48 protein-coding genes (2 of these 48 running past the window's edge) are annotated in these 57671 nt (G+C 65.5%); 17 read left to right on the forward strand and 31 right to left on the reverse strand.

Features of this window, described 5'->3' with window-relative positions; genetic code table 11:
- The 8 genes from JQ635_RS13825 to JQ635_RS13860 all read right to left on the reverse strand — a co-directional run.
- Window positions 1-2679: the 5' portion of a beta strand repeat-containing protein gene (locus JQ635_RS13825; RefSeq protein ID WP_211410415.1), read on the reverse strand. The gene continues 75 nt to the left of window position 1, outside the view; the window shows 2679 of its 2754 coding nt (coding positions 1-2679); it begins with the start codon at window positions 2677-2679; its stop codon lies beyond the left edge, outside the window.
- A gap of 293 nt (window positions 2680-2972) precedes the next feature.
- A complete protein-coding gene (locus JQ635_RS13830) occupies window positions 2973-4568 on the reverse strand; it encodes an MBL fold metallo-hydrolase (protein ID WP_211410416.1) in 1596 nt (531 codons plus the stop codon).
- Entirely contained in the window at window positions 4565-5485 is a 921-nt protein-coding gene (locus JQ635_RS13835) for a ribose-phosphate pyrophosphokinase (RefSeq protein WP_211410417.1), read from the reverse strand. Before JQ635_RS13835 ends, JQ635_RS13830 begins: the two co-directional genes overlap by 4 nt.
- Entirely contained in the window at window positions 5482-7023 is a 1542-nt protein-coding gene (locus tag JQ635_RS13840; protein WP_211410498.1) for a thymidine phosphorylase family protein, read from the reverse strand. The genes JQ635_RS13835 and JQ635_RS13840 overlap by 4 nt, the downstream gene beginning before the upstream one ends.
- A 148-nt stretch (window positions 7024-7171) precedes the next feature.
- Entirely contained in the window at window positions 7172-7336 is a 165-nt protein-coding gene (locus JQ635_RS13845) for a Flp family type IVb pilin (RefSeq protein ID WP_018647793.1), read from the reverse strand.
- 196 nt (window positions 7337-7532) lie between these two features.
- Entirely contained in the window at window positions 7533-7715 is a 183-nt protein-coding gene (locus JQ635_RS13850; RefSeq protein WP_211410418.1) for a hypothetical protein, read from the reverse strand.
- Between the two features lie 133 nt (window positions 7716-7848).
- Window positions 7849-8085, reverse strand: coding sequence for a hypothetical protein (locus JQ635_RS13855; RefSeq protein WP_211410419.1), 237 nt, complete (start codon window positions 8083-8085; stop codon window positions 7849-7851).
- 59 nt (window positions 8086-8144) lie between these two features.
- Window positions 8145-9140 carry a Ku protein gene (locus tag JQ635_RS13860; protein WP_211410420.1) on the reverse strand — a complete coding sequence of 332 codons (996 nt, stop codon included), beginning with the start codon at window positions 9138-9140 and terminating at the stop codon, window positions 8145-8147.
- Between the two features lie 240 nt (window positions 9141-9380).
- Between JQ635_RS13860 and JQ635_RS13865 the strand changes: the two genes are divergently transcribed.
- From JQ635_RS13865 to JQ635_RS13930, 14 genes are all read left to right on the forward strand, one after another.
- The gene (locus JQ635_RS13865) at window positions 9381-9536 is read left to right on the forward strand and encodes a hypothetical protein (RefSeq protein ID WP_164936196.1); all 156 of its coding nucleotides are present in this window, start codon (window positions 9381-9383) and stop codon (window positions 9534-9536) included.
- Window positions 9537-9764: 228 nt separating this feature from the next.
- Window positions 9765-10439, forward strand: coding sequence for a response regulator transcription factor (locus tag JQ635_RS13870; protein WP_211410421.1), 675 nt, complete (start codon window positions 9765-9767; stop codon window positions 10437-10439).
- Between the two features lie 108 nt (window positions 10440-10547).
- Window positions 10548-11924 carry a sensor histidine kinase gene (locus tag JQ635_RS13875; RefSeq protein WP_211410422.1) on the forward strand — a complete coding sequence of 459 codons (1377 nt, stop codon included), beginning with the start codon at window positions 10548-10550 and terminating at the stop codon, window positions 11922-11924.
- 161 nt (window positions 11925-12085) lie between these two features.
- Entirely contained in the window at window positions 12086-13486 is a 1401-nt protein-coding gene (locus tag JQ635_RS13880) for a hypothetical protein (RefSeq protein ID WP_211410423.1), read from the forward strand.
- A 100-nt stretch (window positions 13487-13586) separates the two neighbouring features.
- The gene (locus tag JQ635_RS13885; protein ID WP_211410424.1) at window positions 13587-13856 is read left to right on the forward strand and encodes a hypothetical protein; all 270 of its coding nucleotides are present in this window, start codon (window positions 13587-13589) and stop codon (window positions 13854-13856) included.
- Window positions 13857-13988: 132 nt separating this feature from the next.
- The gene (gene ccmI / locus JQ635_RS13890; protein ID WP_211410425.1) at window positions 13989-15110 is read left to right on the forward strand and encodes a c-type cytochrome biogenesis protein CcmI; all 1122 of its coding nucleotides are present in this window, start codon (window positions 13989-13991) and stop codon (window positions 15108-15110) included.
- 37 nt (window positions 15111-15147) lie between these two features.
- Window positions 15148-15639 (forward strand): cytochrome c maturation protein CcmE, encoded by a 492-nt coding sequence (gene ccmE, locus JQ635_RS13895; protein ID WP_211410426.1) that lies wholly within the window; start codon window positions 15148-15150, stop codon window positions 15637-15639.
- Window positions 15636-17618, forward strand: a complete 1983-nt coding sequence (locus JQ635_RS13900) for a heme lyase CcmF/NrfE family subunit (protein WP_211410427.1) — start codon at window positions 15636-15638, stop codon at window positions 17616-17618. Before ccmE ends, JQ635_RS13900 begins: the two co-directional genes overlap by 4 nt.
- A gap of 4 nt (window positions 17619-17622) precedes the next feature.
- Window positions 17623-18105 (forward strand): cytochrome c-type biogenesis protein, encoded by a 483-nt coding sequence (locus JQ635_RS13905; RefSeq protein WP_211410428.1) that lies wholly within the window; start codon window positions 17623-17625, stop codon window positions 18103-18105.
- A gap of 128 nt (window positions 18106-18233) precedes the next feature.
- Complete coding sequence (locus tag JQ635_RS13910) at window positions 18234-19577, forward strand: methyl-accepting chemotaxis protein (protein ID WP_211410429.1); 1344 nt, start codon at window positions 18234-18236, stop codon at window positions 19575-19577.
- Between the two features lie 222 nt (window positions 19578-19799).
- Window positions 19800-21380 carry a Do family serine endopeptidase gene (locus JQ635_RS13915; protein WP_211410430.1) on the forward strand — a complete coding sequence of 527 codons (1581 nt, stop codon included), beginning with the start codon at window positions 19800-19802 and terminating at the stop codon, window positions 21378-21380.
- Between the two features lie 281 nt (window positions 21381-21661).
- Window positions 21662-22342, forward strand: coding sequence for a response regulator transcription factor (locus JQ635_RS13920; RefSeq protein WP_130367940.1), 681 nt, complete (start codon window positions 21662-21664; stop codon window positions 22340-22342).
- Complete coding sequence (locus JQ635_RS13925) at window positions 22326-23786, forward strand: sensor histidine kinase (protein ID WP_211410431.1); 1461 nt, start codon at window positions 22326-22328, stop codon at window positions 23784-23786. Before JQ635_RS13920 ends, JQ635_RS13925 begins: the two co-directional genes overlap by 17 nt.
- Window positions 23783-26770 (forward strand): bifunctional [glutamine synthetase] adenylyltransferase/[glutamine synthetase]-adenylyl-L-tyrosine phosphorylase, encoded by a 2988-nt coding sequence (locus tag JQ635_RS13930; RefSeq protein WP_211410432.1) that lies wholly within the window; start codon window positions 23783-23785, stop codon window positions 26768-26770. The genes JQ635_RS13925 and JQ635_RS13930 overlap by 4 nt, the downstream gene beginning before the upstream one ends.
- On the opposite strand, the gene JQ635_RS13935 is transcribed toward JQ635_RS13930, so the two are convergent.
- From JQ635_RS13935 to JQ635_RS13955, 5 genes are read right to left on the reverse strand one after another with little or no spacing between them, the layout of a single operon-like run.
- On the reverse strand, window positions 26727-26960 hold the full coding sequence (locus JQ635_RS13935) for a formate dehydrogenase subunit delta (RefSeq protein WP_211410433.1): 234 nt from the start codon (window positions 26958-26960) through the stop codon (window positions 26727-26729). The two genes, JQ635_RS13930 and JQ635_RS13935, sit on opposite strands and share 44 nt — an antisense overlap.
- A complete protein-coding gene (gene fdhD, locus JQ635_RS13940) occupies window positions 26950-27777 on the reverse strand; it encodes a formate dehydrogenase accessory sulfurtransferase FdhD (protein WP_211410434.1) in 828 nt (275 codons plus the stop codon). Before fdhD ends, JQ635_RS13935 begins: the two co-directional genes overlap by 11 nt.
- A 4-nt stretch (window positions 27778-27781) precedes the next feature.
- The gene (gene fdhF / locus JQ635_RS13945; protein ID WP_211410435.1) at window positions 27782-30655 is read right to left on the reverse strand and encodes a formate dehydrogenase subunit alpha; all 2874 of its coding nucleotides are present in this window, start codon (window positions 30653-30655) and stop codon (window positions 27782-27784) included.
- Window positions 30656-30665: 10 nt separating this feature from the next.
- Window positions 30666-32222 (reverse strand): formate dehydrogenase beta subunit, encoded by a 1557-nt coding sequence (locus tag JQ635_RS13950; protein ID WP_211410436.1) that lies wholly within the window; start codon window positions 32220-32222, stop codon window positions 30666-30668.
- Window positions 32219-32707, reverse strand: coding sequence for a formate dehydrogenase subunit gamma (locus JQ635_RS13955; RefSeq protein WP_211410437.1), 489 nt, complete (start codon window positions 32705-32707; stop codon window positions 32219-32221). The genes JQ635_RS13950 and JQ635_RS13955 overlap by 4 nt, the downstream gene beginning before the upstream one ends.
- A 224-nt stretch (window positions 32708-32931) precedes the next feature.
- On the opposite strand from JQ635_RS13955, the gene JQ635_RS13960 reads away from it, so the two are divergent.
- On the forward strand, window positions 32932-33825 hold the full coding sequence (locus JQ635_RS13960; protein WP_211410438.1) for a LysR family transcriptional regulator: 894 nt from the start codon (window positions 32932-32934) through the stop codon (window positions 33823-33825).
- A 104-nt stretch (window positions 33826-33929) separates the two neighbouring features.
- Here the strand turns inward: JQ635_RS13960 and JQ635_RS13965 are convergent, their stop codons facing one another.
- The 16 genes from JQ635_RS13965 to JQ635_RS14040 all read right to left on the reverse strand — a co-directional run bounded on the left by JQ635_RS13965 (window position 33930) and on the right by JQ635_RS14040 (window position 52770).
- Window positions 33930-36257, reverse strand: coding sequence for a PAS domain-containing sensor histidine kinase (locus tag JQ635_RS13965; RefSeq protein WP_211410439.1), 2328 nt, complete (start codon window positions 36255-36257; stop codon window positions 33930-33932).
- A 226-nt stretch (window positions 36258-36483) separates the two neighbouring features.
- Window positions 36484-37857, reverse strand: coding sequence for a cation-efflux pump (locus tag JQ635_RS13970; protein ID WP_211410440.1), 1374 nt, complete (start codon window positions 37855-37857; stop codon window positions 36484-36486).
- A gap of 250 nt (window positions 37858-38107) precedes the next feature.
- Complete coding sequence (locus JQ635_RS13975) at window positions 38108-39076, reverse strand: zinc-binding dehydrogenase (protein WP_211410441.1); 969 nt, start codon at window positions 39074-39076, stop codon at window positions 38108-38110.
- Window positions 39077-39101: 25 nt separating this feature from the next.
- Window positions 39102-40097 (reverse strand): NAD(P)H-dependent flavin oxidoreductase, encoded by a 996-nt coding sequence (locus tag JQ635_RS13980; protein WP_211410442.1) that lies wholly within the window; start codon window positions 40095-40097, stop codon window positions 39102-39104.
- 179 nt (window positions 40098-40276) lie between these two features.
- Window positions 40277-40927: a hypothetical protein gene (locus tag JQ635_RS13985; RefSeq protein ID WP_211410443.1), complete on the reverse strand. Its 651-nt coding sequence runs from the start codon at window positions 40925-40927 to the stop codon at window positions 40277-40279.
- Between the two features lie 43 nt (window positions 40928-40970).
- Entirely contained in the window at window positions 40971-41174 is a 204-nt protein-coding gene (locus tag JQ635_RS13990) for a hypothetical protein (RefSeq protein WP_018647766.1), read from the reverse strand.
- 263 nt (window positions 41175-41437) lie between these two features.
- Complete coding sequence (locus JQ635_RS13995; protein WP_211410444.1) at window positions 41438-42844, reverse strand: hypothetical protein; 1407 nt, start codon at window positions 42842-42844, stop codon at window positions 41438-41440.
- 281 nt (window positions 42845-43125) lie between these two features.
- Window positions 43126-43911 (reverse strand): fumarylacetoacetate hydrolase family protein, encoded by a 786-nt coding sequence (locus JQ635_RS14000; RefSeq protein WP_211410445.1) that lies wholly within the window; start codon window positions 43909-43911, stop codon window positions 43126-43128.
- Window positions 43911-44930 (reverse strand): 2-dehydropantoate 2-reductase, encoded by a 1020-nt coding sequence (locus JQ635_RS14005; RefSeq protein WP_211410446.1) that lies wholly within the window; start codon window positions 44928-44930, stop codon window positions 43911-43913. The genes JQ635_RS14000 and JQ635_RS14005 overlap by 1 nt, the downstream gene beginning before the upstream one ends.
- Window positions 44931-45131: 201 nt before the next feature.
- Window positions 45132-45560: a CBS domain-containing protein gene (locus JQ635_RS14010; RefSeq protein ID WP_211410447.1), complete on the reverse strand. Its 429-nt coding sequence runs from the start codon at window positions 45558-45560 to the stop codon at window positions 45132-45134.
- Between the two features lie 176 nt (window positions 45561-45736).
- Window positions 45737-47059, reverse strand: a complete 1323-nt coding sequence (gene oxlT, locus JQ635_RS14015; RefSeq protein ID WP_211410448.1) for an oxalate/formate MFS antiporter — start codon at window positions 47057-47059, stop codon at window positions 45737-45739.
- A 260-nt stretch (window positions 47060-47319) separates the two neighbouring features.
- Window positions 47320-48609, reverse strand: a complete 1290-nt coding sequence (gene oxlT, locus JQ635_RS14020) for an oxalate/formate MFS antiporter (RefSeq protein WP_211410449.1) — start codon at window positions 48607-48609, stop codon at window positions 47320-47322.
- Window positions 48610-49033: 424 nt separating this feature from the next.
- Window positions 49034-50533 carry a tripartite tricarboxylate transporter permease gene (locus JQ635_RS14025; RefSeq protein WP_211410450.1) on the reverse strand — a complete coding sequence of 500 codons (1500 nt, stop codon included), beginning with the start codon at window positions 50531-50533 and terminating at the stop codon, window positions 49034-49036.
- A gap of 42 nt (window positions 50534-50575) precedes the next feature.
- Entirely contained in the window at window positions 50576-51073 is a 498-nt protein-coding gene (locus JQ635_RS14030) for a tripartite tricarboxylate transporter TctB family protein (protein ID WP_211410451.1), read from the reverse strand.
- A gap of 87 nt (window positions 51074-51160) precedes the next feature.
- Complete coding sequence (locus JQ635_RS14035; RefSeq protein WP_211410452.1) at window positions 51161-52168, reverse strand: Bug family tripartite tricarboxylate transporter substrate binding protein; 1008 nt, start codon at window positions 52166-52168, stop codon at window positions 51161-51163.
- A 464-nt stretch (window positions 52169-52632) separates the two neighbouring features.
- The gene (locus JQ635_RS14040; RefSeq protein ID WP_211410453.1) at window positions 52633-52770 is read right to left on the reverse strand and encodes a hypothetical protein; all 138 of its coding nucleotides are present in this window, start codon (window positions 52768-52770) and stop codon (window positions 52633-52635) included.
- A 356-nt stretch (window positions 52771-53126) separates the two neighbouring features.
- Between JQ635_RS14040 and JQ635_RS14045 the strand changes: the two genes are divergently transcribed.
- Window positions 53127-54458: an Hsp70 family protein gene (locus JQ635_RS14045; RefSeq protein WP_211410454.1), complete on the forward strand. Its 1332-nt coding sequence runs from the start codon at window positions 53127-53129 to the stop codon at window positions 54456-54458.
- Window positions 54459-54487: 29 nt separating this feature from the next.
- Here the strand turns inward: JQ635_RS14045 and JQ635_RS14050 are convergent, their stop codons facing one another.
- On the reverse strand, window positions 54488-54931 hold the full coding sequence (locus tag JQ635_RS14050; RefSeq protein ID WP_211410455.1) for an SRPBCC family protein: 444 nt from the start codon (window positions 54929-54931) through the stop codon (window positions 54488-54490).
- Window positions 54932-55114: 183 nt separating this feature from the next.
- The gene (locus JQ635_RS14055; protein WP_246583522.1) at window positions 55115-56170 is read right to left on the reverse strand and encodes a transporter; all 1056 of its coding nucleotides are present in this window, start codon (window positions 56168-56170) and stop codon (window positions 55115-55117) included.
- A 318-nt stretch (window positions 56171-56488) separates the two neighbouring features.
- Here JQ635_RS14055 and JQ635_RS14060 point away from each other — a divergent pair, with 318 nt between their 5' ends.
- A protein-coding gene (locus JQ635_RS14060) for an arylsulfatase (protein WP_211410456.1) crosses the window boundary here: on the forward strand, window positions 56489-57671 show its 5' end (the start). Its footprint extends 1502 nt past the window's final position; the window shows 1183 of its 2685 coding nt (coding positions 1-1183); its start codon is at window positions 56489-56491; its stop codon lies beyond the right edge, outside the window.

Here is a 57671-nt window from a genome sequence, read left to right on the forward strand (position 1 = left end):
GTCCAGCACGTCGGTGCCGTCGCCGCCGATCAGCACATCGTCGCCGAGCCCGCCGAGTAGCGTGTCGTTGCCGGCACTGCCGATGAGCAAGTCGTCGCCGACGCCGCCGTCGAAAACGAGGTGCGGCCCGCCGAGGCCGACGCCTGACGCCTCGATCACGTCGTCGCCGCCGAGGCCGTTGATGGTGATGGTGTCGTTGAAGTCGAAGTTCTCGATCACGACCTGGCTTGCCAGACCGTCGATCACCAGCGCACCGTTGCTGTTGAGCGACAGCGTGATGACGTCGTCGCCGCCGGTGCCGTTGATCACGATGTTGTCGGCCGCGCCGTCGCCGCCGGGGGTGCCGGGAACACCGCCGAGGTCGATCTTGACCTCCGTCACGTCGGTCCCGCTCATGTCGCCGACATTGATGGTATCGGCGCCACCACGGGCATTGAACGCGATCGTCTCGACGCCGTGCGTATCCATCGTGATCGACGCGACGTCCCGCGTGAGCTCGGCACGATCGCCGTTCGCGAAGATGTTGATGGTCTCGGCGATGTTGGCGCCGTTGAACAGGAGCGTGTCGTTACCGCCCTGGCCCTCGACCGTGTCGTTGTCGTCGCCGGGATTCCAGACGAACGTGTCGTTGCCCGCGCCCATCAGCGCGACGTCGTTGCCGTCGCCGCCGTTGATCACGTCATCGCCCTGGCTGCCGCGGATGGTGTCGTTGCCAAGGCCGCCGTTGATCGTCAGTTGCAGCACGCCGGCAGCGAGCCCGCTGGCGTCGATCGCGTCGTCGCCGCCGAGGCCGTTGAGCGTCAGCTGGTCGGTTGCGTCCATGGAGACCAGGTTGGTGGCCGTGTGCAGGCCGAACACGGTCACGCCGCCGGCATTGCCGCTGACGCCGAACGAGTCGGCGCCCTGGGTTGCATCGACCGTGACGGTATCGACGGCGCCATCGGGCGTTCCCGCCGAACCGCCGAGGTCGATGTTCACCTGCGTCAAATCGGTCCCGGTCAGATCACCCACCGCAATGTGGTCAGTACCGCCCAGCGCGTGGAGATCGATATGCTCGACGCCGTGCAGATCCATCGTGATGTTTGCGACGTCCCGCGCGAGCCGGGCGTGATCGCCGTTCGCCGCAATGGTGATATTCTCGGCAATGTTGGCACCGAAGAACCGCAGCGCGTCGACGCCGGCGCCGCCCTCGATGGTGTCGCTGCCGTCGCCTGGATTCCACTGGAAGACGTCACCGCCGTTGCCGAGTTGCACGAGGTCGTCGCCGCGGCCGCCCGTTACGAAATCGTTGCCGTCGCCGCCGATCAGCGTGTCGTTGCCGGCGCTGCCGACGATCGTATCGTTGCCGGCGCCGCCGTCGATCGTCAGATGCACGACCCCCGCGGCCAGCATGGCCGCCGAGATCGCGTCGTTGCCGCCGAGGCCCTCGATGACGAGCGCATCGTTGGCGCCTTCAGCGTTGGTGATGGAGAGGGCGGCGGGCAATCCCGTGACCGATGCCGACGTGCCCGAGCCGGACAGCTGGATCGCATCGGCGCTGCCCGTACCCTCGAGCGTCACCGTATCGGCCGCGCCGTCGCCGGTCCCGGCCGAGCCGAGGTCGACATTGACCTGCTTCACGTCGGTTCCAGCGAGGTTGTTGACGACGATATTGTCGCTGCCGCCGCGTGCGCCGATCGTGACGGTCTCGATGCCGTCGAGGTCCATCGTGATGCTGCCGACATCGCGGGTCAGCAGCACGCGTCCGCCACTGGCGGCGGAGAGGGCGATGTTCTCGCCGATGTTCGAGCCGTTGAACAGCAGGGTGTCGGTCCCGGCCTGACCGTCCACCTTGTCGCTGCCGTCGCCCGGATCCCACTGGAAGAGATCGTTGCCGTCGCCCAGCAAGGCGGTGTCGTTGCCCTGGTTGCCGTCGATGAAATCGTTGCCGTCGCCGCCCAGCAGGAGGTCCGCGCCATTGCCGCCGAGGATCGTGTCATTGCCGGCCCCGCCGTCGAGCGTCAGCGTGATGAGCGCCGCGAGATTGCCGGTGGCGGTGATGAGGTCATCGCCGCCATTGGCATGGACCACGAGATTTTCGGTGGTGCCGATGTCCAGCGAGAACGGCGCCGGTTCGAGGCGGTCGAAGCGGACGCGCGTGCCGTTGGCCGTGATGGTGAAGGTCTCGCTGCCGTTGCCGCCGTTCACCTCCGCGGTGTCGATGCCTTCGCCGCCTTCCATCAGGTCGCTGTCGTCGCCGGGGTTCCAGACCATGCGGTCGTTGCCGGCTTCACCGAACATCTGGTCGTTGCCGTCGCCGCCGACCAGCACGTCATTGCCGGAGCCGCCGAACAATAGGTCGTTGCCGCCCTTGCCGAACAGCGTGTCGTTGCCGGACTGGCCGAACAGCATGTCGCCGCCGGACCCGCCTGTGAGCGTATCGTTGCCGGCGCCGCCGAACAGGTTCGCCGCGGGCATCGCGCCGTTGCTCTCGTCGATGGTGATGATGTCGTTGCCGTCCTGGCCGAAGGCCTGGATCAACTTGGTGTTGGCGACCGTCGCGGGCCCACCCTTGATCGCGACTGCGCCGCCGTTGACGATGATCGTTCCGGCCGCATTGCGGCCCAACGCGATCGTATTGCTCAGGCTATTGCCAAAGATGGAGAGAATTCCGGCGGAAAAATTTGCTGTGACAGCCATGTGTGCTTCTCGCTTGCGTGATCGCCGAAACGAACCGCGGCGGTATCGCGACGCATTTTCGCGATGCCCGGGGGTGAACGGCAAATGACCTCGTCTGTAGGCCGAGATGGCAGTTCCGGCTTGGCGGAAGTCTTCGGGATGGCTCCTGTTTTTCTTGAGGGCAGCTTGATTTTCGAGAGGGCGGCCGCATCGCCTGCGAAACGGGACCGCGAGCTGCCGAGCCGAGGCCCATGCAGCAGCGCTTCAATGACGAGTTTGTGAAGGCGCCGTGATGCCGAACGCTATTCCGACGTCTACGCGTTCTCCTTCAACGCCCGCCGCAGCCTGCGGATGATGACGCCGCGGGCGCGGTCGTCGGCGGCGGCTGCGACCTTGTCGCTGATGTCGAGCATCAGCTCCGACATCTCGTTGTGCCAGTCGAGATGCGTGACGGCCTCGGGCGCGAGTCGACGGCGATGGTCGACGTCGAGCACGCGCGGCTCGGCCGCTGCGAGCTCGTAGATGTCATCCAGCACCGGCTGATAGATTTTTGCGGTCGGAAGAATGCGTTCGCCCAGCCGTTCGGCAAGCCCGGCGATCGCATCCTGCTCGCCATGGGTGAGGAACAGGCCGCGCGCGATCGGGCGGCGCGCCGCGATCCAGCCGGCGATCCCCGCGGCATCGGCATGACCGGAATATTCGTCGATCATCCGGATGCGCGCGGCGACCCGGATCTCCTCGCCCTGGATCCGCACCGCCTTGGCGCCGTCCTGGAGGAAGCGGCCGAGCGTGCCGCGCGCCTGGAAGCCGGAGAGCAGCACGGTTGCGCGCTCGTTCCACAGCCAGCGCTTGAGGTGATGGCGAATGCGGCCAGCGTCGCACATGCCGCTGGCGGCGATGATGATGTGGAAGCCGGTCAGGCGCATGATCGCCTTGCTCTCGGCAACCGTCTCAGTGAATTTGAGATGCGGCGAGTTGAGCAGGCGGTCGACGTCGACGTCGGGATCGAGGCTCGCGGCGTGCTGGCGGAAGACTTCGGTCGCATGGATCGCGAGCGGGGAATCCAGGAAGATCGGCGCCGCCGGAACGTCGCCGCGCTCCATCAGGTGGACGATGTCGACGATCAGCTCCTGGGTCCGTTCGACCGCGAAGGCCGGGATCAGCAGGGCGCCCCTGGCGGCCGCGGCATCGCGGATCTCGCCGGCGAGGTGTTGCCGCCGTTGCTCGGGTGTAGTGACGGCGCGCACGCGATCGCCATAGGTGGATTCGCAGACGACGTAGTCGAGGTCCACTGGTGCCTCCGGATCTGGCTGCAGCAGCTTGGCTTCCGGCCCGACGTCGCCGGAAAGCAGCACGCGCAACGGCCGCTCACGGCCGGCCTGGTCGAACTCCAGCTCGATCGAGGCAGAGCCGAGCAAATGGCCGGCGTTCCAGTAGCGCGCGCGAACGCCGGGGATCACGTCGGTCCAGCGCTCATAGTCGACCGCGCGGAACGACTGCAGCGACGCGGTGGCGTCGGCCTGCGTGTAGATTGGTGCGACCTCCTTCCATCGGCGCGCTGCGTTGCGCCGGTTGAGCTGCGCGACCTCGGACTCCTGGATGCTGCCGGCGTCCGGCAGCATCCAGGAGCAGAGGTCGATCGTGCCGCGCGTCGCCAGGATCGGGCCGTCGAAGCCCTCGCGCACGAGCTTCGGCAGCAATCCGCTGTGATCGATATGGGCGTGCGTGAGCAGCACCGCCTTGATGTCGGCAGGGCGGAAGGGAAAGGCACCGTAGTTGAGTGCCTTCAGCGTCTTCTGTCCCTGGAACAGGCCGCAGTCGACGAGGAAGCGACCGCCGGCGGTCTGGAACAGATAGCTCGAGCCGGTCACGGTGCGGGCGGCCCCGCAAAATCGAACGGTTACGCTCATGTCGTGGTCTCCGGCGGATATGTTGGGTTGAGCTCGCGCGCGAGGGACGCGGCCAGGATGTCGTCGAGCGCGATCGCGTTGGTCGGATGCGGCACGCTGTCGCTGGAGCGAATGGATCGGATGCCCGCGTCGTTGAACGCGGCGATCATCACGGGCGGAAACAGCGCGTGCGTCACCACCGAATCGACGGCGGTCGCGCCGATCGTTTTCAACGTCTTCGCCGCGACCATCAGCGTCGTCCCGGAGGAGACGATGTCATCGACCATCAGCGCCGGCCGTCCCGCGAACAGGGCGGCATTGTCGAACATGATCTCCACGGAGCGGTCGCCGCGCCGAATCTTCCGCGCCACCGTATGCTGCAAGCCCAGCCGCCCCGCGAGGTCTCTCACCCAGGGCTCGGATTCGGCATCGGGGCCGATCACGACGGTCGCGGGATCGATGCCGGTCTTTGCCAGGGTGTTCGCGATCGCCGGCATCGCGGACAGGTTCTCGGCCTCGATGCCGGGAAAGACGTCGCCGATGTCGGCGGTGCGATGCAGGTGCGCGTCCACGGTGACGATGCGATCCACGATCCTCGCAAGCAGTGTGCCCATGGCGCGCTGGCTGATGGCCTCACCCGCATGAAAGGCAATGTCCTGCCGCATGTAGCAGAGATAGGGCGCGACCAGCACCAGCCGCTTGGCGCCGCCGCGTCGCAGCGCCTCGGCGGCGAACAGCAGGGCGATCAGCCTGTCGTTGGGCTGGTCGAGCGTGGCATAGAGGATGGTGGTGTCCGCCGCGGGCGCGACCGTGACGCGCAGCTCGCCGTCCGGGAAGCGGTGCAGGGCGATCTCGTCGCAGGCAAGCCCGAGCCGCGCCGCGAGGCGCTTAGCCGCCTCGGCCCCGAAGGGCAGGGTCTGGAACGCGATCGTGCTCACGAGGTGGTCTTGCCTTGAGGAGCGTCGTGGCCGTTGACGGCGTAGCCATTGTCCGCAGCGGCGGCGGAGGCGGCCAGATCGTGCTCGGGCCGGTCGAAGGCGTAGACGCGATAGAGCGGCTCGCCCTGCTCGACGCGGTCGCCGATCTTCTTGAACAGGCGGATGCCCGCGCCCTTGTCGAGCGGCGCACCCGCGGTGCGGGCGAGGCGATTGAGGCGCAGGCAGTCGATCGCGGACACCACGCCGTCACGTGCCGCCTTGACGTCGAAGCTGAGCGATCCCAGCTCGGTGCTGCATGTCGAGGGCCCCTGGGCGTCGATGATCTTCTGCATCTGCTTCAGCGCCGCGCCGCTGTCGAGCAGCTCGCGCGCCCGCGCATAGCCGGCACCGCCGCGCAGCTTCGGATCGTATTCCAGGAGATGGGCGGCGAGCCGCAGCGACTTCTCGCGCAGATCGCGCGGCGCATCCTTCTCGTTACCGAGCACCGCCATGACGTCATTGGCCTCGAGCACCGGCCCGATGCCATTGCCGATCGGCTGGCTTCCATCGGTCGTGATCACTTCGACCGTGCGCCCGAAGCGGTCGCCGACGAATTCGAACAGCTTTCGCAGCCGCATTGCCTCGACCGCACTCGTGACCTTCGCGGTCGGCCCGACCGGAATGTCGATCAACAGATGCGTCGAGCCTGCGGCGATCTTCTTGGACATGATGGAGGCGACCATCTGCTCGCGGGTATCGAGGCTCAGCGGGCGCTCGACCGAGATCAGCACGTCGTCGGCCGGCGAGAGGTTCACGTGTCCGCCCCAGATCAGGCAGCCGTTGCAGGCCGAGACGATCGCCTTCATCTCCTCGACGCCGACATTCACCTGCGCCAGCACCTCCATCGTGTCCGCGGTGCCGGCGGGCGAGGTGATGGCGCGCGAGGAGGTCTTGGGGATCGGCAGGCCGTGCGCGGCGACGATCGGCACCACCACCATCGAGGTGCGGTTGCCGGGAATGCCGCCGATGCAGTGCTTGTCGACGACGACAGGGTCCGGCCAGACCAGCTGCGTGCCGGCCTGCGCCATCGCCCCTGTCAGGGCCAGAAGCTCATCGCTGGTGATGAAGCTCGCCGAGCCGATCAGGAAGGCCGCGATCTCCATGTCGGAGTAGCGATAATGCGCGAGGTCGTTGATGATCGCGCCGATCTCGGCCTGGCTCAACGTTCGTCCGTGGATCTTCGCGCGCACCGCTTCCAGGCTCTCGGGAGGCGAGGCCGGCGTCACCGTGACCGGCGTGCCGACCGGTTCGGCGAAACGGCGGAAGGCGGGCTCGGAGAGGCCGATCTCGTCCTGCGCCGCCAGCGTGTCGTCGTCCGTGATCAGCAGCGTCGCCAGCAGCACCTTGCCGTCCCGGCGGAGCTCGACGCGGCTGAAGCCGCGAAAGATCTCCGCACGCAGCGCCTTCGATCGCCTGGAGATGACGACGACGTTTTCGCGGCCGGTGTCAAGGCGGACGCGGCGGATCTTCAGTTGGGAACGCGGGAAGTCTGGATGCATGGACGTGCCGGCAGCAGGAAGCTCGGCTTCCATGCTTAGCCGTCGTCGCCCCTGTGCTGTTGACGCAGATCATGGTCTGCGTCGCCGGCAAGGCCGCACGCCGCGACGCTATCGCTGATCTCGGGAGGCCGCACCGGGCCGGATAGGCTTACTTCGTGGCTGCGTCGATCGAGTTGAACTTGTTGTTCAGCAGCGCGCTGCCCGTGTTGTTCACGACAGCGACGATCGCGAGCGCGATGCCGGCGGCGATCAGGCAGTACTCGATAGCGGTGGCTGCACTTTCATCGGCAAGAAAGGACCTGAGCAAAGCCATCGTCAACTCCTGTTCATCCGTCTAATTTAGGCCGGTGCCGTTTTCGCAATGGTAAATTGATTCACTAAGTTTTTCGCGGCGCGCGCACGTCAAAGGGCAAGGTCGGATGGTCCCGACCTCGGGCCTTATATACTGCCTTCCTTGATTTAAGGTTTCGTCACCCGATGCAGGCGCATTCGACCGTGTCGCCGCTGTCTCAGGATTTGATCGCGCATCCGGATGCGGCCTTGCCGGGGCGTCTCAGCGCGGCTGCGAGGCGCCCGGCCAGATAGCCCATGACGCGCGGCTGCGACCGCGCCGCGCTGTCGGCAAGGCGCTTGTCCTCGGTCGTGTCGTTCACGAGGCCGATATAGTTCTTGCTGGCGTCCGGCTGCTGCACCGCGCGCAAACCTTGGCTTCAATCGACGGCGCGACGATGTCCTACGCAAAGGGAATCGACGGTTAATTTTGTATTCCGTAGGACTACGTGGCGCCTCGCGGGTGTTAAGATGCGGCTTAACGGATTGTTGAGGCTATTTGCGGCGTGTGTCCGCGTTCAGCGCCCGCAGCATCGCGATCCGGGCGAACATCATCCAGCCGCCGCCCGTCTCGGCCGCATGGATCAGGGTCTCGATCGCGGTCTGCCAGTGGCTGGCGTGCTGCGCGTCCTCGGGCAGCTGCATGATGTGATCGGCGGCTTCCTGCAGCGTCCGCAGCCTGCGACCGTTGGAGAGCGGGATCGGATCGTCGAACGCCGTCGACCAGGGCATGTCAGGTCGGCCGACCGGAGGGGAGGGACATCACGGCGCGATCGATAGGTCTGGTGCTGCTAGCCGGCCTTCTTCGCCCGCGCCGGCGCGCGCACCGGCTTGTCAGCCTTCTTTGGGGCGTCCTTGGTCGCTTCCTTGGGAGCCGCCTTGGCCGCGGCGTCCTTGCCGCCCTTGCCTGATATCGGCAGCAGCATCTCGCGCTGGCCCTCGATGCGCTTCTTCGGCTTCTTGCCCTTGACGGCCTCCTTGGCGACTTTCGCCGCAGGCGCCGCGTCCTTCTCGCCCGCGAGGCTCTTCTTCAGCGCGTCCATCAGGTTGATGACATTGCCGCCCGTCTTCGGCGCGGCCTTCGCGGTGATGGGCATGCCGCTGCGCTTCTTGTTGATGAGATCGATCAGCGCGGTCTCGTAGTGATCCTCGAACAGCTCGGGCTCGAACGCGCCGGACTTCTTCTCCACGATGTGCTTGGCGAGGTCGAGCATGTCCTTGGTCAGCTTCACGTCCTGGATGTCGTCGAAGTATTCCTGCTCGCTGCGCACCTCGTAGGGGTAACGCAGCAGCGTGCCCATGAGGCCGCTCTCGAGCGGCTCCAGCGCGATGATGTGCTCGCGGTTGGTCAGCACCACGCGACCGATCGCGACCTTGTCCATGCTGCGGATGGTCTCGCGGATCACCGCAAAGGCGTCGTGGCCGACCTTGCCGTCCGGCACGAGGTAGTAGGGGCGGATCAGATAGCGGCTGTCGATGTCGGTCCTCGGCACGAACTCGTCGATCTCGATCGTGTGCGTCGAGTCGAGCGCGATGTCGTCGAGCTCGTCCTTGGTGACCTCGATATAGGTGTCGGTGTCGACCTTGTAGCCCTTGACGATGTCCTCGGAGGTGACCTCGTCACCGGTCTCGGCGTCGACCTTGAGGTACTTGATCCGGTGACCGGTCTTGCGGTTGATCTGGTTGAAGGAGACCTTCTCGGTATCCGAAGTGGCCGGATAGAGCGCGACCGGACAGGTCACGAGCGACAAACGCAGAAAACCCTTCCAATTGGCGCGGGGGGCCATGGGCTACTCCAAACGCAACAGGGGACAGACCTATAAGAATACCATCGGGGAACACCGAATCATACACGGCTCGGCACGGAATCTTGCAACGGCGTTAACCGACGGCCGGGGCCTGCGCGGCGCGCGGAGCCGCCGCGGCCCGGCGCCCGGAACATCGCGGATGATCACGCGTTGCCCCGGACCTACCTGGCCGCGAGGAGCTCGCGGCAATCGGAGGCGACAGCCGGAGATTGAGGCACCATGGCAACCACGCGAGAGCAGCATCAGATCGTCGAAACTCCGACCGAAGCGCGCCAGGGCGAACCTGGACCGTCGGTGGCGGCGCTGCTCGCCATCTCGACCGGGCTGGCGATCCTGATCCTCGCCGTCATCTGGTTCGTGTTCTTCCGGACCTGACGGCCCGATCGGAACGCTCCGGGCCTTCCTAATCGCCGCGTAACGCGGCACATTGCGCCCGCCATGCCGCCGGTTCGCCCGGCTGCCTGGCGGGCGCAGTCGCGTTGGCGAACGATAGGTCGTATATGACCAAAAAGTAACGTCGGCGGTTCCCCGCGTTCATATTCAGTTCACGCCGGAATTGCTCATCTCGGGGCGTGTTGATGCTGCCTAAGTCTGGAGAGAAGCGTGCGCCTGCTCGTTGTTGAGGACGACCCCGATCTCAATCGCCAGCTCACCAAAGCGCTGACGGACGCCGGCTATGTCGTCGACCGCGCCTTCGACGGGGAGGAGGGGCACTATCTCGGCGACAACGAGCCGTACGATGCCGTGGTGCTCGACATCGGCCTGCCGAAGAAGGACGGCATCTCGGTGCTGGAAGCCTGGCGCCGCAACGGCCGCACCATGCCGGTCCTGATCCTGACCGCACGCGACCGCTGGAGCGACAAGGTGCAAGGCTTCGACGCCGGCGCCGACGACTATGTCGCAAAGCCGTTCCATCTGGAGGAGGTGCTGGCCCGCATCCGCGCACTGCTGCGCCGCTCCACAGGCCATGCCCAGAGCGAGCTCTCTTGCGGCCCGGTCACGCTCGACACCAGGACCGGCCGGGTCAGCGTGTCAGGCAACCCCGTCAAGATGACCTCGCACGAATATCGGCTTCTTGCCTACCTGATGCACCATTCCGGGCGCGTCGTCTCCCGCACCGAGCTGGTCGAGCATCTCTACGACCAGGATTTTGACCGCGACTCCAATACCATCGAGGTGTTCGTCGGCCGCATCCGCAAGAAGCTCGACGTCGACATCATCCAGACCGTCCGCGGCCTCGGCTATCTCCTGACCCCGCCGCCCGCGCCGGGCGGCTGAGGCCTGCGCCTGAGGTTTCCTTGGGCTTGACGGGAGGCCGAACAGGGCCCTTGGTCCCGGTCATGACGTCCGACGCCCTGACATTCTGCGCCTGCCGAGATCATTCCGATGCGCGCTAGCTCGCTTGCCAACCGGCTGTTCCTGTCGGCGACGGCGTGGCTCGTGGTGATCCTGGCCATCACCGGCGTGGTGCTGTCGTCGGTCTACAAGAACGCCACCGAGCGCGCCTTCGACCGCCGGCTCAATCTCTATCTGCGTACCCTCATCGCCGAAGTCGCCACCCCGGACGAGCCGCCGGACCGCCAGTTCCAGTCGCTCGGCGAGCCGCTGTTCGAGCTGCCGCTGTCCGGCTGGTACTGGCAGATCACACGCACGGACACCGAGAAGCCGGAAGTGCGCTCCTCGCGCTCGCTCTGGGACAAGAAGCTGCCGAAGCTGGAGGAGCAGGGCGCCGAGCTCACCGCCGCCGGCATCCGGCTCGGCTATGTCGACGGGCCCGAGGGGCAGAATTTGCGGATGGTGGAGCGGCCGGTCGATCTCGGCGCCGACGGCAAATATCTGGTGAGCGTCGCCGGCGACGACACCGAGATCTTCGACGAGACGCGGAGCTTCGACTACTACCTCGGCGGCACCTTCACCGCGCTCGGCATCGTGCTGCTCCTGACCACGGTGTTCCAGGTCCGCTTTGGCCTCGCGCCGCTCAAGCGCATCTCCGAATCGATTGCCGACATCCGCTCCGGGCGGGCCGAGCGGCTCGAGGGTGAATTCCCGGTCGAAATCGCGCCGCTGGCGCGCGAGACCAATGCGTTGATCGATGCCAATCGCGAGATCGTCGAGCGCGCCCGCACCCATGTCGGCAATCTCGCCCACGCGATCAAGACGCCGCTGTCGGTTATCGTCAACGAGGCCGGCGCCCACGCGGCGGAGCCGTTCGCGGCCAAGGTGATGGAGCAGGCGGACTTGATGCGCGACCAGCTCGCCCATCATCTGGAGCGTGCGCGCATCGCGGCGCGCGTCTCGGTCGTCGCGACCGTAACGGAGGTCGCACCTGCGATCGAAGCGCTGCGGCGGACCATGGAGAAGATCCACCGCGACCGCGGCATCGTCGTTGACGCCAAGGCCGATCCCTCGGCCAAGTTCCGCGGCGAGCGGCAGGATCTGGAGGAGATGGTCGGCAATCTCGTCGACAATGCCTGCAAATGGGCAGCCTCGCGGGTCTTCATCGAGGTGCTGGTCGAGGCGCCGCAGCAGGCGGGCGCGGGTCCGCGCCTGCGGATCATCGTCGACGACGACGGCCGCGGCCTGTCGGAGGCGGAGCGGGCCCAGGTCTCCCGGCGCGGCCAGCGGCTCGACGAGTCCAAGCCCGGCTCGGGGCTCGGCCTGTCCATCGTGACCGACCTTGCCGCCCTCTATGGCGGTAACCTCTCGCTCAGCGGCGCTCCGATCGGGGGCTTGCGGGCCGAGCTGGTCCTTCCGGGAATATAATCCTCTGTTCCCAAAGGGTTATTGGGCCCGCTGGACGCCGATCCGGAGCAAAACGGTGGCATTCGAGCCAACGTCCTCAACGGCTTCTTAAGGCGCCGCCACCTATGATCGCGCCCGGACGCATCCCACGTCCGCCATTTTACCGTGCATTACCCGGGCGCATGAGCCAGACATCGATCGAGCGGCTGAGGGAATATCTCGCGCAGCTCCCGCCGCAGTCGCAGGCGCTGCTGATGCGGGAGTTCGAGCGCGCGCTCGAGCGCGGCCAGGACACGGCTGTGGCCACCCTCGTGCTCGAGCAGCTCCGCAAGATCGTCCGCAAGAGCGAAGCCGACGAAGCCCCGCCGCCGCGCACCGACGATCTGTCACGGCTGCTGTTCCAGGCGCTGGAACCGTTCCTGGTCGAGGCGGGCGCCCCGATCCGGGTCGGCCAGATCCGTCGTTCCTCGCTGCAGCCGATCTGGCAATGGCTCGGCCGGGACGGCGCCCCGGACAAGCTGAACGAATTCGAGGCGGCGCTGGCGCGCATGCCGGCTGACAGTGCGGGGCAGGTCGAGGCTCTCGCCCAGAAGCTCCAGGCGGTCGCCGCGGACGCGATCTTCGCGCTGACGGGGCAGGGCGGTGGTGACAAGTCGCGCGCGCTCGCCCGGGTCGGCCCGCCCAACGTGATCGAGGACCTCTATTCGATCGGAGCGGTGCTCCAGGTTCGGGAAGCCATCGCCACGCTGAACGAGAAGCTGCCGCGCACCTTGCGCGCCTTCGGCGAGTCCCAGATCGCCTCGGTGACCTCGGTGCTCAACATTCCGGTCCTGCAGACGCCGCAGATGCTGCCCTTCGCGCTGTCGATCGTCGTGCAGCGCATGATCGCGCCGTGGCAGATCATCCGTCTCGCCATCAAGATCGCCGCCTCCGACGACGAGATCCGGGTCGCGGCAACGCCCTATGGCGTCGCCGTCACGATCGCCCTGCACGATTTGTCCTGCGTCGCCGCGATCCTGCGCACGGATATCAAGCGAGGCCATTTCGACAATGTCGCCGACAACCTCAAGGCGCTGCACGATGGCGCGCGCGGCCTGCGCACCGAGCTCGACCTGCGCAACGATTCCGTCTGGGGCAAGCAGCTGACCTCGATCCGGGCCGACATCTCCAATGCGCTGCAATCGGAGATCGACAGCGTTCCCGGCCGCGTGCGCCGCATCCTGCGCCAGCGAGCGGAGAAGGACATTCCGCCGGGGGCGCGGATCGACAGCACCGAGGTGGAGGAAACCGCGGCGCTGATCGATTTCGTCGCGACGTGCCGCAACTACGCGAGCGAGCTCGCAATCAACGAGGTGACGCTGCGCACCTATTCCGACCTGCAGCAATATGTGGAGCGCTCGACCGAGCAGCTGGTGCAGTCGCTGCGCGGCGCCGATCACAAGGTCCGCACCTATCGCCAGCAGCAGGTGCAGGCCGCGATTCGCTTCTGCCAGGTGCTGTTCGGCGATGATTATGCGTCGCTGATGAGTCGCGCCGCGGAGAACGCTGCAACCGGCGAGCGCAAATCGTCGCGCGCCAGCTGATTCGAGCGCATATTTTCGTGATCACAATTTGTAGTTGACGCTGCCAGTGGCGGGCCCTACGGTCGCTGCGCAAGCTTTTGGAATTTCTACCTGTGGGCGCATGAAATCCATTATCAGCTCCATCGAGATCGAGAACCGCGTCATTGTCGCCAAGTATCAAAGGCTGATGGTCGGTGCGAAGGTCGTGCTCGTCGAGAAGGCGAGCGGCCGGCAATTGCCTGAGACAGTGACCAGGGTTGCTTCTCCGGTTCCGGTCGGGGCGGTGCGCATCAGGTTGCCGGATGCGATTCCGCCGGGAACGTACTTCCTGAGGGCCTTCAACGGTCACGGCGAGGATGCCGCTCGGAGCGCCGACTTCGAGATCGGCTAAGCCGTTGGGATCTTGACCGTTTCGGGACAGCACGCGGTCGCGCCAAATTGACAATTGTCAATTGCCGCATCGTCCGGCCGTGGTGTAAAGCCACCTGTGGGCGCGGGTGGCGCGCTGCCGGAAGCTTGCCAGATGACGTTATGGTTCGTGTTCGCGCTGATGACGGTCGCGGCGATTTTCGCCGTGCTCTGGCCGCTCGGCCGCAGCGGACGCGCGCAGGACCAGGGCAGTGAGGTCGCGGTCTACAAGGATCAGCTGGCCGAGATCGAGCGTGATCTTGCCGCAGGCTTGATCGCAGCCCCCGAAGCCGAGGCAGCGCGCGTCGAGATCAGCCGCAGGCTGCTCGCCGCAGCCGGAAGCGAGTCCTCGTCGGCGCCCAAATCGGATCTGATGCCGAGCCTCAAATGGCGCCGCGCGGCCGCGGTGCTGGCGCTCGTCGGCCTGCCGCTGGTCGCGATCGGCGTCTACATGCCGCTTGGCTCGCCCCGGCTTCAGGACTTTCCGCTGGCGCAGCGAGAGCGCGGCGCCGGGTCTGGCATGGCGCGATCGCTCGAGAATCTCGTCGTGCAGGTCGAGCAACATCTGGAAAAGAACCCGACCGACGGACGCGGCTGGAACGTGCTCGCGCCGGTGCTGCAGCGGCTCGGCCGCTTCGACGATGCGGTGCGGGCCTATCGCAACTCGCTCACCTACAATGGCGAGAGCGCAGAGCGCCGCTCCGATCTGGGCGAAGCGATCTCGGCCGCCGCCGGTGGCGTCGTGACCGCCGAGGCCAAGGCCGAGTTCGAGCGTGCGCATGCGCTCGACGCCGACGATCCCAAGGCGAACTACTTCCTCGGGCTCGCCGCCGAGCAGGACGGCCGCAAGGACGATGCCGCCAACATCTGGCGCGCGCTGCTGGCCAAGGCCCCGGCGGATGCGCCGTGGCGGCCCCTGGTGCAATCCTCGCTGGCGCGGGTCGGCGGCGGCACGATGCCGGCGCTGTCGGACGAGACCATTGCGGCTTCCAAGGACATGGCCGAAGGCGATCGCAACGCGATGGTGCGCGGCATGGTCGAACGTCTTGCCACCCGGTTGAAGCAGAACGGTGACGACGTCGAGGGCTGGCTGCGCCTGGTGCGCGCCTATCTGGTGATGGGTGACCGTGACAAGGCGATGGGTGCGTCAACCGACGCCCGCCAGGCGGTCGCCAAGGATGCCGAGCGGCTCCGCCAGCTCAACGAAGGCCTCAAGACTCTCGGGCTCGACGGATGATGATTTCGGGACGGGACGAGCGGAGAACGGATACGCCATGACGCGCAAGCAGCGACGTATGACCATCATCGGCGGCTCGCTCGCCGTGCTCGCGCTCGCGGCCGCGCTGGTGCTCAACGCACTGCGCGATTCCATCGTGTTTTTCTCGACCCCGACCATGGTCGCCGAGAAGCACGTCGCGCCCGGCAAGCGGTTTCGCCTCGGCGGGCTGGTGCAGCCCGGCTCGCTCCAGCGCGGCGACAATCTCGCGGTGACCTTCGAGGTCGCCGACGGCAGCGCCAAGCTTCCCGTCGCCTACAAGGGCATCCTGCCCGACCTGTTCCGCGAAGGGCAGGGCGTCGTCGCCGAAGGTGCGCTCGACGCCAGCGGCGTGTTCAAGGCCGACACCGTGCTCGCCAAGCATGATGAAACCTACATGCCCAAGGACGTCGCCGATGCCCTGAAGAAGCAGGGGCACTGGAAGGACGACTACGGTGCCAAGCCCGCGGCGACGACCGCGCAGGGCAATCCGCAGGGAGCTGTGCGGTGATCGCAGAGTCCGGACATTACGCGCTGGTGCTGGCGCTTGGCCTTGCGCTGATCCAGTCCATCGTACCGCTGATCGGCGCGCGCTTGCGCGATGACGCGCTGATGAACGTGGCGCGTTCCACCGCGCTGGCGCAGCTGCTGTTCGTCGGCGCGTCGTTCGTCGCGCTGGTGATGCTGCACGTCAATTCGGACTTCTCCGTCGCCAATGTCTACGAGAATTCCCACTCCATGAAGCCGCTGATCTACAAGATCACCGGCGTGTGGGGAAACCACGAAGGCTCGATGCTGCTGTGGGTGTCGATCCTCGCGCTGTTCGGCGGATTGGTCGCAGCGTTCGGCAATAATCTGCCGCTGTCGCTGCGCGCGCATGTGCTCGCCGTGCAGGCCTGGATCGCCAGCGCATTCTATCTCTTCATCCTGGTGACCTCGAACCCGTTCCTGCGCATCGCCAATCCGCCGATCGAGGGGCGCGATCTCAATCCTGTGCTTCAGGACATCGGCCTCGCCGTGCATCCGCCGATGCTCTATCTCGGCTATGTCGGCTTCTCGATCTCGTTCTCCTTCGCCATCGCGGCGCTGATGGAGGGACGGATCGACGCGGCCTGGGCGCGCTGGGTGCGGCCCTGGACGCTGGTCGCCTGGATCTTCCTGACGCTCGGCATCGCCATGGGCTCCTACTGGGCCTATTACGAGCTCGGCTGGGGCGGCTGGTGGTTCTGGGATCCGGTCGAGAACGCCTCGCTGATGCCGTGGCTCGCCGGCACCGCGCTGCTGCATTCGGCGCTGGTGATGGAGAAGCGCAACGCGCTGAAGGTCTGGACCATCCTGCTCTCGATCCTGACCTTCTCGCTGTCGCTGCTCGGCACCTTCCTGGTCCGCTCGGGCGTCATCACCTCCGTGCACGCCTTCGCCACGGATCCGACCCGCGGCGTCTTCATTCTGCTGATCCTCTGCCTGTTCATCGGCGGCAGCCTGTCGCTGTTCGCGGACCGCGCCACGTCGCTGAAGCAGGGCGGCCTGTTCGCGCCGATCTCGCGCGAAGGCGCGCTGGTGCTGAACAATCTCTTGCTCACGGTCGCCTGTGCAGTCGTGCTGTTCGGCACGCTCTATCCGCTGGCGATGGAGATGCTCGCCGATTTCAAGATGTCGGTCGGCGCGCCCTTCTACAACCTCACCTTCGCGCCGCTGTTTGCCCTGCTGCTGCTCGCCGTGCCGTTCGGCCCGATGCTGGCGTGGAAGCGAGGCGACCTGCTCGGCGTCACCCAGCGCCTGCTCGCAGCCGGTATCGCCGGCCTCGTCGCCGTCGCCATTGTCTGGGGCTGGGCGAGCGGCGGAGCTACGCTGGCGCCGCTCGCGATCGGACTGGGCGTCTTCGTCATCGCCGGCGCCATTACCGACCTCGTCGAACGGACCGGCCTCGTTCGGCTGCCGTTCGCGACGGTGTTGCACCGGGCGCGCGGCTTGCCGCGCTCGGCCTGGGGCACGGCGTTCGCGCATGCCGGCCTCGGCGTAGCGCTGATCGGCATCGTCTGCGAGACCACCTGGAACAGCGAATATATCGCGACCATGAAGCAGAACGAGGTCGCCCATATCGCCGGCTACGACGTGAAGCTCGACGGGCTGTTCCATCGCCAGGGCCCGAACTACCGCGAGATGATCGCCGAGTTCAACGTCAGCCGCGACGGCGAGACGCTGAGCGTCATGACGCCGTCCAAGCGCAGCTTCACCACGCGCGGCTCGTCAACCACCGAGGCCGCGCTGCTGACGCGCGGCGCGAGCCAGCTCTACATCTCGCTCGGCGACGCCACCGCCGAGGGCGCCATTGCCGTGCGCATCTATCACAAGCCGCTGGTGCTCCTGATCTGGTGGGGGCCGGTGCTGATGGCGTTCGGCGGCGTGCTGTCGCTGTCCGACCGGCGCCTGCGGGTCGGCGCGCCGAAGCCGGCGCGGGCCAAGCAGCGCCTGCAGCCTGCGGAGTGATCCGATGCGCCGGATGATGGCCGCGTTCGTCGCGTTGATGCTGCTGGCTTCGCCCGCGGCGTACGCCGTGCAGCCCGACGAGATCATGTCGGATCCCGTGAAGGAGGGGCGCGCGCGCGAATTGTCGCGCGAGCTGCGCTGCATGGTCTGTCAGAACCAGTCGATCGACGATTCCGATGCGCCACTGGCACGCGACCTGCGCCTCCTGGTGCGCGAGCGCATCGCGGCCGGCGACAGCAATTCGCAGGTGCTCGACTTCCTGGTCGCGCGCTACGGCGAGTTCGTGCTGCTCAAGCCGCGCTTCGAGCGGCAGACCCTGCTGCTGTGGCTGCTCGCGCCGCTGCTGCTGATCGGCGGCGGCCTGGCGCTGTGGCTGCAAATCCGCCGTCGCGCGCGCGGTGGTGCGAACGTACCGGCTCCGCCGCTCACGCCCGACGAGCAGGCAAGGCTCGCCGCCTTGATGTCGGACGACGCCAAATCTCCCTAGCTGCCTCACGTCGTCCTGGCTACGTAATGATACGTAGGCCGCCGGCCGTCGTCCGCGCGTTTCATCCTATGTTGACCTTTGTCTGGAAGCTTGTCGCGAGATTCGATTCCAGCCTCTGAGTCCTCGAGATGTTCGCGAACAGCAATCTGACGATCCGCTTCCTGGTCGGCGCCGTCGTCGCTGCATTATTGTTCCTGCTGGGCATCGGCGGCGGCACCGGCTTCGTCGCGGTGCTCTATCTCAACAACGAGATCACCAGCCTGTCGTCGGACTTTGCCGCGTTGAGCGGCCCGGCGCGTGACCATGCGATGCAGATCTACCAGCAGGCGCAGACCGCGTTCTCGTATTTCCTGATCGCCTGCGGCGTGATCGCGGTGGTGGCTTTCGCGATCTGCCTCACCACCTGGTTCGCGGTGCGCAACGGCATCCTCAATCCCCTGGCGGCGATCGTGCATGCCATGCGCGAGGTCGCCGACCAGAAGTTCGAGACGTCAGTTCCGGGACTCGGCGGCACCAATGAGATCGGACTGCTTGCCGGCGCGCTCGAGGTCTTCAAGACCAACGGTCTGGAGCGGCGGCGCCTCACCGAGCAGCAGTTGCAGGAGGCGCAGCACCAGGCCGAGCGGTCGAGATTCCTCGACGAGCGGATCAAGCGTTTCAACGATCTCGTCGCCAGCGTGGTCGACAGCGTGGCCTCGTCTGCGGTGCATCTGAAGCGCAACGCCGAGACCTTGTCGCGGACCGCCAACGACACCAGCACCAAGGCCAACGCGGTGGCGAGCGGCGCGAGCCAGGCCAGCGCCAGCGTGCAGACGGTTGCGGGCTCCGCCGAGGAGATGACGAATTCGATCGGCACGATCAGCCGCCGCGTCACCGATGCGACCCAGCGCGCCGAGGGCGCGGCAAGCCAGGCTGAGAAGAGCCGCGACACCATCCACACGCTGTCCGACGCCGCCGACAAGATCGGCGAGGTCGTGCAGCTCGTGCAGGCAATCGCCTCGCAGACCAATCTGCTCGCGCTCAACGCCACCATCGAGGCGGCGCGGGCTGGCGAAGCCGGCAAGGGCTTTGCCGTGGTGGCCTCCGAAGTGAAGAACCTGGCGCACCAGACCAGCAAGGCGACAGAGGAGATCACCTCCCATGTCGCCAGCATCCAGGGCATCACCGCGGAGACGCGCGGGGCGATCGACGGCATCTCGAAGACGCTGTCGGAGATTTCGTCGATCATGTCCGGCATCGAGGTCGACACCGCCCAGCAGCGCACCGCGACGCAAGACATCACCCGCAGCGCGCAGGATGCCGCACAGGGAACGCTGGACGTCTCCAATCACATCGCCCAGATCACCTCGACCTCGGCGGAGACCGGGCGCATGGCGGCCGAGGCGCGGGATTCCGCCGTCGATCTGTCGCAGCAGGCCGAGACTTTGAAGCGTGAAGTCGACGAGTTCATCGTCAGCGTCCGGGCCAGTTAAGGCGCGCCAAAACCTCGCTCGGTGCCGGTCACCGGAACTCGACTAAGTTCCTGTGGAACCACGATTTTCGGCCTGCGCTAAACTGCCGCATCCGTAGCTCGGGATCATTACAAAAGTTTAACCCCGCCGCCAGCGCACGGTAAGGCGGGAGCCCCCATCTTCAGGTCCGCAAGGTGCCGACATCCGGCACCAAAATGAATTCAAGGCCCTGGAGATTTCTGCATGACCGAACGTCCCGACCTCTCGAACCTTCCGTCCTACCGGCAGCCGCGCCGGTCGGTCTTCTCCGCGCGCAAGCTCGCACTGATGGCCTCGGTTGTCGCCGGCCTCGGCGCTGCCGTCTACGGCTTCAGCCCGTCGGTGTCGCCGGCTGACCTGTTCTCCAGCCCGGCCCATGCGCAGGTCAACAACGAGGTTCGCAAGGTCGAACGTCCGGTCGGTTTCGCCGACATCGTCGAGCGCGTGAAGCCGTCGGTGATCTCGGTGAAGGTCAACATCAAGGAGAAGACCGCGAGCAACGATGATGGCGACGACGCACAGTCGCCGTTCCAGCCGGGCTCGCCGATGGAGCGCTTCTTCCGCCGCTTCGGCGGTCCGGATGGCATTCCCGGCCTGAAGGGCGGTGGCCGTGGCCGCGTCGTGCAGGGCCAGGGCTCCGGCTTCTTCATCTCGGCTGACGGCTTTGCCGTGACCAACAACCACGTGGTCGACGGCGCCGACAAGGTCGAGGTCACCACCGACGACGGCAAGACCTACACCGCCAAGGTGATCGGCACCGACCAGCGCACCGACCTCGCTTTGATCAAGGTCGAGGGCGGCTCGAACTTCCCGTTCGCCAAGCTTGCCGACGCCAAGCCGCGGATCGGCGACTGGGTGCTCGCGGTCGGCAATCCCTTCGGTCTCGGTGGCACCGTGACCGCCGGCATCGTCTCGGCCAGCGGCCGCGATATCGGCAACGGCCCGTATGACGATTTCATCCAGATCGACGCGCCCGTGAACAAGGGCAATTCCGGCGGTCCGGCCTTCGACACCAACGGCGAAGTGATGGGCGTCAACACCGCGATCTACTCGCCCTCCGGCGGCAGCGTCGGCATCGCGTTCTCGATTCCGGCCAACACCGTCAAGAGCGTGGTGGCCCAGCTCAAGGACAAGGGCTCGGTCAGCCGCGGCTGGATCGGCGTGCAGATCCAGCCCGTCACGTCCGACATCGCCGACAGCCTCGGCATGAAGAAGGCCGAAGGCGCGCTGGTGGCGGAGCCGCAGGCGAACGGTCCGGCGGCGAAGGCCGGCATCGAATCCGGCGACGTGATCACCGCGGTCAACGGTGAATCCGTCAAGGACGCCCGCGAGCTCGCCCGGACCATCGGCGGCATGGCGCCCGGCGCGACCGTCAAGCTCAACGTGCTGCACAAGGGCCAGGACAAGGTCGTGAACATCACCCTCGGCCAGCTGCCGAACACGGTCGAGGCCAAGGCCGACCTCGACAAGGACAGCGGCAAGGGTGCGAACAAGGGCACCGACGTGCCGAAGCTCGGCATGACCGTTGCCCCTGCCAACTCCGTGGCCGGCGCCGGCAAGGAAGGCGTTGTGGTCACCGAAGTCGATCCGAAGAGCGCTGCGGCCGAACGCGGCTTCAAGGAGGGCGACGTGATTCTCGAAGTCGGCGGCAAGAGCGTGGCCACGGCCGGCGAAGTCCGCGACGCCATCAACGCGGCGCGGACCGACAACAAGAACAGCGTCCTGATGCGCGTGAAGAGCGGCGGCCAGTCGCGCTTCGTCGCGATCCCCCTCGCCAAGGGGTAAGCCTCAGGAGGCCCGGGAAACCAAGTGATGAAGGGTGTCGCCGGCATCAGTCGCCCCCGCCGTCGGCGCCCTTCGGGGGAGCAGCGTAAACTTCGCTTCCCCAGCCTACCTTCCGGTGGAATTACGCCCCCCTCCGTCGGAAGGCATAGGGCGGTGAGGTCCCCCCAGCTTCACCGCCCGCCTTTTTCTCGCTTCGACACTCTCCCGCTCGGCTTGCATGCGATTGCCGCTCGCGCCATGTTTAGAGAAGGTTGACCTCCTTGACCGCCGCCGAACGCACGATGCGCCTCCTCATCATTGAAGACGATCGCGAATCCGCCGACTACCTCGTGAAGGCGTTCCGCGAGGTCGGACACATTGCCGACCACGCCGCGGACGGCGAGGAAGGCCTCGCCATGGCCGAGAACGGCGACTATGACGTTCTGGTGGTCGACCGCATGCTGCCCAAGCGCGACGGCCTGTCGCTGATCGGCGCGCTGCGCGACAAGGACAACACGACGCCGGTGCTGATTCTCTCCGCGCTCGGACAGGTCGACGACCGCATCAAGGGCCTGCGCGCCGGCGGCGACGACTATCTGCCAAAACCCTATTCGTTCGCCGAGCTGCTCGCGCGCGTCGAGGTGCTGTCGCGCCGCCGCGGCGGCCCCGCCGAGGACACCCTCTACCGCGTCGGCGATCTCGAGCTCGACCGGCTGTCTCATCGCGTCGCCCGCGGCAAGGACGAGCTGACGCTGCAGCCGCGCGAATTCCGGCTGCTCGAATACCTCATGAAGCATGCCGGCCAGGTGGTGACCCGCACCATGCTCCTGGAGAACGTCTGGGACTATCATTTCGATCCGCAGACCAACGTGATCGACGTGCACATTTCGCGGCTGCGCTCCAAGATCGACAAGGGCTTCGATCGGCCGCTGCTGCACACGATCCGCGGCGCCGGGTACATGATCCGTGACGGCATTCGGTAAACTCGTCCGCACCACGGCATTCCGGCTCACGCTGGTCTATCTGCTGCTGTTCGCGATGTTCGCGGCCTCGCTGCTTGGCTATTTCGCCTGGAATACGCGGCGGCTGATCACCGAGGAGATCACGCAGACGGTGAACGCCGAGACCTCGGAGATCAACGTGATCTATGATCGCGGCGGCATGGTCCGCCTCGTGCGCGCGATCGAGTATCGGGCGCTGCGGCCGGGCGCCAATCTCTATCTGGTGACGACGCCGACCGGGCAGGCGATCGCCGGCAATGTCGGCTCGCTGGCGCCGGGCGTGATGGCGACGCGCGGCTGGTCCGAGACCGCCTACCGGCGGATCGAGGATGCCGATGACCGTGATCACCGTGCACTGGTGCGCGTCACCGAACTCGAAAACGGCTTCCGGCTCCTGATCGGCCGCGACCTCGCCGAGCGGCGGCGCCTGTTCGGCATCGTCGCCAAGGCGGCGCAATGGTCGGTCCTGATCGTGGTCGTGCTCGGCCTCGGCGGCGGCATCTTCGTGGCGCGCAGGGTGCTCCGGCGCATCGACGCGATGACCGGCACCGCGCAGCGCATCATGACCGGCGATCTCAGCGGGCGCCTGCCCGTGGGGCGTAGCGGCGACGAGCTCGATCGCCTCGCGGAAAACCTCAACGCCATGCTGGAGCGGATCGAGGCCTTGATGGCGGGGCTGAAGGAAGTCTCCGACAACATCGCCCACGATCTCAAGACGCCGCTGACGCGCCTGCGCAACCGCGCCGAGGAAGCGCTGGCGAAATCGGGCTGCGAGGCGGATTACCGTGCGGCGCTGGAGCGGACCATCGAGGAATCCGACGGGCTGATCCGCACCTTCAACGCGCTGCTGATGATCGCGCGGGCCGAGTCCGGACAGGCGCGCGGCAACATGGATGATTTCGACGCCGCCGACGTCGCGGGCGGCATCCACGAGCTCTACGAGCCGCTGGCCGAGGACGACGGCATGACCCTGAAGGTCAAGGCCGATCCGACGCCGGTTCACGGCAATCGCGAACTGATCAGCCAGGCGCTCGCCAATCTGGTCGAGAATGCCATCAAATACGGCAAGCCGGTCGCGCAGGCCGGCGGCACCGTGGTCAGCATGGACTCTAGGCAGATCATGATCGAGGCGAAGCGCGAGGGCGACCAGGTGCTGCTCAGCGTCACCGATCGCGGCCCCGGCATTCCCGAAGCTGACCGCAAGCATGCCGTCGAACGATTCGTCCGGCTGGAGGCGAGCCGCACGCTGCCGGGCTCCGGTCTTGGCCTCAGCCTCGCCTCGGCTGTTGCGACGCTGCACGGGGGGGAATTGCGGCTGGGCGATGCCCATCCCGGCCTCGTCGCCACGCTGGTGCTGCCGGCGCGCACGGGCGCGGGCGACAGGGTTGCTCCGCCAATACCGGATGTGCCACAGAAGGTGGCATGAACCACTCCGCGCCGGGAAACGCGGGCAAGCATGGTGAGAGCCTCGCCGCACGCTTCGCGGAGGCTCCCCATATTGTCGCTTCCTCAATCGACGAACGCCGTCTTGAAAACTGGCTGGCCGAGCTCGAGCCGGCACAATCGGCCCGTCTTGGAGCGTTGCTGGTTCATCCCTTCGCCCGGAATATCCTGGCCGGCATCGCGGAGTTCTCGCCCTATCTGTTCGATCTGGTGCGCGCCGATGCGCTGCGCCTGATCCGCCTGCTCGAATGCGATCCGGATGCGCATCTCGCCGCACTGATTGCCGAGGCAAGGGGCGCGGTGTTCGCGGCGCCTGACGAGGCCGAGGTGATGCGACTGCTTCGCCGCATGAAGGCGGAGGCCGCACTGCTGACCGCGCTGTGCGATATCGGCGGCGTCTGGCCGGTGATGCGGGTGACGGCGGCGCTCACCGACGTCGCGGTCTCCTCGGTGCAGGCGGCGCTGCAGTATCAGCTGCGGCAGGAAGCCGCACGTGGAAAGATCCTGCCGCCCAATCCGGAGGCACCGGAAGAAGGCTGCGGCCTGATCGTGCTCGCGATGGGCAAGATGGGCGCAGGCGAGTTGAATTATTCCAGCGACATCGATCTCATCGTGTTCTTCGATCCCGATGCGACGACGCTCGCGCCGGACATCGAGCCGCAGCCGTTCTTTGTCCGGGTGACGCAGGGCATGGCGCGCATCCTCCAGCAGCGCACTTATGACGGCTACGTCTTCCGCGTCGATCTGCGGCTGCGCCCTGATCCGTCCTCGACGCAGGTGGCGATCTCGCGCGACGCCGCGCTGCATTATTACGAGCGGGAAGGGCGCACCTGGGAGCGCGCCGCGATGATCAAGGCGCGCGCCTGTGCCGGCGATGCCAGGGCAGGCGAGGCGCTGCTCGCCGAGATCGCGCCGTTCGTCTGGCGCAAGCATCTCGATTTTGCCGCGCTTGCCGACGTCCACGACATGAAGCGGCAGATGCAGACCTATCGCGGCCAGAGCGAGGTCGCGGTCGAGGGCCACAACGTCAAGGTCGGCCGCGGCGGCATTCGCGAGATCGAGTTCTTCGCGCAGACCCAACAGCTGATCGCCGGCGGCCGCCATCCGCAATTGCGGGTGCGGCCGACGCTCAGGGCGCTCGACGTGCTCGCGACCAGCAACTGGATCACCTTCGCTGCGCGCGATGAGCTCACCACGGCGTACGAATTCCTGCGCCGGGTCGAGCATCGCCTCCAGATGATCGCGGACGAGCAGACCCATGCGCTGCCCGACGACAAGGACGCCGTCGAGCGCTTTGCCCGCTTCTTCGGCTATCCCGATCGCGAAGCCTTTGCGCGCGACCTGCTGCGGCAGCTCGAAATCGTTCAGGGCCACTACGAAAAACTGTTCGAGGGCGATGATCCGACCGGCACGGCAAGTCTGCCGGCTCTGGACTACAGTGCGGGTCCCGATGATCCGCGCCTGCTCCAGCACCTGGCGACGCTCGGATTCAAGAAGCCCGCCGCCGTCGCGCAAACGTTGCGCGACTGGATCACCGGCGACTATCGCGTGTTCCGCAATGAGGCGACGCGCAGCGCCTTCATCGAGTTCGTGCCGGCCCTGATCGACGGTCTCGCGCATGCGGAGGAGCCGGACCGCGCCGTCGTGGCGTTCGATCACTTCCTCGGGGCGCTCCAGCGTGGCGGCCGGCTGATCACACTGCTCGGCCAGAACCGCGATCTCGTCGCGCTCGTGGCGCTGGTGCTGGGCGCGGCCCCGCGGCTCGGTGAGATGCTGGCGCGGCAGCCGCAGCTCATGGACGGCCTGATCGATCCGCGCTTCTTCGGCGCGATGCCGGACAGGCAGGAATTGTCGGGGCGACTCGCCGCCACGGTGCAGGATGCCGCCTCATACGAAGAATTCCTCGATCGCCTGCGTCTGTTTGGGCAGGAGAGCCTGTTCCTGATCGGCACGCGCATCCTGTCCGGCACCGTCTCGGCGCAGCAGGCGAGCACGGCCTTTGCCGATGTCGCCGAGGGAATCGTCCACACCGTGCATGGCCTCGTCGCCGACCGCTTTGCCGCCCAGCACGGCCGGATCAAGGGCCAGGAGACCGCGATCATCGCGATGGGCCGGCTCGGCAGCCGCGAGATGACGGCCTCGTCCGATCTCGACCTGATCCTGCTCTACGATTTCGACGCCGAGAACCCGGACTCGGACGGGACGAAGTCGCTGCAGGGCGCGCATTATTTCGCCCGCTTCACCCAGCGCCTGATCAGCGCCTTCACGACGCGCACCAATTACGGCGTGCTCTACGAGATCGACATGCGGCTGCGTCCGTCAGGGCGCGCCGGCCCGGTGGCGTCGAGCCTTGCTTCCTTCGCGGACTATCAGGCCAACGAGGCCTGGACCTGGGAGCACATGGCGCTGACGCGCGCGCGCGTGGTGTCGGCTTCGCCTGAATTCCGGGAACGGATCGAGCGCGTGATCCGCGATGTCCTGACCCGCCGCCGCGATGGTGCGACCATCGCCAACGACGTCGCCGACATGCGGCGCGCGATCGGCCAGGAGAAGGGCGAGACCGACTATTGGGATCTCAAATATGCCGCCGGCGGCATGATCGACATCGACTTCATCGCGCAATATCTCCAGCTCGTGCATGCCCACGACAAGCCCGGGATCCTCGACGTCAGCACGATGCAGGTGCTGGACAATGCCGCCAAGCTCGGCGTGCTCGCGCAGTCAGAGGCCGAAATCCTGCGTGCGGCGGCGCGCCTCTATCACGATTTGACGCAGATCCTGCGCCTCTGCGTCAGCGACCGCTTCAAGCCGGAAACCGCCGGCACCGATCTGCAGCGCGTCATGGCGCGCGCCGGCGATGCGCCGGACTTCTCCTCGCTGGAGGCGCGGGTGAAGGAAACGCAGGGCGAGGTGCGGCGCGTGTTCAGGGCGTTGCTGGAAGGGACGTCGTCTGCTTCAGCGCGGTGAGGGCTTCGCGCACGTTCGGCTCCAGGCCCGCGCCGCCGGCATCGAGATGGGCGAAGATCGCGCGCTTCATCCGGGGATCCCAGAACTTCTTGATGTGCTCGGCGATCCCCGGCACGGCCTTGTCGTGGCCCTGGCTCTGAAAGAACTTGCCGATCTGGTTGGCCATGTAGATCAGGCGGTCAGGCGACATCGGCAACCTCCGTGGCATGGCGGGCGACGATCCGGCCACCATGCGAAAACACTTCGAACCCGTCCTGGCGGGCAATGGCGATCAGGGTGATGCCCGCGGCTTCCGCCGTGCGCACCGCGAGCGCGGTCGGCGCGGACACCGCGACCATCACCGGCGCGCCGATCGCGGCGGTCTTCTGCACCATCTCGACCGACACCCGGCTCGTCAGCAGCACCATGCCGCCACTTGCATCGGTGCGGCTGCGCGCCAGGGCGCCGGCGAGCTTGTCCAGCGCATTGTGGCGGCCGACGTCCTCGCGCAGTGCGACGATGTTACCGGCAGGGGACCAGAATGCGGCGGCGTGAACGGCGCGGGTTTGCAGATTGATCGATTGCAGCGGCGCGATCGCCTGCATCGCCGCCATGATTTCTTCCGGCGTGAAGCTCTGCCCCTGCGGTACGACCGCCGCGGGGCGCACCGCTTCGGCAATGGACTCGATGCCGCAGATGCCGCAGCCGGTGGGACCTGCGACGTGGCGGCGGCGCTCGCTGATGAGCGCTGCATCTTCCGGTGCCAGCCACATCCTGAGCTCGATGCCGTCGTCGAGGCGGACCACCTCGAGCGACTTGATGTCGTCGACCGACTTGATGATGCCTTCGTCGAGACTGAAGCCGACGGCAAAATCCTCGAGGTTCTGCGGCGTCCCCATCATGACGGCGTAGGTGCCGCCATTATAGGTCAGCGCCAGCGGCGTCTCCTCGGGGATCAGCCGTGCTCCTTCGGACGCGACGCCGTTGCGCCAGATGTCGCGATCGATGGCCTGGACCGCTACGTGCATGCCGTTACTCCGCGGCCTCGGCCGGTACGATGCGGCGGGATTGCCGCGCCTGCGCGTCATAGGCCTTCTGCCAGTCGGACGGGCCGTTCGAGGGCGAGATCTGCACCGCCGTCACCTTGTATTCGGGGCAGTTGGTCGCCCAGTCCGAATAGTCCGTGGTGATGACGTTGGCCTGCGTGTCCGGGTGGTGGAAGGTGGTGTAGACGACGCCCGGCGCGACGCGGTCGGTGATCTCCGCGCGCAGCGTGGTCTCGCCGGCGCGGCTCTTCAGCCGCACCCAGTCGCCGTCGCGCACGCCGCGCTGCTCGGCGTCGTGCGGGTGGATCTCGAGCCGGTCCTCGGCATGCCAGACCACGTTGTCGGTACGCCGCGTCTGCGCGCCGACATTGTACTGGCTGAGGATGCGGCCCGTGGTCAGCAGCAGCGGATAGCGCGGGCCGGTGCGCTCGTCGGTCGCGACATATTCGGTGACGACGAACTTGCCCTTGCCGCGGACGAAGCCGTCGATATGCATCACCGGCGTGCCCTCGGGCGCCTTCTCGTTGCAGGGCCACTGCACCGAGCCGAGCTCTTCCAGCTTGGCATAGGAGACGCCGGCGAAGGTCGGGGTCAGCGCCGCGATCTCGTCCATGATCTCCGAGGGGTGGCTGTAGTTCATCTCGAAGCCCATCGCCTTGGCAAGGCCGATGGTGACCTCCCAGTCGGCGAGGCCGTTCTTTGGCGTCATCACCTTGCGCACGCGCTGGATGCGGCGCTCGGCGTTGGTGAAGGTGCCGTCCTTCTCCAGGAAGCTCGAGCCGGGCAGGAAGACGTGGGCGTAGTTCGCGGTCTCGTTCAGGAAGAGGTCGTGGACGATGACGCATTCCATCGCCGACAGCGCCGCCACGACGTGGCTGGTGTTGGGATCGGACTGCAGGATGTCCTCGCCCTGCACGTAGATGCCCATGAACGTGCCTTCGACCGCGGCATCGAACATGTTGGGAATGCGCAGGCCGGGCTCGGGGTTGAGCTTGACGTTCCACAGCGCCTCGAACTGGTCGCGCACGGCATCGCCCGAGATGTGGCGATAGCCGGGCAACTCGTGCGGGAACGAGCCCATGTCGCAGGAGCCCTGCACGTTGTTCTGGCCGCGCAGCGGGTTCACGCCGACGCCGGGGCGGCCGATATTGCCTGTTACCATCGCAAGGTTGGCGATCGCGATCACGGTGGTCGAACCCTGGCTGTGCTCGGTGACGCCGAGGCCATAATAGATCGCGCCGTTGCCGCCGGTGGCGTAGGTGCGGGCCGCCTCACGCAGATCCTTGGGATCGACGCCGGTGAGGATGGCGGTGGCTTCCGGGCTGTTGTTCGGCTGGGCGACGAAGGCGGCCCATTCCTCGAACTCGGCCCAGTCGCAGCGCTCGCGCACGAAAGCTTCGTTGACGAGACCCTCGGTCACGATGACATGCGCCAGCGCGGTCATCACCGCGACATTGGTGCCGGGCATCAGGGGCAAATGCAGCGCCTTTACATGCGGCGATTCCACCATCTCGGTGCGGCGCGGATCGATCACGATCAGCTTGGCACCCTGGCGCAGCCGCTTCTTCAGGCGCGATGCGAAGACGGGGTGGGCGGACGCCGGGTTGGCGCCGATCACGACCACGACGTCGGTGTCCTCGACCGAGTCGAAGTCCTGCGTGCCGGCGGAGGTGCCGAAGGTGGTGGCGAGGCCATAACCGGTCGGCGAGTGGCAGACGCGGGCGCAGGTGTCGACATTGTTGTTGCCGAAGCCGGCGCGGATCAGCTTCTGCACCAGATAGGTCTCTTCATTGGTGCAGCGGGAGGAGGTGATGCCGCCGATGGCGTCGCGGCCGTACTTCTTCTGGATGCCGCGCATCTTGGCGGCGGCAAACGAGAACGCTTCATCCCAGGAGACTTCCTTCCAGGGATCCTCGATCCGCTCGCGGATCATGGGTTTAAGAATGCGTTCCTTGTGGTTGGTGTAGCCCCAGGCGAAGCGACCCTTGACGCAGGAATGGCCGCGATTGGCCTTGCCGTCCTTGTAGGGCACCATGCGCACCACTTCCTCGCCGCGCATCTCGGCCTTGAAGGCGCAGCCGACGCCGCAATAGGCGCAGGTGGTGACCACCGAGTGCTCGGGCTGGCCGATCTCGATCACGGACTTTTCCGTCAGCGTCGCCGTCGGGCAGGCCTGCACGCAGGCGCCGCAGGAGACGCATTCGGAGCCGAGGAAGCTCTCGCTCATGCCCGGCGAGACCCGGCTGTCGAAGCCGCGGCCGGAGATCGTCAGCGCGAAGGTGCCCTGCACCTCCTCGCAGGCGCGGACGCAGCGCGAGCAGACGATGCACTTGGAGGGATCGTAGGTGAAGTACGGATTGGACTCATCCTTCGGCATCCAGTGGTCGTTGTCGCAGCCGTGGGACTTGGCGAAGACGTGGTTCTCGCCCTCATAGCCGTAGCGCACGTCGCGCAGGCCCACGGCGCCGGCCATGTCCTGCAATTCGCAATCGCCATTGGCGCCGCAGGTGAGGCAGTCGAGCGGATGGTCGGAGATGTAGAGCTCCATCACGCCCTTGCGCAGCTTCTTCAGCCGCTCGGTCTGGGTGTGCACGACGAGGCCGTTCATGACCGGCGTGGTGCACGAGGCCGGCGTGCCGGCGCGTCCCTCGATCTCGACGAGGCAGAGCCGGCAGGAGCCGTATGCGTCGACCATGTCGGTTGCGCACAGCTTCGGGATCTGGTGGCCGGCGTCCATCGCCGCGCGCATGATCGAGGTGCCCTCGGGCACGGTGACCTGGTTGCCGTCGATGGTCAGCGTCACCATCGTCGTCGATTTGGAGCGCGGCGTGCCGTAGTCGATTTCTTCGATCAGAGACATTGTCGTTCTCCTATTCCGCGGCCTGAAGCGTGGTCGGCGCCGGGACGAAATCCTCCCGGAAGTGCTTCAATGCACTGAGCACGGGGTAGGGCGTGAAGCCGCCGAGTGCGCAGAGCGAGCCGAATTTCATGGTGTTGCAGAGGTCCTCGACCAGCGCGAAGTTTTCATGGACGCGCTCGCCGTTGATGATCTTCTCGATGGTCTCGACGCCGCGGGTCGAGCCGATCCGGCACGGCGTGCACTTGCCGCAGGATTCGACGGCGCAGAATTCCATCGCGAAGCGCGCCTGCCTGCGCATGTCGACGCTGTCGTCGAACACGACGATGCCGCCATGGCCGATCAGGCCGTCGCGCGCGGCGAAGGCCTCGTAGTCGAACGGGGTGTCGAACAGGGCGCGCGGGAAATAGGCGCCGAGCGGGCCGCCGACCTGCACCGCACGGACCGGGCGGCCCGTGAACGTGCCGCCGCCGATGTCGTCGACGAGTTCGCCGAGCGTCACGCCGAACGCGGTCTCGAACAGGCCGCCATAGCGGATGTTGCCGGCGAGCTGGATCGGCATCGTGCCGCGCGAGCGGCCCATGCCGAAATCGGCATAGGCCTTGGCGCCCTCGGCGAGGATGAAGGGGATGGCGGCGAACGACAGCACGTTGTTGATCACGGTCGGCTTGCCGAACAGGCCGTGATGGGCCGGCAGCGGCGGCTTGGCGCGCACAATGCCGCGGCGGCCCTCCAGGCTCTCCAGCAGCGAGGTCTCCTCGCCGCAGACATAGGCGCCGGCGCCGACGCGCACTTCGAGGTCGAAGCTGTAGGTCGAACCGCCGATCCTGTCGCCGAGATAGCCGCCGCGCTTGGCAGCCTGGATGGCGGCGTTCATGGCCTCGACCGCGTGCGGATATTCGCTGCGGATGTAGATGTAGCCCTTGGTCGCGCCGACCGTGATGCCGGCGGTGGTCATGCCCTCGATCACCAGGAAGGGGTCGCCTTCCATGATCATGCGGTCGGCAAAGGTGCCGCTGTCGCCCTCGTCGGCGTTGCAGACGATGAATTTGCGGTCGGCCTTCGCCTGCGCGACGGTCTTCCACTTGATGCCGGTCGGGAAGCCCGCGCCGCCGCGGCCGCGCAGGCCGGACGCGGTGACCTCAGCGAGGATCGCCTCCGAGCCGAGCGACAATGCGCGCTCCAGGCCTTTGTAGCCGCCATGAGCGCGGTAGTCGTCGAGCGAGCGCGGATCGATCACGCCGCAGCGGGCGAAGGTGAGGCGGGTCTGGCGCTTCAGCCAGGGGATCTCGTCGGTCGCGCCGAGCCGCAGGAGATGCGGCGTGTTGCTGGCGAGCGCGTCGAGCAGGGAGGGCACATCGGTCTCGGTGACTGGGCCGAAGGCGATCCGGCCCTGCGGGGTCGCAACCTCGACCAGCGGCTCCAGCCAATACATGCCGCGCGAGCCGGTCCTGACGATCTCGATCGCAATGCCGCGCTTGGCCGCAGCCTGTTCCAGCGCCAGCGCGACCTCGTCGGCGCCGACGGCGACCGCGCCTGCATCGCGGGAGACGAATATCCGCATGCTCATCGCTGTGCCTCCGCGACCAGTGCATCGAGGCGCTTCTCGTCAAGCCGGCCGATGAGGCGGCCGTCGAGCATCGCGGACGGGGCAGTCGCGCACAGGCCGAGGCAGTAGATCGGCTCCAGCGTCACGCGATCGTCGGCGGTCGTGTTGCCGAGCGACACGCCGAGCTTGGTCTCGGCGCGCGCGGCCAGTGCGTCGCCACCGGCAGCCTGGCAGGCTTCGGCGCGGCACAGCTTCAGCACGTGGCGGCCGGCCGGCTTGTGACGGAAATCATGGTAGAAGGTGAAGACGCCATGCACGTCGGCGCGCGACAAATTCAGCGCCTGCGCGACCATGGGAATCGCGGCCTCCGGCACGTAGCCGAACGCCTCCTGAAGCGCGTGCAGGATGACCAGCGTCGCGCCTTCCTGGCCGGCATGTTCGGCGATGATCTCGGCGCCGCGCGCTTCGTCCCAAGAATCGTAACGAGGTTCGTAAAGCGTTGTCATTGTTCGTTCTCAACCTGAGCGTTCCTTCAGCGCAAAGTATTTGGAATCATTCGAAGATCAATAAAGCTGTCTCATGCTGCGATTGCGAATTCAGATCGATTTGCAACCGCAATCAGTCGATACGAAATGGTAATGAAAGTTGTATCGGCTGCCGGTTTTTGCGTGTTGGTGCAGGCTCGGCATGCTAGCTTGCATGCCACGACAGAATCCGAGGGGACGACCGGTTGATCGACAAGCTTGAACTGCTGCTGGCGCTGGCAAAGGAGCGGCATTTTGGACGCGCGGCAGAGGCCTGCGGGGTCACGCAGCCCACCATGTCGACCGGGCTGAAGCAGCTCGAGGAGATCCTCGGCGTGATGCTGGTCCAGCGCGGCTCCCGCTTTCAGGGTTTCACACCCGAGGGCGAGCGGGCGCTGGACTGGGCGCGGCGGATCGTGGGCGATGCCCGCGCCATGCGCGACGAGATCAACGGGCTGAAGCACCAGCTCTCCGGCGAGATCCGCATCGCCGCGATCCCGACGGTGCTCGGCATGGTGGCGTCACTGACGACGCCGTTCCGCGCCCGGCATCCCGAGGTGCGTTTCAGCATCCGCTCGACGACCTCATCGGAGGTGCTCGGGTTGCTCGAAAATCTCGAAGTTGATGCGGGGCTGACCTATATCGAGAACGAGCCGATCGGCAAGGTGCGCACCATTCCGCTCTACAATGAGAGCTATCGCCTGCTCACCGCGCCCGATGCGATGTTCGGCGACCGCGAGACGGTGACCTGGACCGAGGTCGGGCAGGTGCCGCTGTGCCTCTTGACGCCCGACATGCAGAACCGCCGCATCATCGACCGCGCGCTACGCTCGGTCGGCGCGGAGGCGACGCCGACCCTGACCTCGAACTCGCTGCTGGTGCTGTTCACGCATGTGAAGACGGGACGCTGGGCGAGCGTGATGCCGGCCAAGCTCGCCGAGACGCTCGGCCTGTCCGATACGGTGCGCTCGATCCCGATCGTCGACCCCGAGGTCAATTACAGCATCGGCATGGTGATCCCGCAGCGTGATCCCATGACGCCGCTGATCGCGGCGCTGGTCAATGTGGCGCGGGAAGTCGCGCCGACGCTGCAATTGTAGAGGCTGGAGCGTTTTCGAGCGAAGTGGATACCGGTTTCGCGTGAAGAAAACGCGTCAAAACAGGAATCTAGAGCTTCGATCCTGATGCGATCAGAATCGAAGCTCTACGCCGCCGCCGATATCCCGACCGCCTTGACGGCGTCGCGCGGCAGCGTCACGCGGACGACGGTGCCGACATCGATCTTCGAGCGCAGCCGCATTGAGCCGCCGTGGAGCTGCGTCAGCGACCGGGCGATGGCGAGGCCCAGCCCCGAGCCGTGATAGGTCTTGGTGAGCTGGCTCTCGACCTGCTCGAACGGGCGCCCGAGCCGCGCCAGCGAATGCGGCGCAATCCCGATGCCGGTGTCGGCGATCATCAGCACGATCCTGTCGTCGAGCTGCCGGCTGCGTACCACGATGCGTCCGCCGTCGGGCGTGAACTTCACCGCGTTGGAGAGCAGGTTGACGATGATCTGCTTGGTGGCGCGGCGGTCGGCGACGACGGAGATGGATTTTGCGATATCGGCATCGAGCGTCAGGTGCTTGTCGTGAGCGCGGCCGGAGACGACGCGCAGCGACTCCGCGAGCGTCCGCGCCAAGTCCAGCTCTTCCATGTCGAGCTTCATGCGGCCGGCCTCGATCTTGGACATGTCGAGGATGTCGTTGATGACCTCGAGCAGATAGTGGCCGCTGGTCAGGATGTCCTGGCAATATTCCTGGTACTTCTCGCTGCCGAGCTCACCGAACATGCCGCTTCCCATGATCTCGGAGAAGCCGATGATGGCGTTGAGCGGCGTGCGCAGCTCGTGGCTCATATTGGCGAGGAATTTCGACTTGGTCTGGTTGGCTTCCTCGGCGCGGGTCTTCTCGCGCTGGTACTTCTCGGCGAGGTCGGCGAGCTCGTTGGTCTGGCGCTCCAGGGCGGCCTGCGAGCGCTTGAGGTCGATGACGGTGGCGCGCAGGCGCAGGTCGTTGTCGACCAGCTTCTGCTCGTGCTCCTTGATGCGGGTGATGTCGGTGCCGACCGAGACGTAGCCGCCGTCCTTGGTCCGGCGCTCGCTGATGTGCAGCCAACTGCCGTCGTCGAGCTGTGCCTCGAAGGTGCGCGCGCCCGGGCCTTGGGCCGCGGTCTCGTTGTGGCGGGTGCGCACCTCCGGCATGCGGCCGACCTCGAGCACGGTCTCGTAGGAGGTGCCGGGGATGACGGCGCTGTCGGGCAGCTTGTGCAGGCGCTGGAAGTGCGAGTTGCAGAGCACGAGGCGGTCGCTCGCGTCCCACAGCACGAAGGCCTCCGGAATGGTCTCGATGGCGTCGCGCAGCCGCAAATCCGCTTCGACGGTCCGCTCGGCGAGGCTCTTCTGCTCGGTGATGTCGACCGCGATGCCGATCAGGTGCACGCTGGAGTCGGTCGCGCCGCGCGTCTTTTCGCAGCGGACGCGGAGCCAGATCCAGTGACCGTCGACATGCTGCATGCGGAAGGTCTGGTCGATGTGGTCGATCTTCTCGGAGATCAGCTGGTCGGCGATCTCGAACAGGTCAATGTCGTCGGACTTCACCAGCGCGTTGACCTCGCCGAAGGTGAGGAGCTCGTGGCGGCCGTCGAGGCCGAGCATCGAGAACATCGACTGCGACCAGAAGATCCGGCCGCGCGACAGGTCCCAGTCCCACAATCCGCAGCGGCCGCGGTTCAGCGCGGTGTCGATGCGGCCGCGCACGGCGTCGTTGATGAGGTCACCCTCGCGGGCGCGGGTGGACTGCCAGTGGAAGGCGAAGCCGAGGATCAGGACGACGAAGCCGGTGGTCGCCGACAGCGTCACCGAGAGCGCGGCGTCCGAGCCCCAGATCGGCTCGTTGCGCTCCTGGATCACGGTGACGAAGCCGGGCAGCGACTTGATCTGCCGCGAGGTGGCCATCGCGGCATTGCCGCTCGGCAGCGTCATGTCGGAGACGTTGCCGTCGCGCGGCGGCGCCGCGAGCAGCTGCGCCGTGGTGATGGCATCGAGCAGGCGGTCGTTGCCGGAAGGGTCGCTGTCGATGGGAATGCGGGCGAGGAGGCGGCGATCGATCCCGGCCGAGGTGACGATGACGTGGCGGCCGGTGGCCGTGCCCCAGGACGGGATCAGGTCGGGCAGCAGCGTCGGCAGGCGCTCGATGTTCTTCTGCCGATCGATCCGCAACGAGGTGAGGCGGTCGATGCGCTCGGCGAGCAGGTCGGCGAGCGCGGAGATGTCGTGCCGGATCACCAGCCGCTTCTGGCGCGTCTGGTCGACGACCTGCACGAACGCGCCGAGGCAGATCGTGATCAGGAACGCGATGATGAGCGTCGGCACGGCACGGCGCAGCGCCGGCTCCGCAACAAGGAGCCGATGATAGGCAGGTTTCGCGATCGATTGCGCCAATCCCTTGATCGAATCGGATTGGACGCACGCGTTCGCGGCGTCTGCACGCGACATGCCTTCGGCCCCCTGAAAACTAGCTTGCAACTTGAGTTCGGAGGCAGCCCCACGTCGCTTCCGAATCAGACCGATTTGAATCCAGTTTTGCCGGGCTGTCGAGAGTCAACGAATCGTTAACGCGAAATTATTCTTATCCAACGCGCAGTTCGCGCATCGCGCGTCCGCAAACCTGCGGGCGCGAGGAGTCCGAAACGAGAACGTGTGACTCCGCGCACATTGTGCGTCACGCGCGCGGCGGTTCGGCGTGACTGATGACGCGCTTCACGCTCGGGAACGCGCGCCGCAATGCGCGCTCGATCGCATCGACATGCTCGTGCACCCTGATCACGCTCATCGACGGCGCGGCGCGGCAGTGGAAGTTGACGATCTCGCCGGCATCGGTGTTGCGGACGCGCACATTATGGATGTCGTGGATCTCGCCTTCGCCGGCGAACTCCGCCAGCGCGGCGGCGATGGTCTGCACCCTCTCCGGCGCGGCATCGACGCCGAACGGCAGTTCCGGTTCCAGCGGCTCGATATGGACGTCGACCTCGACGTCCTCGCCGAACTCCTCCTGGATGTTGCGCTCCAGCGTGTTGGCGATGTCATGGGCCGCATCGAGCCGCATCCCGGCGTCGACCTCGAGATCGATGCTGACGATCAGCTTGGCGCCGAGATCATGCACCGTGACGTGGTGGATGGCGAGGCTCGAATTGCGCGCGATCACCATGATGCGGTCGCGGACGGTCTCGTTGTTGCGCGCGACCGGGACCGGGGTGAAGGTGAGGTCGGCATCGCCGAACGCCTTGTCGACGGCGGCCTGTGCCTTGCGCTTGATCTCCTCGACGCGGTCGATCGGGTAGGTCCGCGGCACCTTCGCGATGGTGTCGATGAAGGTGGTCGCCCCGACCATGCGCACGCGCAGCCGCTCGACGTCGATCACGCCTGCTACGCTGCGGATCGCGGCCGTGGCCTTCTCCTGCGCGCCCTCCGGCGCGCGGTCGACCAGCGTCTGCACGGTCGAGCCGGCCATGCGCAGGCCGAGCGCGGCGATCATCACGGCGACCGCGGCGGCGGCCGCGGCATCCCCCCACCAGAAGCCGAGCGCGGCGAGGATCAGGCCGACGATCACGGCGCAGGAGCCCATCACGTCGGAGGCGAAGTGCAGCGCATCCGCGGCGAGCGCCTGGCTTCGGGTCTCGAGCGCGGCGCGGTGCAGGGCGCGGGCGCGCCAGAGATTGACGGCAATGTCGACCACCAGCACCACGAAGGGCACGGCCGAGATGGTCGGCGGCGGCGTTCCCTCGCGCAGCCGGCTATAGGCCTCGACCAGGATGCCGCCGGCGAGCACGTAGAGCAGGGCGGTGACGCCCAGCGCCGAGATGCTTTCCAGCTTGCCATGGCCGTAATGGTGCTCCTCGTCGGCCGGCTTGTCGGACACCCGCACCACCGCCCAGGTGATGATGGTCGCGATCAGGTCGATCGAGGAGTGCAGGGCCTCGGAGATCAGCGCCAGCGAGCCGATTGCCACGCCGACCACGAACTTGGCCGCCGCCATGCCGCCGCTGGCGAAGATCGAGATGGCCGCGACCGAGGTTTTGTTGTGCTGTGCGCTCATGGCGGGGATTTAGCAGGCCAGCGCGGGACATCAAGCGGTGATCCACAGCTGTAGTCGCAAGTGAGTTGCAGGAGCGAACCTATTGCGAATGCTTCTGAATTGAATGCTCGCTCGTGCCACGAGCTCGGTCTCGTAGGGTGGGTAAAGGCGCGGAGCGCCGTGCCCACCAGCCGTCCGTGATGGATACAGATCGTGGGCACGCTACGCTTTGCCCACCCTACGGGACCGTCGCTTTGGCCGAGCCTGCCCCTTAAAGCGTCACCACGATCTTCCCCAGATGCTTATTCGCCTCCATGTGCTCGAAGGCTTGGTCGATCTGGTCAAACGGATAGATCTTGTCGATCGGCAGCTGCAGCTTGCGCGATTCCACGGCGCCCCAGATGTCCTTGCGGACCTCCTCAAAAATCTCGCGGACCTCCTCGATGGTGCGGGTGCGGAAGGTGACGCCGATATAGTCGATGCGGCGAGCCGCATGCAGGTCGAAATTGAAATCGGCATGGGTGCCGCCGAGCCGGCCGACATTGACGATGCGGCCCAAAACCCTGGTCGCGGCGAGGTTCTGGTTGGCGACCTTGCCCGAGACCTGGTCGACGATGAGATCGACGCCTTCGCCGTTCGTCGCCTTCAGCACCTCATCGACCCATTTGGGATCGGAGGAGTCAACCGCGAGGTCGGCGCCGTATTCCTTCAACCGGCCGCGGCGATAGGCGTCGGTCGACGAGCCGATCACAAGCTTCGCGCCCTTGAGTTTTGCAATTTGCATCGCCATCAGGCCAACGCCGGAGCTGGCGCCCTGGATCATCACGCTCTGGCCCGCTTGCACGCCGCCGACAGTGACCACGGCGTTGTGCATCGTCGCGAGTGCCACGGGCAGGGTGGCGGCCTCCTCGAAGTTCATGTTCGAGGGCGCGCGGAACAGCCGGCCGTGATCGGCCAGCGTATACTCGGCGAATGCCGCACCGCCCGAACCCATGATGCGGTCGCCGACCTCTAAGCCCTTCGCATTGGGCCCGAGCTCGGCGACCTCGCCGGCCCATTCCATCCCGAGCACGGTGCCGACGCCGCCGGCCGCGCCATGGGCGTGGCCCTTGCGCATGCCGGTGTCGGCGCGATTGAGGCCGCAGGCGCGGACTTTTACCAGCACCTGCGTGCCTTTCGGCTTCGGTTGAGCAACGTCGGAAATCCGAGCGCCCTCAGGGCCGTAGACGTAAGCCTTCATGAATTACTCTCGCTTCTTACAGTGATTATTCCGCGGCTTCGCGCTGCGGCTGAATGATCATCCCTTCCAGCCGGCTGCGGATGATCGCCTCCGCCTCGCGCACGATGCGGGAGATCAGCTCGGCGCAGCTCGGGATGTCCTGGATCAGGCCCTGGACCTGGCCGGCCGACCAGATGCCTTCGTCCGAATTGCCGGTGGCATAGACCATCTTGCCGCGGGCGCCGGCAACGAGCTCGCGGATGTCCTCGAACTTGGCGCCTTCCTTCTCCATCGCGACGACCTTGGTCGAGACCGCGTTCTTGGCGACGCGCGAGGTGTTGCGCATGGTGCGGAAGATCAGCTCGGTCTCGCGCTCGTCATTGGCGACGATCTTCTCCTTGATGGACTGGTGGATCGGGCTCTCCTTGGTGGCCATGAAGCGCGTGCCCATGTTGATGCCTTCCGCGCCCAGCGCCAGCGCCGCCACGAGACCGCGCGCATCGGCAAAGCCGCCGGAGGCGATCATCGGGATCTTGACCTTGTTGGAGGCGGCCGGGATCAGGATCAGGCCGGGCGTGTCGTCCTCGCCGGGATGGCCGGCGCATTCGAAACCGTCGATCGAGATGGCGTCGACCCCCATCCGCTCGGCGGAGAGGGCGTGGCGGACGCTGGTGCATTTGTGCACGACCTTGACGCCGTTCTTCTTGAACTCGTCGACATGCTCCTGCGGCTTGTTGCCGGCGGTCTCGACCACCTTGATGCCGGCCTCGATGATGGCGGCACGGTATTCGGCGTAAGGCGGCGGCTTGATCGCGGGCAGGATGGTGAGGTTGACGCCAAAGGGCTTGTCGGTGAGGTCGCGGCAGCGCGCGATCTCCTTGGTCAGATCCTCCGGCGTCGGCTGGGTCAGCGCGGTGATGAAGCCGAGCGCGCCGGCATTGGCAACGGCGGCCACCAGCTCGGCCCGCCCGACCCACTGCATGCCGCCCTGGACAATCGGGTGCTCGACGCCGACGAGCCTGGTGAACCGTGTCTGCAGCATGATGTGTTTCCCCCCGCGCCCCGCGTGGCGCTCTGTTTTGGTTGATGGCGGGAGGATGCCGCCGGGGTCGGGAAAAGTCTATCAGCGGGGGTGTGCAGTGAAGGCGGGACCTCATGCGGCGATGAGGGTGATTCCGTGAGGCGGATAATTTGGGCGCGGCGCTCGCAATGACGGCGGAGCTACTCCGCCGACAGCCGCACCATTTGCCGGCCGCCGTTCATTTCCTTGAGGCGGTTGACGAACTTTTCCGGGCGTTGCCAGCGGTTGGGGACCTCCAGGCCCATGAACTCGGCGATGTCGCCGATGAAGCCGGTGCAGTTGGCGGTCTCGGCATTCCAGACCGGCGAGTTCGCCTGCAGTTTCTTGATGTAGGCGAACACGCGCTTGGCGTCGGCTTCGTTGAGATAGACGCGATAGCTCGCGGTCAGATATTCCGGATCGAGGTCGCCGTAGCTCGCACCGGTCTCGGAGGGCACAAAGGTGATGTGGCCGAGCACGTAAGCGAGCGTCTCGCCGGCTGGCGTCAGGCCCGCGACCTCGACCGCCTTCTCGCTGGTCTTGCCGTACCAGACGAAGGCATGGCCCCAGCTCGCCGCCGTCCGGGCGCGGAAGTCGACGTAGTAGGGGCCTTTCTCAGCGCGCGCGACCGGACGCCGCGTTGCTTGCGGCTGAGGTCGCGGTGCGGTCTCGGTCGTCGCAAGCGCGTTGGCATCGGCAACGCGCTTGTTCGCTTCGTGGGCCGAGGCCGTGGGCGTCGTGCATGCGATCATTGCCGCAAGGGCGAGCCCCGCGAGGATGCAGGATCCCGATCGATCAGCTTTGTTCGTCACGCTATGCCCCCCCGACTGTCGGCCGCCTACGCTAGTCTGCGCGTCAGTAGCGCGCCGCGACCGGACCGGGAGCCTTGCCGATCGGGGCCTTGCCAACCGGGCTCTTGCCAATCGGCATCTTGCCAATCGGGGCCTGCTCGGCCGGATAGACCGGCACGGGCTGCCGGCGCGGCAGGTCCGCGGCATTGGCGGCCGTCACCAGAGCAAGCGTGGCACCGAGAACAAATACAATCTTCTTCACAGTCATACCCCTAGAAGGTTTGGTCCAAACACGGCATTGCCGTGCCCCCAGACACGCCTCACAGAAGGGCGGCCGAATGCGTCCAAGTTGCGGCGCGCGCGGGACATGTTGGCGGCATTGATCGGGCGCGCGCAGATGTGATGTGTCTGGATGTTTCGGTGCGCCATCGGCGGTGTCGTAGCCCGGATGAGCGGAGCGATATCCGGGGTGTTTGTGGCAGCACGCGTCCCGGATGTCGCTATCGCTCATCCGGGCTACAGCAGCCGTGCTCACCCGATCCGGTTCAAACTGTTCCGGATCGTCGCGAAGATGCCGCCGATGTCCTTGCGCAAGGCATCGAGCGCGTTGAAATTGTCGAAGACGCGGGCGAGGCGGTCTTCGACCTCGCGCTTGCTCTTGGTGAGCGCGTCGACGCGTGAGTCGAGGGTGACGCCGGCGTTCGCCTCGATCTCGCCGACGGTTTTGGCGAGGAGGTCGCGGGTGGTGCTGACCTCCGCGATCATCGCCTCGATGCCGAACACCGGAGCCTTCAGCGGGACGAGGTCGGCCTGCGATTTCGACAGCTCGGTCTTGAAGGCGTTCAGCGTCGCCAGCGTCTCCTGCAACGCGCCGAGGCGCTGGCGCGACTGCAGGACGAAATCGTTCAGCGCATTCTGGCGCTCGATGAGGCTCCTGCCGTCGGGATCGGTCTCGACCTCCGCGATCGCGCGTTCGAGCTGGCCCCGGCGCTGGCCGAGCTCCTCGAAGTCGAGGCCGATGGCTTTGAGGATGTTGGCGCTGTCGTCGATGCGGGCGAGGCGCTGCTCGATCTCGATCTTGTTCTTCGATAGCGTTTCGACGCGGCTGCCGAGCGGCGCTTCGCCGCCGGTCTCGAGCTCGTCGATGCTCTTTTCGAGGCGGTCATGGCTGAGGCTGAGCTCGCCGATCAGGGCATTGATGCCCGCGTCGCTTGATCGCAGCGGCGCCAGCTCGGCATGGGATTTCGCCAGATCCTCCTTGTACTGGTTGAGCGTTGCGAACGTGTCCTGGACCGCGCTCACCCGCGTCAGCAGCGTCGAGACGTCGCGCGCGATGTCCTTCAGACGGTCGGCGAGGTTGTTCTTGCGATCGTCGGTCTCGAGGTCGTGCAAGGAACGTTCGAGCTGGTTCTGGCGGTCGCGGATCTCGGTGAAGACGGGCTCGACCGCGCGGCGTTGATCGGCGATCTTGCCGACCATCTCGCGCAGCGCCTGCTGGCGGCGGCGGATCTCGGCGAGCTGGTCGTGCATGTCGGTGGCTTCGTTGCGGCCCTGCTGGAGCAGCGCGCGCTGCTCGGTCTCGCCGAGCTTGTCGTGAAGGGCGGAGACGGCTTCCCGTGGATCGCTCTCGATCAGGTGCTGGACGGTGGCGTCGAGGTGGTTTTGCAGGGCGTGGGCGACGACGACGTCTTCCCGGGTCTTCTTCAGGCGGTCGCGCAGCGTGTCGAGGCGCCGGTCCTGGCGCGAGAGCCGCCAGGCGCTTGCGCCGATCAGCGCCAGGCCTGCAGCCGGGATCGCGCCGGCCGCCATGCGCTGCGGCACGGACAGGGCCGCGAACCAGGCGGGCAGGTGACCGACGTCGTAACCGAACGCCTGCTGGGCGAGGATCGCGATGGCGGCGAGCAGGACAAACCAGGCAACCAGGAAAAACAGCCACATCGTGAATTCCTCACGCCGGCACACATTTTCGCCATGATTGCTATTGGAGAGCGGAACCGAGATCAAGGGGCGCGGCGCTTGCGGAGCGCGTGATCCACCGTCGCGCGCGTCCGCTGATTGCTGGAGAGCGTTGTGGGAATTGCCGGGTTTTCCCGAGCCCCTCGGTCGTCATTCCGGGGCGCGCGCAGCGCGAGCCCGGAATCCATATATCTCCAGTCTCTGACGCTTGATGGATTCCGGGCTCGGCGCTTTGCGCCGCCCCGGAATGACCGAGATAGAGTTTACAACCGAAACTCGTTGGTGAGCTCGCCGATGCCGTCGATTGCGACGGTCACACTATTCACCGGCTCCTTCATCACGCCGACGCCGACCGAGGTGCCGACGGCGATGAGGTCGCCTGGGAGCAGGGTCATGTCGTGGGAGATCCTGCTCACCAGCTCCTGCGCGGTGAAGATCATGTCCGAGATCGGATAGTTCTGCCGCTCGGCGCCGTTGAGGATGGTGCGGACCACGAGCTTCGCCGGATCGAGGCCGGTCGCGATCACGGGGCCGAAGGGGCCGTAATCGTCGATACCCTTGGCGCGCGCCCATTGCGGGAAAGTCGGGTCGCTGGTCAGGATGTCGTTGGCGGTGATGTCGTTGACGCAGGTGTAGCCGAAGATGAAGCTGTCGGCTTCCGCAGGCGCCACGCGGGCACAGGTTTTGCCGATGACGATGCCGAGCTCGCCCTCATAGGTGGTCTTGCCGTCGTAATAGGAGGGGCGGCGGATCACTGCGCCCGGCGTCGTGATGCTAGTGGTGGCCTTCAGCAGATACAGCGGCTCCGGCGGCTCGGGCTGGTTCAGCTTGGCCGCGAGCGCGTGGAAGTTATTCCAGAGCGCGACGATCTTGCTGGGGACGCAGGGCGCCAGCAGCTCGACCTCCGACAGCGCCAGTGTCTTGCCGGTCGCGACATTGCGGCCGAACATCTCGCCCTCGTGCACGCTGATGCCGGAAGATGTCAGCGTGCCGAAGCCGGTCGTGCCGGCATGGCGGAAGCGCAGCCAGCGCTTGATCTCGCCCGTCATCACGCCACCGCCAATGCGCGCGGATCGGATGGCGTGGAGACGCCGTCATAGAGGCCGGCGATGCGGGCGCGCTGGGTCACCATCGCAAGCACCGAATCCAGTGCGGGCGTCGCGATGCCGGTGAGGCGGCCCATCTCCTGCACCACGGTGACGAGCGGGTCGATCTCCATCGGGCGGCCGCGCTCGAGATCCTGCAGCATCGAGGTCTTGTGCGCGCCGACCTTGCGGGCGCCCTCGATGCGGCGCTCGACGTCGACGCGGAATTTGACCCCGAACGTCTCGGCGATGCCTTGCGTCTCCACCATGATCGCGCGCGACAGCGCGCGCGTGGCGGGATCGGTGCAGATCACGTCGAGCGTGGCGTGGGTCAGTGCGCTGATCGGATTGAAGCAGACATTGCCCCAGAGTTTTAGCCAGATCTCGTCGCGGATGCGGTCGAGCACCGGGGCCTTCAAGCCGGCGGCAACGAACAGGTCCGCGAGGCGCTGCACGTCGGACGTGATCTCGCCCGAGGGCTCGCCGAGCGGAAAATTGTTGCCGTAGACGTGGCGGATCACGCCGGGCGCCTCGATCTCCGTGGCGGGATAGACGATGCAGCCGATGGCGCGCTCGGCGCCGATCTCGCGCCATTGCCGTCCGCCGGGGTCGATGCTCTCCAGCGTCGAGTTCTCGTATTGGCCGCCATGCTTGTAGAAGTACCAATAGGGGATGCCGTTGACGGCGGTGACGATGCGGGTGTGCGGCCCGAGCAGCGGCTGCATCTTCTCGATCACCCCGGTGATCGAATGCGCCTTCAGCGTGATGATGATGTAGTCCTGCACGCCGAGCTCGGCGGGATTATCGGTGCAGCGCGGATGCACGGTGTGCGTCTCCCCGCCCGCGAGCAGCGTCAGGCCGCGCTCGCGCATCGCCGCGAGATGCGCGCCGCGCGCGACCAGGCTGACGTCGGCGCCCGCGCGCGCGAGCTGAACCCCGAGATATCCGCCGATCGCGCCGGCGCCGTAGATGCAGATCTTCATGTAATCCTCGCGAGCAGAGACCGGAATTTGGGACGAAAGATCCGGTCCGGCTCGGAAGGATCCGAGCCGGGGCCGGCAGTCGCAGGGGAAGAGTTGCCGCTCTAAAGCGCGATGCGCTTTAGTTTATTGTTTGAGCATGATCTTGTCGGAAAACCGCGACGCACTTTGCGCTAACGCGGCCCTCCGGGTCCGGATCATGCTTTAGGCTGCCGCTTGCGGCGTGCCGTTGATCGCCTCGTCCATCGCAGCGGCGATGTCGCGCATGCTGATGACGGAGACGAGGCTGTAATCGTCGATCACCGGCAGGTGACGGATGTGATGCCGGTTCATCAGATGGCGAACGTGCTCGATCGTGTCCGAGGAGGTGCAGGAGACGAGCTGCTGCACCGACACGAGCTGCGAGACCTTGACGTTGATGGCATTGGTGCCGTGCTCGGCGACGGCGCGCACCACGTCGCGCTCGGTGAACATGCCGACCGCGGTGTTGCCCTCGGAGCGGACCACGTCCTTGACCACCAGCGCGCTGATATTGTTGGCGCGCATCAGCTTGGCGGCAATACCCACCGTTTCGTTCATTCGCACCGTGACAACGCGCGGCGTCTTCTTGCGCAGAATGTCTCCGACCAGCATTGCGACCTCCCTGGGTGAATGACAGGAGGAAGTGTGGTATACATAATGCCAATCGTCAAGCGCTGGATTTGGCTGATCCGAAAAATCTTGCGGCAGCAATCCTGACGTTTGTCGTCGGGCCAAAAAGAAAGGGGCGCATCGCTGCGCCCCTTCTTTGAAAGCCGTGGTGTGGTGGCTTACGCCGTCTCGGTCTTGGCGCTGCCGGTCGCCGTGTCGGCGCTCTCGGCTTCCTTGCCGAGGATGAAGGAGCGGCGCAGCGGCTTGATCACGAACAGCGCCATCAGCGCGGCCGTTGCGTTCAGCGCCACCGCGACCACGAACACGGCCTTCCAGCCATACGTTGCCGAGATCACGCTTGCGAGCGGGACGAGCAGGGAGGCGGTGCCCTTGGCGGTGTAGAGCATGCCGTTGTTGGTCGTCGCGAACTTCGAGCCGAAGGTGTCGCCGCAGGTCGCGGGGAACAGCGAGTAGATCTCGCCGAACACGCCGAAATACACCGCGGTCGCGAGCACGAACACGATTGGATTTTGGCCATAGGCCGACAGCGCCAGGAGCATCACAGCGGCGGTGCCGAAGGCGATGAACATGGTGGGCTCGCGGCCGATCGTGTCGGAGACCCAGCCGAAGAAGGGGCGTCCGAAACCGTCGAAGATGCGGTCGAGCGAGATCGCGAAGGTCAGCGCCGCCATCTGGAAGCCTGCGAGCGTCACCGGCGTGTCGGCGATCTTGTAGTCGTGCGCGATCGGGCCGATCTGCGCCGCGGTCATCAGGCCGCCGGAGGCGACCATGACGAAGACGAGGTACATCACCCAGAAAATAGGGGTCCGCAGCACTTGCGGCGGGGTGAAGTCGATCTTGGTCTGCGGCAGATTGAGCTGCTTCTTCCTCGGCGGGATCGAGATCCGCGGCGGCTGGATGAAGAAGGCGAGCACGAACACGATCAGGCCCTGGCCGATGCCGAAGGTGAGGAACGCCTGCTGGTAGCCGCTCGATGCGATCATGGTCGCGATCGGGACGATGGTGAGCGCAGCGCCCGCGCCGAAGCCCGCGGCGGTCGCGCCGGCGGCAAGGCCGCGGCGGTCGGGAAACCATTTCAGCGCGTTGCCGACGCAGGTGCCGTACACGGCGCCCGCGCCCATGCCGCCGACGATCGCGGCCGCGTAGAGCAGGGTGAGCGAGTCGGCGTAGGAGTTGAGCACCCACGACAGCGCGATCATCACGCCGCCGAACATGATGACGATGCGCGGGCCGTATTTGTCGACGAACCAGGCCTCGACCGGCACCAGCCAGGTCTCGGTGACGACGAAGATGGTGAAGGCGAGCTGGATCGCGGCGCGTCCCCAATGGTGCGCGGCATCGATCGGATCGACGAACAGCGTCCAGCCATATTGCAGGTTGGCGATCATCGCCATGCAGACGATGCCCATGACGAGCTGGAGCCAACGGAAACCGGTGCGAAGAGGCGCGGCCGTGACGGCGCCGTCCGTGCTGGAAATCATCAAGAAACCTCCCAACGCGCCTGATTGATTGCGACTTGGGATTGCAAGATGACCCAGTGTCGCAAGTATTGTGGCTTATCGTCGCAAGCGCGGCGGGGAGATTGGTATACCATATTCCAGAATGCAAGTCCCAACTTGGCTCCCCGCCCAAGAAATTGCGAGTTCCCTTCGGATTTTACGGAATGCCGAAAGCCTGCCCAAAACGAAAAACGCCCGGCCGTGAGGCCGGGCGTCGTGTTTGGAGCAGCTGTTGGGGCGTGTCAGAGGGTCGATTTCGCGACCACGACCTTGCGCCAGGGTTTCAGCACCGCGATCGCCAGCAGCGAAGCCAGGATGTTGGCGCCAGCCGCGATGATGAACACGCTGTCCCAGGTGCCCGATGACTGCTGCATCAGGTTTGCGACCGGGACGAGCAGCGCGGCAGTGCCCTTCGCGGTGTAGAGCAGGCCGGCATTGGTGGTCGCGAACTTGGCGCCGAACGTGTCAGTACAGGTCGAGGGGAACAGCGAGTAGATCTCGCCCCAGGCGAAGAACACGAAGCCGGAGAGCAGCACGAACCAGACCGGATCTTGGCCCCAGAGGTAGAGCATCCAGATGCCGAAGCCTTCCATGCCGAAGGCGAGGAACATCGTGTTCTCGCGGCCGATCATGTCGGAGATCCAGCCGAAGAACGGACGCGTCAGGCCGTTGAGCACGCGGTCGATCGTCGCTGCGAAGGTCACCGCGGTCATCGTCACCGCCATCAGCGTCACCGGCACGCTGTCGACCTTCCAGTCAACCGCGATCGGCTTCAGGTTCGCGGTGACCATCAGTCCACCCGCGCCGACGATCACGAACATGAAGTACATCAGCCAGAAGATCGGCTGGCGCAGCACTTCGGTCGGCTGATAGTTGCGCCGGGTCTGGATGATATTGGCATTCGCCACCACGCTCGGCACCTGGCCCGCTTTCGGCGCGAGCAGGAAGAAGGCGAGGATGCAGATGATGATGCCCTGTCCGAGGCCGAAATAAAGGAAGGTGGTCTGGAAGCCACTGTCCTTGATCATGGCCTGGATCGGCGCGACGGTGAGCGCGGAGCCCGCACCGAAGCCCGCGGCGGTGATGCCGGCGGCAAGGCCGCGCTTGTCCGGAAACCACTTCAGCGCATTGCCGACGCAGGTGCCGTAGACGCCACCGGCGCCGATGCCTGCGATGATCATGCCGAGGTAGTAGCCGTTGAGCGAGGTGGCCTGTGCGTTGATCGCCCAGCCGATGGCGCAGAGCACGCCGCCGACGAGAACCACGATGCGCGGACCGTATTTGTCGACGAACCATCCCTCGACGGGCACGAGCCATGTCTCGAACAGCACGAACAGCGTGAACGCCCACTGGATCGAAGCGCGATCCCAGCCGAACTTCTTCTGGATGTCGGGGACGAAGAACGTCCAGCCATATTGATAATTGGCGATCATCACCATCGCCGCCACACCGATCGCCAATTGAGCCCAGCGATAGGCATCGCTTACGCGGGCGGCACTAGGAGCCGCAGCCGACTGCACCATGTCCGTCATAAAAAACCCTCCCGAACGCGCCGATCATTTTTATGCATGCGCTGCCCGCATCCTGGTATTCATTATGCCAAGATTCAAGCGAAGGACTGGAGGGTGCGGCGAAATATCGCGGGATCAGTGCACATGCGCTTTGGCCGCGGAATTGTAAAGCCCCAATCGTTGCAGCGTGACCGCGGTTGCAGCGATCGTATCCACGCAAGTTATTGAATTTGTGAGATATATCGGCGGTTGCCGCGAGCCGCAAACAGGCTGTGGGAAGTCGATTCACGCTCGACTTACAGCTTGCGAATGTCGGGGTTCGCAGCTCCGCTTGCATGGATGCGCGTCGTCAGATGACCGCACGATTCCTGGAATTCTTTATTCCAGAAGTGCGGGGTGCGGCGAATTTGACGCGACCAGCGGCGCGCATCATGCCGGCCACGCTTCACGCCAGCGACGTGCGCAGCCGGCTGTAGCCTTCCTGGATCGCGGACCAGAACAGGGCGACCAAGCCGAGCGCCATGATCGTGCTGACGAGGCCGTTGGAGAAGAACACGCCGAGCGAGCCCTGGGATCCCAGCAGCGATTGCCGGAACGCTTCCTCCGCCTTGTCGCCGAGCACGATGGCGAGCACCAGCGGTGCGAGCGGGTAGTTGCACTTCTTCAGGAGATAGCCGAGCACGCCGAACACCAGCATCAGCATCACGTCGAAGGTGCTGTTGTGGACCGAGTAGGCGCCGATCGCGCAGAGCACCAGGATCAGCGGGGCGATGATGCCGAAGGGCACGCGCAGGATCGCGGCGAAGATCGGCACGCAGGTGAGCACGACGATGAGGCCGGCGAGATTGCCGAGATACATCGACGCGATCAGGCCCCAGACGAATTCCTTCTGTTCGACGAACAGCATCGGGCCGGGCTGCAGGCCCCAGATCAACAATCCGCCAAGCAGCACGGCAGCCGTCGGCGAGCCGGGCACGCCAAGCGACAGCATCGGCAGCAGCGCCGAGGTGCCGGCGGCGTGCGCGGCCGTCTCCGGCGCGATCACGCCTTCGATCTCACCCTTGCCGAAATTGTTGCCGCGCCGCGCCAGCCGCTTGGCGATGCCGTAGCTCATGAAGGACGCCGGCGTTGCGCCGGCGGGCGTGACGCCCATCCAGCAGCCGATCAGGCAGGAGCGCAGTGAGGTCATCCAGTAGGCGGGCAGCCCGCGCCAGGTCTGAAGCACGACGCGGAGGTTGATGCTGGCATTGCCGCCGCGAAACGCCAGCCCTTCCTCCATGGTCAGCAGGATCTCGCCGATCCCGAACAGGCCGATCACGGCGATCAGGAAGTCGAAGCCGTTGAGCAACTCGGTAACCCCGAAGGTCAGCCGCAACTGTCCCGTGATGGAATCCAGCCCGACCGCTGCGAGCGCGAAGCCCATCATCATGGCCGCGATGGTCTTGAACGGCGGCTCCTTGCTGAGGCCGACGAAGCTGCAGAAGGCGAGGAAGTAGACCGCGAACTTTTCCGCCGGGCCAAATCGCAACGCGAAGCCTGCGACCAGGGGCGCGACGAGCGTGATCATGATGACGGCAAACAGCGCGCCCACGAAGGAGGAGGTGAAGGCCGCCGTCAGGGCTTCGCCGGGTCTGCCCTGTTGCGCCATGGGATAGCCGTCGAAGGTGGTCGCCACGGACCATGGCTCGCCGGGGATGTTGAACAGGATCGAGGTGATGGCGCCGCCGAACAACGCGCCCCAATAAATGCAGGACAGCATGATGATCGCCGATGTCGGCGGCATGCTGAAGGTGAGGGGCAGCAGGATCGCCACGCCATTGGCGCCGCCAAGCCCAGGCAGCACGCCGATGATGACCCCGAGCGTGATGCCGATGATCATCAGCATCATGTTGTAGGGCTGCAGGGCGACCGCGAAGCCGTGAAACAGATTGACCAACTCTTCCATATCAATACGTCCTGCAGCAGCAATTGAATGAATGCGTAGTTCTTACAGACCGAGCCATTCCTCGAGCGGCCCCTTGGGAAGCGGGACCAGGAACCAGCGCTCGAAAACCAGATAGGTCACGACCGGCATGCCGACCGCCACCGCGACGACCGTCAGCCAGCGATAGCCGCCGAGCCAGCGCATGAACCAGGCGATGAACACCATCGAGGCGACGTAGAGGCCGGCGAACGGCATCGAGCCGACATAGATCCCGGTGGGCACGACGACGCTCATGACCTGGCGAAGCTGTCCCCATTCCGCGAACAGCCGGCCGTCATTGCCGCGTTGCGTATGCCAGAGGTTGATGGCGCTCGCGGCGACGATGACGGCGCCGACATAGAAGGGGAAGAAGCCGGCACGCGGGCCTTCCGCGCCCCAGTTGATGCCGGCTTTCAGGCTACCGAAGATCACGACCAGCCCGAAGACGCCGATCAGAAGCGCGATGCCGATTTCCACGGTCCTGTGTGCCGGGCCAGATTCGGAGCCGGATCGTTCAGTCATGGGACCTCCAGGCGGAATCGCAAGTCTTCTGCGGTCGCGGCCGGCGGGAGGACGGCGAGCGTCCTCCGCCGTCGTCGATCTCGTGGCTCAGTTCCCCGATGCGAGGAATCCGGCTTCCTTCATCAGGACCTCGTGGCGCTTCTCCTCCGCCTCGATCCACTTGGCGTAGTCGGCTCCAGTCAGGAAGGTCGTGTTGAAGGCGCCGCTCTTCATGAATTCCTGCCACTCCGGGGTGGCGCGGACCTTCTTGAACAGTTCGACGTAATATTCGATCTGGTCCTTCGTGGCCTTGGGCGACATGAAGATGCCGCGCAGCATGAGATATTCCATCGCGAGGCCCTGCGACTTGCAGGTCGGAATATCCTTCCAGGCCTTGCCGTCGGCGATCGGCTCGTCATAGGCCATCGGCTGGGCGTCGAAGACGCAGAGCGGACGAAGCTTGCCGCCGCGCCATTGCGCGACCGCCTCGATCGGATTGTTGACGGTTGAATCGACGTGATTGCCGACGAGCTGAACCGCGACTTCGCCGCCGCCCTTGTAGGGGATGTAGGTGAATTTCGCGTCGATCACCTTCTCGATGCCGACCGTGATGATCTGGTCTTCCTGCTTCGAGCCGGTGCCACCCATCTTGAACGAACCGCTCGGCGCCTTCTTCGCAGCGTCGACGTAGTCCTTGACGCTGTTGTACGGCTTCTCGGCGTTGACCCAGAGCACGAATTCATCGAGCGCCAGCATCGCGACCGGGCTGAGATCTTTCCAGTTGAACGGAATACCCGTCGCCAGCGGCGTCGTGAACAGGTTCGACAGCGTGATGATGATCTTGTGCGGATTGCCCGACGACGTCTTCACGTCGAGGAAGCCTTCGCCGCCTGCGCCGCCGGCCTTGTTGATAACGACCAGCGGCTGCTTCATGAGATTGTGCTTGGTGACGATGCCCTGGATGGTGCGTGCCATCTGGTCGGCACCGCCGCCGGTGCCTGCGGGCACGATGAACTCGACCGGACGGACTGGCTCCCAGGCCGCACGGCTTGCAACGCTATTGGCGCACGACATTGCGATTGCCGCCAAAGCGACATTCAGAACGAATGGCTTCATTTTGTTTCTCTCCCTGTCGAACCTCGAACGCAGCCGCTCTCTGGCGGCTTGCGTCAGCCCATCTCGATTCAGATGCTCGGGGTCACCTTGTTGGTCGATCTCCCGTTGCAGTCCCGGCCAGCACTTTATGAGCAGGGGACAGGGCCCGGCATCCGCTCCTTTCGACTAAGGTTCCGCCGAAGGATCACGGCAATCGCGCTTCGCCCTCGGTCCTTCCTGTTCCCGTCTTGCACCTTCAATTTGTGCAATTGTTCTTGGTTCCCGAATGGTATGCGAGATGCCAGCGGACAAACAATTAGATCAAAGGGTCATGTCGGCGGACCAATCGTCGCAGTTGTGTTCGCGAGCGAGGTGAGGGCTCAAAAAGAAAATGGCCCCGACATGCGGGGCCATTTGATCGGACCTACGGTCCTCGAAACGTGTGTCCACCGGCGCGCCGTTGCGGCTGCGCGTGGAAGGCCCTCTCAAAGGCCGAAGCGGGGCAGGTCGCCGTTGTGATTGGAGATCTCGGCGCTCGCCATCAGGAAGCGGTCGACCGCGGCCAGGAAGCGGGTGAACAGCGAGGTGGAGGGGGCGAGAGCGACGGTAGCGGTCTTGGACATCGGAATTTCCTTTCTTGAGACGGTCAGTGTTGCTGTCTCATTTCGAAAGGCAATTTATGTATACCAGATGCCAATGTCCATGCATGCCAGTGCATAGCAGCATGCGCTCTGCCGCATTGCAGCATAATGCTCCGTTAAAGGGGCCGTTCCGGGCTTAAAATTGCAGGTATGGACATCGAAACAGGGATTCCGGCCTCCAAGAGCAGGATAGCAGGAGGATAACCCTGTCCGCTCGACACAAGGCGGGGCCCGGTGGGGGGCGAATTTCGACCGCACTGCAGCATTCAGGCCTTGGCAGGGCCGGTCAAAGCCGTTAGTGGTCTGCCCCCTTTTCCAATCAACTGTCAGAGTGGTTCATGTCGAGCGCCTCGCCCGCCGTCTCGATCGGCATCGATTTTGGGACCAGCAATACGGTCATAGCGCTTGCGGCGGACGACCTCCGGGTCGAGGCCATCCGTTTTGACCACGGCGGCCAGCGCCACAGCACGTATGTGTCGGCGCTGTGCTTCTGGGAGGACCGGCCGGGCGCCGGCGCCCAGGCCGAAGGCGGGCCGTGGGCGATCGAGCAGTTCCTCGAAGGGCGCCACGTCTACCGCTTCCTGCAATCGTTCAAGACTTTTGCGGCAAGCAGCAGCTTCAACACCACCCAGGTCTTCCGGCAGCGTTTCAAGTTCGAGGACATTCTGGCTGCGTTCCTGCGCACGCTGGCGCGCCATGGTGGCGAGAAGTTCGGCTTCGAGACCTCCAGCATCACGGTCGGCCGCCCGGTGCGCTTTGCCGGCGGCAATCCCGACGAGGCGCTGGCGATGCAGCGCTATCGGGCCGCGTTCGAGCGCTTGGGTGCTAGCCACGCGCGCTATGTCTACGAGCCCGTGGGGGCGGCGTTCTCCTTCGCCCGCAGGCTCGAGCGCGATGCCACCGTGCTGGTTGCGGATTTCGGCGGCGGCACCAGCGACTTCTCGGTGATGCGGTTTTCCCGCGCGGGCGGCACGCTTCGCGCCGAGCCGCTTGGACATGCCGGCATCGGCATTGCCGGCGACACGTTCGACTATCGCATCGTCGACCACGTCGTCTCGCCGCGGCTCGGCAAGGGCTCCAGCTTCCGCTCGTTCGACAAGGTGCTGCCGGTCCCGAGCGGCCACTACACCAACCTCGCGCGCTGGCATCAGCTCGCGATGATGAAGAGCAACGGCGATCTGCGCGAGCTCCGCGAACTGGCGCGCACCGCGCTGAAGCCGGAACTGCTCGAGGATTTCATCACCATCGTCGACCTCGACCTCGGCTTCTCGCTCTACCGCGCGGTGTCCGACGCCAAGGTCGCGCTGTCGGGGCAGGACCAGACGGACTTCCGTTTCAAGGGCGGCGGCGTCGACATCGGCGCGATCATCACCCGCAAGAATTTCGAAGCCTGGATCGCCGACGATATCGCCCGGCTGGGTGCGACAGTCGACAAGGTGCTCGGCGAGGCCGGCATCGCCGCGCGTGAGGTGGAGAAGGTGTTTTTGACCGGCGGCACCTCCTTCGTGCCCGCTGTCCGAAAACTGTTCGCCGACCGGTTCGGCAACGAACGCCTGATGTCGGGCGACCAGTTCGAGTCGATCGCCTATGGCCTGGCCTTGATCGGACACAGTCCCAACCCGGACCGCTGGACCGCAAGCGGCGGGCTCGCGCCGAAGGCGGGCGCTTAGCCGCCCGCCTCCTTGCTCATTCTGATGCGTTACTGATTGATCTCAGGCTCGACGAGTCGGGCGAGATTCCGCAGCGACTCCTGCCAGCCGAGGTAACAAGCCTCCGGCGGGATGACGTCGGGGATGCCGGCCTGCGTAATGTCCACTTCGGTGCCGACCGAGACCTTCTTCAGCATCACGGTGACCTGGATTTCGCCCGGCAGATTGGGATCGTCGAACCTGTCGGTGTAGCGCAGGCGTTCGCCGGGGACGAGCTCGAGATATTCGCCGCCGAAGGCGTGGCTGTTGCCCGTCGTAAAATTCCGGAACGACATCTTGAACGTGCCGCCGACCTTCGGCTCGAAATGATGCACCGTGCAGGTGAAGCCGTTCGGCGGCAGCCATTTCGCCATCGCATCCGCCTCGAGGAAGGCGCGATAGACTTTCTCCGGGCTGGTTGCGAGAACGCGGTGCAGGCGAACGGTGCTGGGCATGGTTGTTATCCTCAATGATTGATGGGCCCGATCTTGGCGTCTACTGCCCATTCATGTCACGAGGACGACCCGGATACTGCCGATCCGACACGGCATCTCGATCTTTTTGCTTATTGTCGGGAGCGTCAGGCTGTTCCGTGCGCCTCGTCGGTTCAGGCGTCGCCCTTGCCATCGTTCATGACGTCACTTCGTGATGACGTGCTTCGTCGGTGTCACTGCAGGCGGCGGCGCCGCCGGCGAAATCACGAACGTCACCCACGCATTCCAGCCCTCGGGCCGGTTTTCGCCGGCAAATTCCTTGTAGCCCTTGAAGTTGAGGTAGCCCTGTTTGTCGCCGATCGGGAAGATGAATCCGATCTGCGGGCCGATCCCGGCCACCCGCGAGCGGAAGCAGCCGACGCGATCGCCGGATCCGCTGTCGCAGCCGAGCTGCTGGTAGACATAGCCGACGAGACCCACCTGCACCTGCTTGCTCAGGAACTGGGACGCGCCCCAGTCGAAGTGCATGTCCACGCCACTTTGATACTGCGTATCGGTGTTCTTGAAATTGTAGGTGAAGCCGAGCACGCCGGACAGCTCATGTCCGGTCTGCGGATTGAAATAGGTATAGCCGCCGCCCGCGTCGATCGCGCCATGCCCAAGCCCGATATTGGCGAGCCGGGTCGACTGGTAAGCCCCGACCGGAATATCGCCCGTGATGTATGTCATGTAGTTGTTAACACCGGAATTCCAGCGCAGCGAGAATTGCGGGATCAAGTCGCCAAAGGCGGTCACGGAATCGCTGATCGAATCGAAGCGCGGCGGAAAGGGAATCGAGCCCAGCGGCGTCGAGAGTGTTCCCGTCACCAATCCGTTCAGCGAAGTTGTGTTTGCACCGTAGATTCCCATCAGGGTGGCCGAGGCCTGACCGCCCAGCACCGGCGTTGCGAAGACGTAGGTTGCGTTCAAGAGGCCGAGATCCACGTTCGCATTGACGTTCGCGTTCAACGTGGCCGTCAGGTTCGCAGGGATACGTCCGATCTGAATTTCGCGCGCCCGCGCCACGTCACCGCCGGCGGACACCGAGGTGTGATAGTAGATCGCAGCGGCTGTCCAGCCCGGTTGCTGGGGTGTGGCAGCAAGGCTGCCGTATAGGCCCGGAATCCAGAAGCTGATGCCGCTTTCGTCGGCCAAGGTCTGGGTCGGTATTGATGCCACGGCCGCAAATGCAAGAGCGGCAAACGCTTTCGTCAATCGCATGGTGACCCCTCCCGAACCACGAGCTTCGCTCAGTGGGAGCGCCTGATACGTTGCGGATCATATGACCTAGCCGGCCGTGCTTGCCATAGTTGCCGGTGTTCCGGGAATATTTTGCAATCAGGTGTAGCAAGAGAACAACAATACGGCGACGCGATACCGGCGCGATGGAGATAATGTCCCGGGAATTTACGGAAAAGCGCCGCTCCCCCGCCTGCAACTTCTACGTGTCTGATCCGCCATCTTGATCTCTTGATCCATATCAAGCCTTTTTCTGGTCGCCGGAAAATGATGGCGCCTCATTTGAAGGGAGGAATTGCCATGAGCTCTGCCCGGTCCTTTCATCTTGTCGCATTTTCACTGACCCTTGCGTTTTCAGCTCCAGCATCCGCACAGCAAGCCCAACAAGCGGCACCGCCGGGCTCGCCCGCCGCGACCATCACCATTCCCGGCAATCAGCTGCCGCCGCCGCCGCAGAAATTCGGCGGCAAGATCGAACGCGACGCGCGCAATTCGACACCTTTCTGGCCCTCGCGCGTGGTCCCGCCCAAGGGCGCACCGAACGTGCTGCTGATTATCACCGACGACGCCGGCTACGGCGTCCCCAGCACATTCGGAGGCGTCATCCCGACGCCGGCGCTCGACCGCATCGCGCAAAGCGGATTGCGCTACACCAATTTCCATTCGACGGCGCTGTGCTCGCCGACGCGCGCGGCGCTCATCACCGGGCGCAATCATCATTCGGTGGGCTATGGCGTGATCGCCGAGCAGGCGACCGGATATCCCGGCTACGACAGCATCATCACCAAGGACAAGGCCACGATCGGCCGCATCCTGACCGATAACGGCTATCACACCGCCTGGTTCGGCAAGAACCACAACACGCCGGAGTATCAATCGAGCCAGGCTGGCCCGTTCGACCAGTGGCCGACCGGCATGGGCTTTGAATATTTCTACGGCTTCATGGGCGGCGACACCAACCAATGGGAGCCCGGAAATCTCGTGCGCAACACCACGCCGATCTATCCCTATGAAGGAAAGCCCGGCTGGAATCTGGTGACGGCCATGGCTGACGAGGCCATTGACTATGTCAATCGCATGAACGCGCTGTCGCCGGATACGCCGTTCTTCGTGAAATTCGCGCCCGGCGCAACCCATGCCCCGCATCACCCGACGCCGGAGTGGGCCAAGAAGATCGGCGACATGCACCTGTTCGACCAGGGTTGGAACAAGCTGCGCGAGACGATCTTCGAGAACCAGAAGAAGCTCGGTGTCATTCCGCAGAATGCCAAGCTGACCCCATGGCCGAAAGACCTGATCAAGGAATGGGATCAGCTTTCGGCCGATGAGAAGAAGCTGTTCATCCGCCAGGCGGACGTATTCGCCGCCTATGCCGCATACGCGGACAACGAAATCGGCCGCGTGATCCAGTCCATCCAGGATATGGGCAAGCTCGACAACACGCTCATCATCTATATCGAGGGCGACAACGGGACGAGCGCGG

The organism is Bradyrhizobium iriomotense (genome assembly GCF_018130765.1).
GTDB lineage: Bacteria > Pseudomonadota > Alphaproteobacteria > Rhizobiales > Xanthobacteraceae > Bradyrhizobium > Bradyrhizobium iriomotense_A.

Coding starts and splice junctions, on each gene's coding strand:
- JQ635_RS13830 (WP_211410416.1), bottom strand. CDS start 4,568: ATGAGCGTAACCGTTCGATTTTGCGGGGCCGCCCGCACCGTGACCGGC.
- JQ635_RS13840 (WP_211410498.1), bottom strand. CDS start 7,023: ATGCATCCAGACTTCCCGCGTTCCCAACTGAAGATCCGCCGCGTCCGC.
- JQ635_RS13845 (WP_018647793.1), bottom strand. CDS start 7,336: ATGGCTTTGCTCAGGTCCTTTCTTGCCGATGAAAGTGCAGCCACCGCT.
- JQ635_RS13855 (WP_211410419.1), bottom strand. CDS start 8,085: ATGCCCTGGTCGACGGCGTTCGACGATCCGATCCCGCTCTCCAACGGT.
- JQ635_RS13860 (WP_211410420.1), bottom strand. CDS start 9,140: ATGGCCCCCCGCGCCAATTGGAAGGGTTTTCTGCGTTTGTCGCTCGTG.
- JQ635_RS13865 (WP_164936196.1), top strand. CDS start 9,381: ATGGCAACCACGCGAGAGCAGCATCAGATCGTCGAAACTCCGACCGAA.
- JQ635_RS13875 (WP_211410422.1), top strand. CDS start 10,548: ATGCGCGCTAGCTCGCTTGCCAACCGGCTGTTCCTGTCGGCGACGGCG.
- JQ635_RS13880 (WP_211410423.1), top strand. CDS start 12,086: ATGAGCCAGACATCGATCGAGCGGCTGAGGGAATATCTCGCGCAGCTC.
- JQ635_RS13885 (WP_211410424.1), top strand. CDS start 13,587: ATGAAATCCATTATCAGCTCCATCGAGATCGAGAACCGCGTCATTGTC.
- ccmI (WP_211410425.1), top strand. CDS start 13,989: ATGACGTTATGGTTCGTGTTCGCGCTGATGACGGTCGCGGCGATTTTC.
- ccmE (WP_211410426.1), top strand. CDS start 15,148: ATGACGCGCAAGCAGCGACGTATGACCATCATCGGCGGCTCGCTCGCC.
- JQ635_RS13905 (WP_211410428.1), top strand. CDS start 17,623: ATGCGCCGGATGATGGCCGCGTTCGTCGCGTTGATGCTGCTGGCTTCG.
- JQ635_RS13910 (WP_211410429.1), top strand. CDS start 18,234: ATGTTCGCGAACAGCAATCTGACGATCCGCTTCCTGGTCGGCGCCGTC.
- JQ635_RS13915 (WP_211410430.1), top strand. CDS start 19,800: ATGACCGAACGTCCCGACCTCTCGAACCTTCCGTCCTACCGGCAGCCG.
- JQ635_RS13920 (WP_130367940.1), top strand. CDS start 21,662: ATGCGCCTCCTCATCATTGAAGACGATCGCGAATCCGCCGACTACCTC.
- JQ635_RS13930 (WP_211410432.1), top strand. CDS start 23,783: ATGAACCACTCCGCGCCGGGAAACGCGGGCAAGCATGGTGAGAGCCTC.
- JQ635_RS13935 (WP_211410433.1), bottom strand. CDS start 26,960: ATGTCGCCTGACCGCCTGATCTACATGGCCAACCAGATCGGCAAGTTC.
- fdhD (WP_211410434.1), bottom strand. CDS start 27,777: ATGCACGTAGCGGTCCAGGCCATCGATCGCGACATCTGGCGCAACGGC.
- fdhF (WP_211410435.1), bottom strand. CDS start 30,655: ATGTCTCTGATCGAAGAAATCGACTACGGCACGCCGCGCTCCAAATCG.
- JQ635_RS13950 (WP_211410436.1), bottom strand. CDS start 32,222: ATGAGCATGCGGATATTCGTCTCCCGCGATGCAGGCGCGGTCGCCGTC.
- JQ635_RS13955 (WP_211410437.1), bottom strand. CDS start 32,707: ATGACAACGCTTTACGAACCTCGTTACGATTCTTGGGACGAAGCGCGC.
- JQ635_RS13965 (WP_211410439.1), bottom strand. CDS start 36,257: ATGTCGCGTGCAGACGCCGCGAACGCGTGCGTCCAATCCGATTCGATC.
- JQ635_RS13970 (WP_211410440.1), bottom strand. CDS start 37,857: ATGAGCGCACAGCACAACAAAACCTCGGTCGCGGCCATCTCGATCTTC.
- JQ635_RS13975 (WP_211410441.1), bottom strand. CDS start 39,076: ATGAAGGCTTACGTCTACGGCCCTGAGGGCGCTCGGATTTCCGACGTT.
- JQ635_RS13980 (WP_211410442.1), bottom strand. CDS start 40,097: ATGCTGCAGACACGGTTCACCAGGCTCGTCGGCGTCGAGCACCCGATT.
- JQ635_RS13990 (WP_018647766.1), bottom strand. CDS start 41,174: ATGACTGTGAAGAAGATTGTATTTGTTCTCGGTGCCACGCTTGCTCTG.
- JQ635_RS13995 (WP_211410444.1), bottom strand. CDS start 42,844: ATGTGGCTGTTTTTCCTGGTTGCCTGGTTTGTCCTGCTCGCCGCCATC.
- JQ635_RS14000 (WP_211410445.1), bottom strand. CDS start 43,911: ATGACGGGCGAGATCAAGCGCTGGCTGCGCTTCCGCCATGCCGGCACG.
- JQ635_RS14005 (WP_211410446.1), bottom strand. CDS start 44,930: ATGAAGATCTGCATCTACGGCGCCGGCGCGATCGGCGGATATCTCGGG.
- JQ635_RS14010 (WP_211410447.1), bottom strand. CDS start 45,560: ATGCTGGTCGGAGACATTCTGCGCAAGAAGACGCCGCGCGTTGTCACG.
- oxlT (WP_211410448.1), bottom strand. CDS start 47,059: ATGATTTCCAGCACGGACGGCGCCGTCACGGCCGCGCCTCTTCGCACC.
- oxlT (WP_211410449.1), bottom strand. CDS start 48,609: ATGACGGACATGGTGCAGTCGGCTGCGGCTCCTAGTGCCGCCCGCGTA.
- JQ635_RS14025 (WP_211410450.1), bottom strand. CDS start 50,533: ATGGAAGAGTTGGTCAATCTGTTTCACGGCTTCGCGGTCGCCCTGCAG.
- JQ635_RS14030 (WP_211410451.1), bottom strand. CDS start 51,073: ATGACTGAACGATCCGGCTCCGAATCTGGCCCGGCACACAGGACCGTG.
- JQ635_RS14035 (WP_211410452.1), bottom strand. CDS start 52,168: ATGAAGCCATTCGTTCTGAATGTCGCTTTGGCGGCAATCGCAATGTCG.
- JQ635_RS14040 (WP_211410453.1), bottom strand. CDS start 52,770: ATGTCCAAGACCGCTACCGTCGCTCTCGCCCCCTCCACCTCGCTGTTC.
- JQ635_RS14045 (WP_211410454.1), top strand. CDS start 53,127: ATGTCGAGCGCCTCGCCCGCCGTCTCGATCGGCATCGATTTTGGGACC.
- JQ635_RS14050 (WP_211410455.1), bottom strand. CDS start 54,931: ATGCCCAGCACCGTTCGCCTGCACCGCGTTCTCGCAACCAGCCCGGAG.
- JQ635_RS14055 (WP_246583522.1), bottom strand. CDS start 56,170: ATGCGATTGACGAAAGCGTTTGCCGCTCTTGCATTTGCGGCCGTGGCA.